Genomic DNA, 55,544 nt, shown 5'->3' with positions numbered 1-55,544 from the left:
TCATCACCGACCTGTGCGTCATGGATTTCGGTGGCAAGGACCATGCGATCCGCGTCGTCATGCTGCATCCCGGCGTGACCTTCGAGCAGGTGCAGGACGCGACCGGCTTTGCGCTCGAGGCCGCGGCCGAAATCGCCACCACCCCTGCTCCGACCGCCGAGCAACTCGCGATCATCGCGCGGCTCGACCCGCACGGTCTGCGCGCCGGGGTGCTCAAGGACAATCCCGCGGGCAAGAGGAGCTGAGCCATGACCGATCAGAATGACGGGCTGGTCCCGCCGGTCGACGAGACCCCGGTTTACGAGACCGATACGCCCATCCTCTACGAGGCGGCGGACGGCATTGCGTGGGTGACGCTCAACCGCCCGCAATATCACAATGTCCAGAACAGCCAGATGACCTACGCGCTCGACGACGCCTTCTATCGCGCCGTCGACGATGATGCGGTCAAGGTCATCGTGCTGAAATCGGACGCCAAGCATTTCAGCGCCGGGCACGACATCGGCACGCCGGGTCGCGACTTTCATTCGCCGGTCGAGCGGCGGCTGATGTGGTACGATCACTCGACCAAGGCCGGAGCCGAAAAGGCCTATGCCCGCGAGCATGAGCAATATCTGGGCATGTGCAAAAGGTGGCGGGACATTCCCAAGCCCACCATCGCGCAGGTCCACGGCGGCTGCATCGCCGGCGGGCTGATGCTCGCCTGGGTCTGCGACCTGATCATCGCATCGGACGACGCCTTCTTTCAGGACCCGGTGCTGCAGATGGGCTTCCCCGGCCTCGAATATTTCGCGCATTGCCACGAACTCAATGTCCGGCTGGCGAAGGAATTCCTGTTCCTCGGCGAACGGATGAGCGCCGAGCGCGCCCGCGAAGCCGGGATGGTCAACCGCGTCGTGCCGCGCGCCGGGCTGGCCGACGAGGTGAAGCGCGTCGCGGAGCGGATCGCGACCCAGCCGCGCCTCGCGCTGCAGCTCGCGAAGCAGGCGTGCAACCATATGGAGACGCTGGCGGGCAAGAATGCCGGGATCGACGCGGCGTTCGGCTATCATCATTTCGCCCACGCCAACAACAGCCTGGTCAAAGGTGACTATATCGCCGGGTTCGACGGCAAGAAGATGGCGGCGGCAAACAAGAAGGATGCGAAGGAAGGTTGATGGCCGACGCGCTCGCCACCATCCTGACCGAGCGGCTCGGCTGCCGGCTGCCGGTGATCCAGACCGCAATGGGCTGGATCGCGACGCCGGCGCTCGTCATCGCGTCGAGCGAGGCGGGTGCGTTCGGCTTCCTCGCGGGCGCAGTGATGCAGCCCGCCGAACTCGAAGCCGCGATCCTCGCGGTCAAGCAGGGCACGAAGCAGCCCTTCGGCGTCAATTTCCACATGTTCCAGCCGGGCGCTGCGGAGATCGTCGAGATCATCCTGAAGCACCGCGACCAGATCCGCGCGGTGAGCTTCGGGCGCGGGCCCGATGCGAAGATGATCGGCCGCTTCAAGGATGCCGGCATCCTCTGCGTCCCCACCGTCGGCGCGGTCAAACATGCGCAGAAGATGGTACAGCTCGGCGTCGACATGGTGACGGTGCAGGGCGGCGAAGGCGGCGGGCACACCGGATCGGTCGCCTCGACGATCCTGCTGCCGCAGGTGCTCGACGCGGTGAAGGTGCCGGTGATCGCAGCGGGCGGTTTCGGCGACGGGCGCGGGCTCGCAGCGGCGCTCGCCTATGGCGCGGTCGGCATCGCGATGGGCACGCGCTTCCTGATGACGCGCGAAAGCCCGATCCCCGATGTGACCAAGGCGCGCTATGTCGGCGCGGGCACCGACGATATCCTCGTGTCGACCAAGGTCGACGGCCTGCCGCAGCGGATGATCAAAAATGCGCTGCTGAACCGGATCGAGCGTTCGAGCGGGCTCGGCATCTGGCGCCGCGCGGTCGAGAGCGGGCTCGCGATGAAGCGCCAGACCGGCGCCTCCTTCGGCGAATTGTTCAAGGCCGCGAAGGGCATGACCAGCCACGGCGGCCTCACCTTGCCGCAGGCGATGATGGCCGCCTCCGCGCCGATGCTGATCCAGAAAGCGGTGGTCGAAGGCGACCCCGACCACGGCCTGATGGCGACCGGCCTCGTCGCCGGGCGGCTCGACGATCTGCCAAGCTGCGCCGAGCTTCTTGGCGGCATCGAACGCGACGCGCGCGCGCGCCTCACTGCCCTCTCCTCTTCCTCCTCAACAGGGGCCTGACCCATGCCGATCCATACCGAGATCAAGGACCGTATCGCCGAGATCGTCTTCGACGTCCCGCCGGTCAATGCGTTCGACAGCGAAACGTGGAACAACCTGCCCGCGATCATCCGCGAGGCCGGCAGCAATCCCGAGGTCAATGTCGTGCTGATCCGCGCCGCCGAGAGCGCCCGCGGTTTCTGCGGCGGCGTCGATATCAAGGAAATGCAGGCGCATCCCGAGCGCATCACGCTGCTCAACCGCGGCAATTACCTGACCTTCAAGGCGGTGCGCGACTGCGAGGTCCCCGTCGTCGTCGCGGTCCATAAATTCGTGATCGGCGGCGGCATCGGCATCTGCGGCGCGAGCGACACAATCATCGCCGCCGACGATGCTTTCTTCTCGCTGCCCGAGGTCGATCGCGGCGCGATGGGCGGCGCCTCGCACCTGTCGCGCATGCTGCCGCTGCACAAGGTGCGCGCGGCCTTCTTCACCGGCGGCAATATCCCGGTCGAGGAAGCGTACCGGCTCGGCGCGGTCGAGAAAGTGGTGCCGCGCGAGAAGCTCGTCGAAGAGGCGCGCGCGTTCGCAAGCGTCATCGCGGGCAAGTCGCGCAAAGCGCTGGTGATCGCCAAGGAAGCGCTGAACGGGCTCGAAGAGCGCGACGTCGATCGCGGCTATCGCTGGGAACAGGGCTTCACGCTCGAAATGTATATGCACGAGGACAGCCAGAAATCGCGCGACGCGTTCGTCGAGACCGGCAAGGCGGCCGAATTCTGATGGATCTCGCCTACACAGCCGAACAGCAGGATTTCCGCGCCGAAGTGCGCGCGTGGATGGAAGCCAATGTCCCGAAGGAACCGCTCGTCACGCTCGAGCGCGAGGACGGCTATCACCAGCATGTCGAGTGGGAGCGCAAGCTCGCAAGCGGCAACTGGGGCATGGTCACCTGGCCCGAAGCCTATGGCGGGCGCGGGCTCGACCTCATCCAGTGGCTGATCTTCGAAGAGGAATATTATCGCGCCGGGGCGCCGCTTCGCGTCAACCAGAACGGCATCTTCCTGCTCGGCCCGACCGTCATGGAATTCGGCACCGACGAACAGAAGGCGCGCTTCCTGACTCCGATGGCGAAGGGCGAGGTCATCTGGGCGCAAGCCTGGTCCGAGCCGAACGCCGGGTCGGATATGGCGGCAATCACGTCGAAGGCCATTCGGGACGGCGACCACTATGTCATCACGGGCCAGAAAACCTGGTCGAGCCGCGCGAGCTTCGCCGATTGGGGCTTCGGCCTGTTCCGCACCGACCCGGATTCGAAGCGCCACAAGGGGTTGAGCTTCATCCTGTTCGATCTCAACGCCCCCGGCGTGACGCGGCGACCGATCCGCCAGCTTCACGGCGATCCGGGCTTTGCCGAACTCTTCTTCGACGAAGTGCGCGTGCCGGCCCAGAACCGCATCGCGGGCGAAGGCGAAGGCTGGAACGTCGCGATGGCGACCGCCGGGTTCGAACGCGGGCTGATGCTGCGTTCGCCCGCGCGCTTTCAGGCGGCTGCCGAGCGCCTCGTCAAGCTGTTCCGCCAGCATGAGGCGAAGGCCGCACCCGCTGCGCGCGAGCAGGTGATGCAGGCGTGGATGGATGCGCAGGCCTATGCCTACAACACCTATGCCGTCGCCTCGAAGATCATGGCGGGCGGGCATATCGGCGCCGAGGCGAGCCTCAACAAGATCTTCTGGTCCGAACTCGACCGCGCCGCGCACCGCACCGCGATGCAACTCCTCGGCGCCTCGGCCGAGCTGCGCCATCTCGACGGCGGTGCGCTCAACACATGGCTCGAAGGTTATATCTTCTCGCTCTCGGGCCCGATCTACGCCGGGTCGAACGAGATCCAGCGCAACATCATCGCCGAGCGGCTGCTCGGCCTGCCGAGGTAAGCGGGCCATGGATTTCACCGTCACCGAAGATCAGGCAACGCTGACGACCGGCGTGCGCGACTATCTGGCGGGCGTTCACGCGCCCGAGTTGCTGCGCGCGCTCGACGCCAGCGACAGCCGCCGCTCGGCCGACGTATGGCGGGGCCTCGCGGAGATGGGCCTGCCCGGCCTGCTCGTCCCCGAAGCGCAGGGCGGGCTTGGCCTATCGCTGCTCGACGCGGTGCTGATCGCCGCCGAACTCGGTCGTGCCGGGGTCGCCGAGCCGCTGGCCGACACCGCGCTCGTCGCCGCGCCGCTGCTCGCCAAGGCGGGCGGACAGGACGCGCTGCTCGCGGCCATCGCCAGCGGCGAAGCGAAGGTTGCGCTTCAACACCCCGTCAATCCGTGGGTCTCCGATCTCGAGGACGCAAGCCATCTCCTGTCGGCAACGGACGGCGCGCTGCTGCTCGCCGAGCATGGCGGCGGCGCCGACCTCCTCGACAGCGTCGATCCGCTCCGCCGCCTTTATGCGCCGATCGCACCTTCGGGAGCCGAAGTCGGCTCGGCCGACGCGCTGCTCGACCATGCCGCGCTGATCGCCGCCGCGCAGCTTGTCGGCATTGCCGACGCGATGCTCGAACAGGCGACCGATTATGCGAAGAACCGCAGCCAGTTCGGCCAGCCCATCGGCAGTTTTCAGGCGGTCAAGCACCACCTCGCGACCGCCGTGGTCAAGATCGAATTCGCCAAGCCCGTGATCCAGCGCGCCGCGGTGGCACTCGCCGAAGGATCGGCCAGCGCCCCCGTCCATGTCAGCCACGCCAAGCTCGCCGCCGCCGACGCGGCGTGGGCGATGAGCGAGATCGCGATCCAGACGCACGGCGCGATGGGCTATACCTATGAAGTCGACCTGCATTTCTGGATGAAGCGCGCCTGGGCGCTGTCCGGAGCCTGGGGCGACCGCGCTTTCCACCTCGTGCGCATCGACGCCGCCGTCCTCGGCGGCGCGCTGCCGATCGGCCCCGGCCACAGCTTCGCATAAGGAACGAAAAACAATGGCTGAAGCCTATATCATCGACGCCGTCCGCACGCCCATCGGGCGCAAGAAGGGCAGCCTCGCCACCGTCCACCCCGCCGACCTCGCCGGGCATCCGATTCTGGCACTGATCGAACGCACCGGCATCGACGCGGGTCAGGTCGACGATGTCGTCTGGGGCTGCTGCGACACGATCGGGCCGCAGGCGGGCGACATCGGCCGCACCGCGTGGCTCGTCGCGGGCCTGCCCGAGCATGTCCCCGGCACGACGATCGACCGCCAGTGCGGATCGTCGCAGCAGGCGGTGCATTTCGCGGCGCAGGGCGTGATGAGCGGCACGCAGGATCTGGTCGTCGCGGGCGGCAGTCAGGCGATGAACGCGATCCCGATCTCGGCGGCGATGTTCGCGGGCCAACCCTATGGCTTCGACAGCCCCTTCATCGGCTCGAAAGGCTGGGACGCGCGCTACGGCACCGAAGAGGTCAACCAGATCAAGTCGGCCGAGATGATCGCCGCCAAGTGGCGGATCAGCCGCGAAGCGATGGAGGTCTTCGCCACCGAATCGCACCGCCGCGCGCAAGCCGCGATCGACAATGGCTGGTTCAAGGCCGAGATCGCGCCGCTCGAAGGGCTGGAGCAGGACGAGACCGTTCGCCCCCAAACGACGCCCGAAGGTCTCGCGACGCTGCGCACCGTCAACGAGGGCGGCGTGATCACTGCCGGCATCGCGAGCCAGAATTGCGACGGCGCGGCGGCGCTGCTCATCGCGAGCGAGGCGGCGGTCAAGGCGCATGGGCTGAAACCGCGCGCGCGCATCCATCATCTGTCGGTCCGCGCCGACAATCCGGTGTGGATGCTCACCGGCCCCATCCCGGCGACGAAATATGCGCTCGCAAAGGCGGGGATGAGCGTAGACGACATCGACCTGTTCGAATGCAACGAAGCCTTCGCGTCGGTGCCGATGGCGTGGATGCAGGAACTCGGCGTGCCGCACGAAAAGGTCAATGTGCAGGGCGGCGCGATCGCGCTCGGCCACCCGATCGGGGCCACGGGCGCGCGGCTGATGACGACGCTGCTCGGCGCGCTCGAACGCACCGGCGGCCGCTACGGGCTCCAGACCATGTGCGAAGGCGGCGGTCAGGCCAACGTCACCATCATCGAAAGGCTGTAAGCGACATGGGTATCTGCGAAGGACGCACCGTCATCATCACCGGCGCGGCACGCGGGCTCGGGCGTTCCTATGCGCTCGCCTTCGCCGCCGAGGGCGCGAATGTCGTCGTCAACGACATCGGTACGAGTTTGTCGGGCGAAGGCCGCGACACCTCGGCGGCCGATGGCGTGGTCGCCGAGATCGAGGCGGCGGGCGGCAACGCCATCGCCAATTATGAGGACATCACCGACTGGGACGGTGCGAAGCGGATCATCGATGCCGCGGTCGCAGCGTTCGGCGACCTGCATGTCGTCGTCAACAACGCCGGCATCGTGCGCGACCGCATGTTCGTGTCGGCAACGCCCGAGGAATGGGACGCAACGATGCACGTCCATCTGCGCGGCCATTTCTGCGTCGCCCGCCACGCTGTCGATTACTGGCGCGCGCAGCAAAAGGCCGGCTATGCCGTCGATGCGCGGATCATCAACACGACGAGCGGCGCGGGGCTGCAAGGCTCGATCGCGCAGGCCGCCTATTCGACGGCGAAGGGCGGGATCGCCGCGCTGACTTTGGTACAGGCCGCCGAACTCGGCCGCTACGGCATCACCGCCAACGCCCTCGCCCCCGCAGCACGGACGCGGATGACCGAACAGGCCTTCGCCGACAAGATGGCGGCGGTCGAGAGCGGCTTCGACGCGCAGGACCCCGACAATATCGCGCCGACCGTGGTGTGGCTGGGTTCCGAAGCATCGAAGCATGTCACCGGCTGCGTCTTCGAACTCGAGGGCGGACGCATCACGATCGAGGACGGCTGGAATCTCGGCCCCACGGTCGATCAGCAAGCCAGGTGGAACCCGGCCGATGTCGGCGCGGCGGTCGATGAGTTGCTCGCCGAACGCCGCGAACCGCGTAAGGTCTGGGGCAGCTAGGATGCATTTCGCCTTCACCGCCGAACAGGCGATGATCGCCGAAACGGCGAAGGCCTTCTTTGCCGAGCAGGCGACGAGCGAACGCACCCGCGCCGCGATGGCCGGCACAGGCGTCGACGAGGCGCTGTGGCAGGCCTTCACCGCAGACCTCGGCCTCGCCGGGGTCATGGTGCCCGAGGCCGAAGGCGGCGTCGGGCTCGGCATGGTCGAGCTTGCCATCCTGGCCGAGGAAGCCGGGCGGCATGTCGCCGCGCTGCCTTTGCTCGCGAGCGTCGGCCTTGCCATTCCAGCGATCCTCGCCGGCGGCAGCGCCGAGCAGAGGCCGCGCCTCCTCCCCCGCCTCGCCGCGGGCGATCTGGTCGCGAGCTTCGCCGAGGCGGCGCCCGCGACGACCTGGAGCGACGACACGCTGACCGGCGCCGCGCTCCATGTCCCGCACGGCGCGCGCGCCGACCTGTTCGTCGTGGCGGTCGGCGAGGCCGTCCTCCTCGTCGAACGCGAAGCGCCCGGACTCACCGTCACCCCGCTCATCAGCATGGACCAGACACGCCCCTATGCGCGGCTCGATTTCGGCGCGGTCGCGGCAGAGCCCCTCGCCGACCCCGCCGCCGCGCTCGCCGCCGCGCGCCGCACCGGCGCGCTCGTTCTTGCCGCCGATGCGCTCGGCGGCGCGCAGGCCTGCCTCGACCGCACCGTCGCCTATGCGCAGGAACGTATCCAGTTCGGCCGCGCGATCGGCAGCTTTCAGGCGGTCAAGCACCGCCTCGCCGACATGATGGTCGCGATCGAACAGGCGCGCTCGGCGGTCTATTGGGCGGCTTGCGCGATCGACGAGCGATCGGACGAAGCCGTCTTCGCGGTTCACGCCGCCAAGGCTTTCGCCTGCGACACTTACATGCATTGTGCGGGAGAGATGATCCAGCTTCACGGCGGCATCGGCTTCACCTGGGAACATGACGCGCACCTCTATTTCAAGCGCGCGCGCGGCGACCGCAACCTGCTCGGCACCCCCGACTGGCATCGCGAGCGGATCGCGGAAATGGCCGGATTGGACGAGGCGGCATGAAGCTGGGATTCTCACCCGACGAAGAAGCCTTCCGCACTGAAGCCGCGGCCTGGCTCACAGCCGAACTTGGCGGACCCTTCGCCGATGTGCGCGGGCTCACGAGTCTGACCGAAATGCCCGAACGCCGCCGCGACTGGGAACGCCGGCTGGGCGAAGCGGGCTGGAGCTGCGTCGGCTGGCCGAAGGCCTATGGCGGGCGCGACGCGACGCTGGCCGAACAGGTGATCTTCGCCGAGGAATATGCCCGCGCCGGCGCGCCGCCGCGGCTCAACCATATCGGAATCGAACTCGCCGGCCCGACGATCCTCGCCTTCGGCACCGACGAACAGAAGGCGCGCTTCCTGCCGCCGATCGCGCGCGGTGAGGAAATCTGGTGTCAGGGCTATTCCGAACCGGGGGCCGGCTCCGACCTCGCCAATGTCCGCACCCGCGCGTGGCGCGAGGGCGATGGCTGGATGATCGAGGGGCAGAAAGTCTGGACCAGCCTCGCGCAATTCTCCGACTGGATTTTCGTGATCGCCCGCAGCGAGGAGGGATCGAAGGGCCCCAAGGGTCTCGCCTTCCTGCTCGTCCCGGTCGACCAGCCCGGCGTCACCATCCGCCCGATCCACCAGATCACCGGCGAGGCCGAGTTCAACGAGACCTTCTTCGACGGCGCGCGTACCGACGCCGCGAACATCCTCGGCGCGCCCGGCGATGGATGGAAGGTCGCGATGGGGCTGCTCGGCTTCGAGCGCGGCGTCTCGACCCTCGCGCAGCAGATGGGGTTCCGCAACGAACTCGACGCGGTAATTGCCGCGGCGCGCGCCAACGGCGAGGCGAGGAATCCGCTGATCCGCCAACGCATCGCCAAGGCCGAAATCGGGCTCAAGCTGATGCGCTATGGCGCGCTCCGGATGCTCACCGATGCCGAGGGCGGCAAGCTCAATCCCGCCGCGCTCACCTACAAGATCCAGTGGGCGACGTGGCGCCGCGATCTGGGCGAACTCGCGATGGACATACTCGGCCAGGCGGGAGAGACCATCCCGGGCGGCGACTATGCTTTCCCGCCGCTCCCCAACCTGTTTCTCTACAGCCGCGCCGACACCATCTATGGCGGCACCAACGAGATCCAGCGCAACATCATCGCCGAGCGCGCGCTCGGCCTCCCGCGCGAGCCGCGCGGCGACCTCAAATAACGGAGACGAAGCGTGGCACGACCGGCCCCCGATTACCCCACCCCGACCGGCCTCCTCAAGGGCAAGACCGTGCTGATCACCGCCGCCGCGGGCAGCGGCATCGGCGGCGCGGTGGCACAGCGCGCGGCCGAGGAAGGCGCGAGCCTCTTCCTCTCCGACATGCACGAACGGCGGCTCGGCGAAACCGCCGACCGCATCGAGAGGCTCGGCTTCGCGCGCCCCGGCACCCTCGTTTGCGACGTCACCGACGAGGCGCAGGTGCAGGCGCTGGTCGCGGGCGCGATCGGCGCGATGGGGCATGTCGACGTGCTCATCAACAACGCCGGGCTCGGCGGCGCTGCACCGGTGGTCGAGATGACCGACGAGCAATGGCACAAGGTGCTCGACGTGACGCTCACCAGCGTCTTCCGCATGACGCGCGCGATGCTGCCGCACATGTACGAACGTCAGAAAGGCGCCATCGTCAACAACGCCTCGGTACTCGGCTGGCGGGCGCAGAAATTGCAGGCGCATTATGCCGCGGCGAAGGCAGGGGTGATGGCCTTCACCCGCTGCTCGGCGCTCGAAGCGGCCGAGCAGGGCGTGCGGATCAACGCCGTCTCGCCCAGCCTTGCGATGCACGCCTCGCTGTCGAAAGTGACGCCGCCGGGGCTGCTCGAAGAACTGACCGAGAGGGAAGCCTTCGGCCGTTACGCCGAACCGTGGGAGGTCGCGAACGTCATGCTGTTCCTCGCGAGCGATCTGTCCTCCTATATGGCGGGCGAAGTCGTCGCGGTGTCGAGCCAGCAGGCATGAGCGCGCGCATCTTCGATACGCCCGCGGCGCTGCTGGAAGCGGTGGGCGAGACCTTCGGCCCGACCGAATGGGTTTCCATCGAGCAGGACCGCATCGACCTGTTCGCCGAGGCGACCGACGATCATCAATGGATCCACGTCGACCCCGAACGCGCCAGGGACGGCCCCTTCGGCGGCACGATCGCGCACGGTTACCTGACGATGAGCCTCGTCAACCGCTTCCTCCCCGACCTGATCGAGGTGCGAGGGGTCGCGATGGGGATCAACATCGGCACCGACAACCTCCGCTTTCTGAACCCGGTTCGCAGCGGCAGCCGCATCCGCGGCGTCGGCGAACTGGTCAAGGCCGACGAGGCCAAGGGCGGCGTCCAGGCGGTGGTGCGCGTGACGGTGGAGATCGAGGGCGAAGCAAAGCCCGCGTGCGTCGTCGATACGATCAGCCGCTTCTACCCTGAATCCTGACGCAGGGCCGGCACGGAAATATTTGAAACAAAGGGAATAGATATGACCTCAGGACGGCTGGGCGGAAGGATCGCGCTCGTTACCGGATCGAGCCGCGGCATCGGGCGCGCGATCGCGCGCCGTCTCGCGGCCGACGGCGCGACCGTCGTCGTCACGGCCCGGAGCCTCGACTCGGCAACGGGCGATCCGGGGACGCTCAGCGAAACGGTCGCGCTGATCGAGGCGCGCGGCGGCCGCGCGATTGCGATCGCCTGCGACCTTGAGGACGAACAGGCATGCGCGAGGCTCATCCCGCAGGCGGTCGAGGCCGCGGGCGGGCTCGACATCTTGGTGAACAACGCCGGATACGCCGATTATGTCCCCATCGAATCGATGCCGATCGAAACGTTCGACCGCACCCTCACCCATTATCTGCGCGCGCCCTTCATCCTGACACGCACCGCCATCCCGCATATGAAGGCGCGCGGCGCGGGGTGGATCGTCAATATCGGCTCGGTCACGGCACAGGCACCGGTCAAGCCCTACAGCCCGTTCGACACCGACGGCGGCGTCGCGGTCTATGCGGCGGCGAAGGCGGCAATCAATCGCCTGACGCAGGGCGCGGCGGCCGAACTGCTCGCGTCGAACATCGCGGTCAATCTGGTCGCGCCGTCGACCGCCATCAAGACACCCGGCGCGACGCGCTATATCCCCGATGATTATCCGGGGGAGAATGTCGCCTATCTGGCCGAAGCGGTGGCCGAAATGTGCCATCTGCCCGCGGTCGAGCGGTCGGGCCTGCTCGCGCATTCGATGCACTTCGCGGCGCATCACCGGCTCGCGGTGGCGGATATCGACGATCTGACTCCGCTGCCGGTCGCCGAGATTCCGGCATGGTCGCACCCGGCGGTCCGCGCCGACGGGACTTGATGCGGCGGAGAGGTTTGCCCGCAACCGGCCCTGGCGGCTCAGTTCACCATCCGCTCATAGCCCTCCCAATAGGGCGCGCGCAGGTCCTTGCGGAGGATCTTGCCCGAGGCGTTGCGCGGCAGCGCCTCGATCACGTCGACGCTGCGCGGAGCCTTGAAGGCGGCGATGCGATCGCGGGTCCAGGCGATGATGTCACCCTCCTCGATCGTCATCCCCGGCTTGGGCACGACGACCGCCTTCACCGTCTCGCCCCATTTGGCGTCGGGAATGCCGATCACCGCGACCTCCTGCACCGCGGGGTGACCGTAGATCGCGCTCTCGACCTCGGCCGGATAGACATTCTCGCCGCCCGAGATGATCATGTCCTTCATCCGGTCGTGGATGTAGAGATAGCCGTCCTCGTCCATGTAGCCCGCGTCGCCGGTGTGGATCCAGCCGCCCTCCGTCATCGTCTTCGCGGTCGCGTCGGGCAGGTTCCAATAACCTTGCATGTTGTTCGACGAGCGGGTGACGACCTCGCCCACCTCGCCCGTCGGCACCTCGTTGCCGTCGGGGCCCAGCACCTTGATCTCGACGCCGGGCAACGGCTTGCCCGCCGAACGCATCCGCTTGTTGCCATCGGGATCGTGATCCTCGGGCGGCAGCATGCAGATGGTGCCCGTCGTCTCGGTCATCCCATAGGCCTGGATGAACTGTGCCCCGAACATCTTGATGCACTGGCGCAGAAGGTCGAGCGGGATCGGCGCGGCGCCGTAGAGGATATATTTGAGCCGGCTGTAGTCGACGCTCGCGCAGCGCGGATGGAGCAGCAGCATCTGCAGCGCCGCGGGAACGATGAAGAAGCGCGTCACGCCATGATGCTCGACCGCGTCGAACACGCCGTCGGGATTGAATTCGGCGAGCACCACGCCGGGCAGCCCCGCCGCGAGCGCCATGATGCCGAGCCCGGTGCCGCCGATATGCGCGCAGGGCATCGCGACGAGCACCGCCTCGTCATCCTCCCACCTTGTATAGGGCAGGTCGAGATCGGCCGAATTCTTGCGCAGCGCGAAGAGGTTGGTGTTGGTGAGCACCGCCCCCTTGGGGTTGCCCGTGGTGCCCGAGGTATAGAGCTGGAGCACCGCATCGTCCGGCCCCGACGGCGCGAAGGCGGTGCGCGGCGCGGCGTCGATCATCGCGCGCGCGGCGTCGGCGCCGACGATCTTCGGTTCATGGTCGAGCTTGCCCGCGAGCTGTTCGGCCGCCGCGTCGAAGCCGGGGCCGGTGAAGACGATCTTCGCGCGCGTGTCGTTGACGATGAACGCCCATTCGGTCGGCGCGAGACGCCAGCCGATCGGCGCCATCACGACGCCCGCGCGCGCCGCGCCGAAGAAGAGGGTGAAATAGAGGTCGCTGTTCTTCCCGATCCACGCGATACGATCGCCCGGCCGCAGCCCGGCCGAGAGCAGCGCGCTCGCAACGCGCGCGGTGCGCTCTTCGAGCTCGCCGTAGCTCATCACCCGGCCTTCCTCTCGCATCGCGACGCGGTCGGGCCGCGCCTTCGCCCAATGGGTGATGAATTCGTCGAAGGTCAGCAGGTCGGCGGTATCGCTCATGTCCATCTCTCTCCCGGCGTCTTTGCGCAATTCTCAGACCTGATAACAACAGACTCGGCGACTTGGCAAGCGCGACGCTTCGCAAGCTAAGCGCGCGCGACCGCCATCGGCAAGCGGAACGTCAGCTGCGGCGGAAGAGGAGCATCAGATTGTTGGCGGGCATCGCCTGCCGCGCGGTAAAAGCGAGGCCCGCGTCGCGCGCGGCGGCCTTCACCGCATCGAGGTCGCGCAGCCCCCATTCGGGGTTGCGGGCGCGCAGGCTGGCGTCGAACGCGATATTGCTCGGCGCGGTCGGCACCCCGGGTTCGACATAGGGGCCGTAGAGGATCAGCGGCGCGCCCGAAGGCAGGATGCGCGCCGCCCCCGCGAGGAGACCCAGCGTCGCGCTCCACGGGCTGATATGCACCATGTTGATGCAGAGCAGCGCATCGGCGCCCGCGACCGGCCAGCCGGAGGTGGCGGCGTCGAGCCGGAGCGGCGGCGCGACATTCGCAAGCCCCGCCTCGGCGCTCCATGCCGCGATCGAGACGAGAGCGCCGGGATCGGGGTCGCTCGGCTGCCAGTCGAGCGCCGGGAAGGCGGCGGCGAAATGGACGATATGCTCGCCCGATCCGCTCGCCACTTCGAGCACCCGGCCCGTCGGCGGCAGCCATTCGGCGAGCGTCGCGGCGATCGCGTCGCGGTTGCGCAGCGTCGCGGGGGCGTGGCGCTTCGCCTCGCGCCCGCCGTCCTCGGGCATCCAGGGTTCGGGGCTCATCGCGCCTTCGCGAGCGCGCGAGCGCGCCGCTCGCGCACCACCAGCCAGCCAAGCAGCCCGACCGGCCCCGTCATCAGCGTCAGGAACAGGAAGGGAAGCTGGACGATCCGCCCGAATCTCTTCTGGTCGGCGTCGCGCGCGATCCACATCCCGACGAACAGGTCGAAGGCCAGATAATGCGTCCAGCCAAGCGTCGCGCCGCCGGGGGTGTCGAACAGCTTCATCACGCCCGCCAGCGAGGTGAAATCGCCGCCCGCCACCCCGCCGGGATCGATGCCGCCGGTCAGGAAGCCGATGATCGTCACCGTATAGACAAGGCAGAGCAGCGCAACGCCGGCGTAGAGGATCGCCGACAGGATGCGCGGACCGCGCGGAGCGAAGGCGAGCGCGAGCCAGCCGGCGATCGCCCAATAATTGGCGATGAGAAAAATGCTGTTCCAGCTCATGCCCGATCCTCCATCGCCCCTGCGAAGGCAGGGTCGCTATCGCCCTAGAACAAGTTGAGAGAAATCTGAATCCCTCCGTTTCCCCGAGCGAAGGCGAGGGGCATTGCCGAGCGAAGTCGAGGCGGCACCGCCCCGGTTCTCGCTTCGCTCGAACGGCCCCCTCGTCTCCGCTCGGGGAAACGGATTCTTGTCATGGCGCATTTTATCGCCGATACTCGAGCGCCCCGCTCAGCTCCCGCCGATCTCGCTCATCGACGGCGTGCCGGGCGCGACCGCGGGCTCGCTCCACGTCAGGATGGGCTTGCGCGCCGCCAGCGTTTCGTCGAGGCGCGCGCGCGGCGCGAAATGCGGTGCCGACTTGAGCGCCGGGTCGCCGTTGCGGGCGCGCAGCGCGATGCTGCGCAGCGCGCCGATGAACTGGTCGAGCACCGCCTTCGATTCGGTCTCGGTCGGTTCGACCAGCATCGCGCCGTGGACGACGAGCGGAAAATAGACCGTCATCGGGTGATAGCCCTCGTCGATCAGCCCCTTGGCGATGTCGAGCGTCGAAAAGCCCTCGGCGAGACCCTTGTCGCTGAACAGCGCCTCGTGCATGCACGGACCCGACGCCGCGAAGGGCGCGTCGAGCACATCCTCCAGATTGCGCAGCACATAGTTGGCGTTGAGCACCGCATCCTCGGCGACCTGCTTCAGTCCGTCGGCGCCGTGGCTGAGGATATAGGTCAGCGCGCGGGTGAACATGCCCATCTGGCCGTGGAAGGCGGTCATGCGGCCGAAGGTGTCGGGATGCTCCTCGCCCGCGCTTTCCTCTTCGATCAGGCGGAAACGTTCGCCGTCCTTCGTCACGAAGGGGAGCGGCGCGTAGGGTGCGAGCGCCTCCGACAGCACGACCGGGCCCGAGCCCGGCCCGCCGCCGCCGTGCGGGGTCGAGAAGGTCTTGTGGAGGTTGATGTGCATCGCGTCGACGCCGAGGTCGCCGGGGCGCACGCGCCCGACGATCGCGTTGAAGTTCGCGCCGTCGCAATAGACATAGCCACCCGCCGCATGAACCGCGTCCGAAATCGCCTTCAGGTCGCGCTCGAACAGGCCGCAGGTGTTGGGGTTGGTGATCATCACCCCCGCGACGTCGGGGCCGAGCCGCGCCTTGAGCGCCGCGAGGTCGACGCGGCCCTCTTCGGTCGCGGGAATATCCTCGACGCTGAAGCCCGCGAAGGCCGCGGTCGCGGGGTTGGTGCCGTGCGCGCTTTCGGGGACGAGCAGCACGCGCCGGTCCTCGCCGCGCGCCTCGAGCGCCGCCTTGATGCAGAGGATGCCGCAAAGCTCGCCATGCGCGCCGGCCTTGGGCGACATCGCGACGCTGTGCATGCCCGTCAGCGTCACCAGCCATGCGGCGAGTTCGTGGATCACCGCATAGGCGCCCTGCACCGTCTCCTGCGGCTGCAGCGGATGCGCGTCGGCGAAGCCCGGCATCCGCGCGACCTTTTCATTGAGGCGCGGGTTGTGCTTCATCGTGCAGCTTCCGAGCGGGAAGAGGCCGAGGTCGATCGCGTAATTCTGCCGCGACAGGCGCGTATAGTGGCGCACCGTTTCGCCCTCGCTGAGCCCCGGCAGGCCGATCGGAGCCGAGCGCGCGAGCGCGCCGAGGTCGGCCGCGGGCGCCTCCTCATCGAAATCGACCCCCGTGGTTTCGGTCGAGCCGATCTCGAAGACCAGCGGCTCTTCGAGCATCAGCGCGCGGTTGCCGGTGAAGGTGACATTATCGTCGGCACCGCCGGCGTTCATTTCGGGGCGCCATCCGGCGCGGTTGAGCGCGGTCATGCCAGCACCTCCTTCAGCGCCGCGGCAAAGGCGGCGATATCCTCTTCGGTCACGGTTTCGGTCACCGCGACGACGAGGCCGTTCGCGAGGCCGTCATTGTCGGGGTAGAGGCGGCCGAGCGACACGCCGCCGAGCACGCCCTTCTCGGCGAGCTGGTGGATGACGGGTCGCGCCGCCTTCGGCAGGATCAGCGTGAACTCGTTGAAGAAGCCGCCGTTCATCACCGACACGCCCGGAACCTTCGCGAGTTCGGTCGCCGCCGCTTCCGCCCGGCCATGGTTGATCGCGGCGAGCCGGCGGAGGCCGGCTTCGCCGAGCAGGGTCATGTGGATGCTGAAGGCCAGCGCACAAAGCCCTGAGTTGGTGCAGATATTGCTTGTCGCCTTCTCGCGGCGGATATGCTGCTCGCGGGTCGAGAGCGTCAGCACGAAGCCACGCTTGCCGTTCGCATCGACCGTCTCGCCGCACAGGCGCCCCGGCATCTGGCGGACATATTTGGCCTTGCAGGCGAAGAGGCCCACGTAAGGCCCGCCGAACTGGAGCCCGACGCCGATCGATTGCCCCTCGCCCACCACGATGTCGGCGCCCATCTCGCCGGGCGACTGGATGAGGCCGAGCGCGACGGGTTCGGTGACCACCGCGATCAGCAGCGCGCCGGCCGCCTGGCACGCGGCGGCGAGGGCGCGCATGTCGTCGATGCGGCCGAGGATGTCGGGATATTGGACGACGACGCAGCTCGTTTCCTTGTCGACCGCCGCGGCGAGCGCGGCCCAGTCGGTGCCGGCTTCGAGGCTCGGATCGCCGTCGACCAGCACGTCGCCGGTATAGTTCGCCATCGTCCGCGCGACGCTGCGATAATGCGGATGCAGCCCCGTCGAGAGCAAGGCCTTGCCGCGCCGCGTCACGCGCCGCGCCATCACGATCGCTTCCCAGCACGCGGTCGAGCCGTCGTACATCGACGCATTGGCGACGTCGGTGCCGAACAGGCGCGCGACCTGCGTCTGGAATTCGAACAGCATCTGCAGCGTGCCCTGCGCGATCTCGGGCTGATAGGGCGTATAGGCGGTCAGAAACTCGCCGCGCTGGATCAGATGGTCGACGCTGGCGGGCACATGGTGGCGATAGGCGCCCGCGCCGAGGAAGAAGGGCCCGTCGCCCGCGGCGCGGTTCTGCCGCGCCAGCGCCGCCATATGACGCTCGACCGCGAGTTCGCTGGCGTGCATCGGCAGCCCGGCGATAGGGCCGTCGAGCCGCGCCGCTTCGGGAACGTCGCTGAACAGATCGTCGATCGACGATGCGCCGACGGCCGCGAGCATCGCGCCGCGGTCGTCGGGAGTGAGGGGCAGGTAACGCATGAATTACTCCGGCGAAGAAACGGGGTTGTCGGAAAAAAGCGGGGCGAGATCGGCGAGCGATCCGCGGAAGGTCGCGGGTCCGCTGTGCGTGGTGCGGACCCAGGGCGCGAGCCAGATGCGGAAACCCGCGGCGCGCGCGCGGTGGCAGAAGGCGTAGTCCTCGGACAGTTGCCGGCGGCTCTCGGGCTCGATCATCGGCATGAACAGGCCGTGCACTTCTTCGGCGACCCGCGCATTCTGCCGGTCGCGCGCATCGACGCGGAAGGCGAGCTCTGGGTGGCGCGCGCACAGCGTCTCGATCACGTCGCGCCGCACCAGCATGAAGGCGGCGCCCAGCTGCGTCAGCTCGACCAGCTCGTTCAATGCGAACGACTGGCCGGGGTTGAGGAAGCTCAGCGCGAAATCGCCGGCATAGCCCGCGAGATCGGCGGGATTGTCCCGCGCCAGCCCGCGCTCGGCGGCGCGCGCCACCTGGGCCCAGTTGACCACCCTGCGCGGCACCGGTGCGCCGAGGATCGCGCAATCCTCGCGCGCCGCCATCGCCGCGAGCATCGCGAACACATCGTCGGCGGCGAAATCGACGTCGTCGTCGACGAACAGCAGATGCGTGCAGTCGCTTTGCAGAAAGATGTTCGCCAGCATGTCGCGCGCGCGGTGGATCTGCGCCTCGTGCAGGATGAACTCGAAGCGGAGCGGCAGCGAGCGTGCCGACGCCGCCATCGACAGCGCGAGCACCGCGCGCACATAGCCGCCCTGCGCGCCGGCATAGATCGCGGTCGCGACCATCGGCCGGCAGCCGGCGAGCGCGGGTGCGGCGGCGGTCATGCCGCGAGCCCGATCGACAGGATGGCGAGAGACATCATGAACCTATCTCCCCCCTCCCGCGGCCGGGAGGGGCGTGACTTACAGGCTGTCGCAGAATTCCTTGTAGGCGGCGGCATTCATCAGCCCGTCGAGCTGCCCCTTGTCGGACAGGGTCATGCGGAAGAACCAGCCTTCGCCCTCGGGATCGCTGTTGACGAGCGCGGGGTCCTCCTCGAGCTGGCCATTGCCTTCGGTCACCACGCCGTCGACGGGGGCGTAGACGTCGCTCGCCGCCTTCACCGATTCGACGACCGCGGCGTCGCCGCCCGCGCTGAGCTCGGCGCCGGTGTCGGGCACTTCGACGAACACGATATCGCCGAGCTGACCCTGCGCGAAGTCGGTGATACCGACCGTCGCGACATCGCCGTCGACGTCGATCCATTCATGCTCTTCGGTATAGTAACGCGGCATCGTCAGGCTCCCTGTTTGCGGACATATTTGTGCGGAACGAACGGCATGGCGGCGACGGTGCAGGGCACCCGCCTGCCGCGCACCTCGGCGGCGATCGCGGTGCCGGGCGCGGAGAGGCCGGTGGGCACATAGCCCATGGCGATCGGCGCGCCGACGCTGGGGGCGAAGCCGCCCGAGGTCGCGACCCCGATTTCGGTGTCGCCGTCGAACAGCTTCGCGCCCTCCCGCACCGGCAGCTTGCCATCGACGAGCAGCCCGACGCGCTTGCGCGGGGCTCCGTCAGCGAGGTGGCCGAGGATGCGCGCGGCGCCGGGAAAGCCACCTTCCTCGCGGCGGCGCTTCGAGATCGCGAAGCCCAGATCGCCCTCGACGGGATCGGTCGCGGGGTCGAGGTCGTGCCCGTAGAGCGGCAGCCCCGCCTCGAGCCGCAGCGAATCGCGCGCGCCGAGACCGATCGGCTTCACCTCCTCCATCGCGCAGAGCGCGTCGGCGAGCGCGCCGACATGCGCCGCGGGCACCGAAATCTCGAACCCGTCCTCGCCGGTATAGCCCGACCGGCTGATGCCGAGGGGGACGCCGTTCCAGTCGAAGCCGCCCGCCTGCATGAACACGAGCGCGCCGACGCCCGGAACCAGCCGTTCGAGCGCCGCGGCCGCCTTCGGCCCCTGCAGCGCGAGCAGCGCCTGCTCGTCCATATGGTTGAGCCCGATCGCGTCGGGCAGATGCTCGCGCAGATGGGCGATATCGTCCCATTTCACCGCGCCGTTGACGACCATGTAAAGTTCGTGGTCGCCGCCGGTGATCATCAGGTCGTCGAGGATGCCGCCATCCTCGGCGAGCAGCAGCGAATAGCGCATGCGGCCGGGCTTGAGCGCCGAAATGTCGCCGGGGACGATCGTTTCGAGCGCCTCGGCGACGCCTTCGCCGCTGAGGATGAGCTGGCCCATGTGACTGACGTCGAACAGGCCCGCATTCGCACGGGTCCACAGATGCTCGGCCATGATGCCTTCATATTGGATCGGCATCCAATAGCCGGCGAATTCGACCATCCGCGCGCCCTTCGCGCGGTGCCAGGCGTCGAGCGGCAGGGTGGCGGTTTCGACCGCAGCTTCGCCCGTATCGTCTTCATCGTCGCGCATATCGCACTCCCGTCGTTGGCACGGCAAGACGCGGCCCGATGCCGCCTTGTCGCCATGCCCCCTCTGTCACGGGAACCTGAGAGTTTTCCTCCATGAATCATGGAGTTACCCCTTCGGTGGCCATGGCGGACCATGACGCTTTCCAGAGTGTCCGTTCCAGCCCGCGCGGTCCTGCGAACCTGAGAGTTTCCGGGGCGGTTGCTCCTTCGGTGGCGAGGCGCGGATCACTCCGCTCCCCGCGCTCTCCCGCGCGGCCGGCCGAATCCCTTTCGAGCTCCGGCAGACGCCCGAGCCTTGGCGGGGGCCCTTCGCAGAGTCAATCGGCGAGCGCGCGGATCGCGTCGTTTTCGTGAACATGGGTGCCGCTTTCGCGACGGGATGCGAGCGCGACGATCGCCCTCGCGACCGTTTCGGCGGGAATCGACCGGTATCGGCGCAGCGAGCCGTGGAGCAGCGCATCGGTGAAGGGCGCCGCCGCCATCGCGATCCCCTCCCCCAGCCGCGCCGGACCCGGCCGGTCGCCGGTGAGCAAGCCGGGACGCAGGACATCGAGCCGGTCGAAGCCGAGCGCGCGCAGCCCCGCCTCGGTCTCGCCCTTGGTCCTGAGATAGAAATTGCCGCTCTTCGCCGAGGCGCCGACCGAGCTGACGACAATCATCCGCGCCGCGCCACCGAGCCGCGCCCCGCGCGCGGCGGAGAGGATCAGATCGTGGTCGACCGCGCGAAACGCCGCCTGCGATCCCGCCGCGCGGATCGTGGTGCCGAGGCAGGATATCAGCCCCGCGGGCCGCTCGGCGGCGATGATATCAGGCCAGCGCTGGGGCGGCGCGACGAGGAGCGCGTGGCGTTCGGGCAGGTCGTCGACGTCGCGACGCGCAAGCACGGTCAGCGCCAGTTCGCCCGCGTGCGCGATCACGCGGCGGCCGACGAGGCCGGTGGCGCCGACGAGGAGGATATTGTCACCCATCCCGCCACCCTATCCGTGTTCCCGAGCGAAGACGAGAGGCCTGGTCCATCCGGTGCTGACATCGCAGAAGGCGGCGCACGATTTGGCCTGCTTCGTCACCCCGGACTTGATCCGGGGTCCCGCTTTTCGACGTTGCTGAGCGGGACCCCGGATCAAGTCCGGGGTGACGAGAAGGATATTCGAATCTTCCAAAGCCAAACTACGGAATTTTTTGCTTATACGGCTCACACATGCCTGAGTGGTTCGGGCACCGCATCGCGCCCGAAAATCTCGGCATAGCGGTCGATCGCGAAGCGGTCGGTCATGCCGGCGATATAGTCGCCGATGTGGCGGACGATCGCTGCGTCGCCTTCGGGCAGGCGCGCCGCCCAGTCATCACCCATGCGGCACGGGTCGTCGGCATAGGCGGCGAAGAGGCGGCCGACCACCTCCTGCGCCGCCCCGGCCGCCGCGAGCTGCGACGGGTGATGATAGAGATTAGTGTACATGAAGCGCTTGAGGTCGCGTTCCTGTCGCGCGAGGTCGGGCGAAAAGCCGCCGAGGGTGCGGCCGGCGGCGCGGACCTCGGCGGAGCTCGCAACCCCGGCGTCGGCGATGTTCGCCGCCGTCGTCGCGATCACGTCGTTGACCATCACCCCGATCTGGTCGCGCACCAGTTCGCGCAGCATCCGCTCGCGCGCGGCGCCGGGAAAGCGCCGCTCGACCCCCGCGAAATTGGCGGCGACGAAGGGCTGCGCCATCAGCTGGTCGAGGTCGAGCAGACCCGCGCGCAGCCCGTCGTCGATGTCGTGATTGTCGTAGGCGATGTCGTCGGCGACCGCCGCGACCTGCGCCTCGAGACTCGCGTGGCTCGCGAGATCGAGCGGAAATTCGGCGTCGATGTCCGCGAGCGCCCAGCCCGGATGGCGGACGGGGCCATTATGCTTGGCGAGCCCTTCGAGCGTCTCCCACGTCAGGTTGAGGCCGTCGAAGCGCGGATAGGGGCATTCGAGCCGCGCGAGCGTGCGCAGCGTGTGGCCATTATGGTCGAAGCCGCCGTGCGCCTGCATCGCAGCCTTCAGCGCATCCTCGCCCGCATGGCCGAAGGGCGGGTGGCCGATGTCGTGCGCGAGGCACAGCGCCTCGGTCAGATCCTCGTTGAGCCCGAGCGCGCGCGCGATGCCGCGGCCGATCTGCGCGACCTCGATGCTGTGGGTCAGCCGGACGCGATAATGATCGCCGTCGGGCGCGACGAACACCTGCGTCTTGTGGCGCAGGCGGCGAAAGGCGATCGAGTGGATGATCCGGTCGCGGTCGCGCTGGAACGCGTCGCGCGGCCCGCGCACGACGCGGCCCGGTTCCTCGTGGCGGCGGCCCCGCGAATGCGCCGGGTCGCTGGCGCAGGGCGAGATGGCCATCACTTGACGGGATCGACGGCTTCGCCCGCCTCGCTGTTGAACAGGAAGCCGTCGCCCTCCGCCTTCTTATAATCGGCGAGCCAGTCCTGCGCCGCCTTGCGGTCCTTGAACGGGCCAACGAGCAGGCGGCGGGTCTGGCCCCATTCAGCGGTCGACCCCGATCTGCCCTTGAACAGTGCGGCATTGCGCTTGGCAAAGCGATTATAATCGAACGCCAGTGCCTTGGGGTTCGAGCCCGTGGCGATCTGGACCCAGATGCGCGCGGGGTTCGCCTTCTTCCTGTCCGCCTCGGCCTTCGCCTTGGCATCGGCTTCGGCTTTGGCCTTGGCCGCATCGGCCTTCGCCTTTGCCGCCGCCTGATCCTTGGCGCGCTTCGCCTCTTCGGCGGCTTCCGCCTCGCGTTTCTCTTCGAGCAGCATGGCGAGCGTCGTCGCCCCCACCGCATTGTCGGGTCGCGCCATTTCCTCGGGTGGGATTTCGATCGAACTGACGATATCGGCGAGCGAGGCGAGCGGCGCCGCAGCCGCGGGGGGCGGCGATGAAGCCGCCGCATTGGCGGGTGCGGGCGCCGGGGTCGACGCTGTCGCCGCAGGTGTCGGAGTCGGGGCAGCCGCGGCCGGCGTTGCACCGCTTCCCATATCGGCGATCGAGAAGCCGGGACCGATCGGCCCCGAATCGCGCCGGATCGCGACGCCGATCGGCGCGGGCTCTGTCGCGGCCGTGCGAACCGGCGGTGTCGGTGCGGGGGATGGCGAAACCGCGGCGGATGGCGGCGTCGCGGGTTTGGGCTGGGGCAATGCTGCCGCCGGGGCGGGCGCCGGCATTGGCGTCGGTGCCGGAGCGGGTGTGCGCCGGACCGCGACGGGGGCGGGCGCGGGGGTCGGCGCGGGTGCAGCGACCGCCGCGGGGCGCCGGCTCGCCGATCCGCGGCGGGTGCCGGCGTCGGGCGTCCGCGGCGTGGCCGAGGCGACCTGGACCGGCCCCCGCGCCGGTCCCAGCTCGCCGGCCGGAAAGCGGCCGAAATGGGCAGCGGCAGCCTGCTGCGCCGGATTGAGGCGGTCCATCCGGGTCAGATAAGGCAGGATATTCTGCGCGAGCGCGGCGGGCATCGTCGCGTTGACGATTTCGGTCGCCTCCTTGTCGCGATCGTTCATCGCCAGGATCATCGCGCGCAGCCGCCAGGCGCCGCGATCGGACTGGCGAAGCTGCGGGCCGAGCATCTGGATCGCGCGGTCGGTGTCGCCGCTGATCCCGAGCGACAGCGCGTAGCGCCGCGTCACTTCCTCATTGGGTGCGATCGACAGCGCCATCTGATAATCGCGCTGCGCGGCATCCTGTTGCCCCAGAAGGTCACGCGCCAGCCCGCGGTCGGCGAGAAACAGCCGCTCGGGCGCGCCGAGCAATTGCGCTTCGCCGAAATAGTCGAGCGCGCGGGTCGGATTTTCCATATGGACCATCGCCGACCCGAGCGCGGCCTTCACCGCGCCGTCGCGCGGTGCCGCCTGTTCGGCACGGACGAGGAAGCCAAGCGCGGCGCGATAATCCTCGAGGTCGATCGAGGCGCGCCCGGCGTCGAGCAGCGCACCGGTATCGCTCGCATTGGCGGCGATGCGGCCGAGCGCCGACGACAGCATCGTCCGCGCCGCGGTGCGCTTGTCCATCGCGGCGCGCGTCGCGGCGTCGGGCTGCGCCGCCTGCATCGCCTGCGCCGGGGTGGCGGCGATCGCCGACAGCAACAGCAGCGCGAACGCGCCATGCCGTGCGCGTCGCGGCCTTGCCGTCATTTGCGATCGCCACATGGGCCCATCATCCCGTTTCCGGGCCGCCCCGCCGTGTGCGGCCGCCCAAGAGCCCTGTTACTGGTTGTTCTGCCGGCCCAGGAAGCGCGGAATATCGACCCCGTCATCCTTGTCCTGAGCGTCGCCGTCGCTGTCGGGCGACGCCGAGCCGCGCGACAGGCGCGACATGCGTTCGAACAAGGTTCCACCGCCGATGGCGCGCGCGGGCGCCTCTTCGGCCACCGGAGCGGGAGCGACCGGCGCGGGGCGATAGTCGGCCACCGGCGCCGCGGGCTCGCCGAGCACGAGCTCGTCCGCCGTGTCGTCATAGGTCGCCGCAACCTCGGAGAGCTCCATCGGCTCTTCCTCGGCCTCGGCCACGACGTCCGCCTGCGGCGCTTCGGGCTCGGCAGGCCCGCCGAGCGAGAAGCCCGGCGTCGGATCGCTGTCCCCTTCGGCTTCGGGCGCCGAAACGACCGGCGTTTCGGGGATCGCCGACTCCATCGCCTGTTCGACGACGGGGGCCGCTGGCGCGGGCGCCACGGTCCGCGCGGGCGCGAAGGAAAAGCTGCGCGTCGCGGGCGCCGCGGCGGCGGATTCGCCCGTGCCGTCGATGCCGGTCGCGACGACCGAGACGCGAATCTTGCCTTCGAGATTCTCGTTGAAGGCGCTGCCCCAGATGATGTTGGCGTCGGGATCGACCAGTTCGCGGATATGGTTCGCGGCCTCGTCGACCTCCATCAGGCGCATGTCCTCGCCGCCGACGATCGACACGATCACGCCCTTGGCGCCCGCCATCGACACGCCGTCGAGCAGCGGGTTGGCGATCGCCTTCTGCGCGGCTTCCAGCGCGCGGCCATCGCCTTCGGCTTCGCCGGTGCCCATCATCGCCTTGCCCATCTCGCGCATCACGCTGCGCACGTCGGCGAAGTCGAGGTTGATGAGGCCGGGCATGACCATCAGGTCGGTGATGCCGCGCACGCCCTGCTGGAGCACCTCGTCGGCCATGCTGAACGCTTCCTTGAAGGTCGTGTTCGGATTGGCGACGAGGAAGAGATTCTGGTTCGGGATGACGATCAGCGTGTCGACATGATCCTGCAGCTCGGCGATGCCGGCCTCGGCGGAGCGCATGCGGCGCTGGCCTTCGAAGGTGAAGGGCTTGGTGACGACGCCGACGGTCAGGATGCCGCGGTCGCGCGCCGCCTTGGCGATCACCGGCGCCGCACCGGTGCCGGTACCGCCGCCCATGCCGGCCGCGACGAAGCACATGTGCGCGCCGTTGAGCGCCTCTTCGACCTGCGCGATGCTTTCCTCGGCCGCGGCGCGCCCGACCTCGGGCCGCGAACCCGCGCCCAGGCCCTGGGTGATCTGCGTACCGAGCTGGATGCGGCGCTCGGCCGGCGATGCATTGAGCGCCTGCGCGTCGGTGTTGGCGACGACGAAATCGACGCCCTCGACGCGGGCGGCGATCATGTTGGCGATGGCATTGCCCCCCGCGCCGCCGACGCCGATGACCGCGATCCGCGGCTTCAGTTCATCGACCTGCGGCGGGCCAATATCGATGCTCATCAAATTATCTCCCTGCAGCGGCGAACCTCTGCCGCTTGCCTCACCATGCGACCCAAACGGACGGTGGTCCCGCCGCCCGGATTCCTGCCTGTGCATTGCACTATTGTGACGCCGGAATCACCCAAAAAATTAACCTTTTCGTCGCGCTGCCATCAAAAGCTGCTTTTCAATGCCGTGACCAGCCGTTGCAGGATCGAAGCGCCCTTGGGGCGATAGACATCCTGCGCCATCGTCGGCAGATCGCGCAGGTCGACCGGGTCGGACGCCGCATAGAGAACCAGACCCGCGAGCGTCGCGAAAGCCGGTCCCGAATGGGCATCGGGCAAGCCGTGCAAGCCGCGCGGTCGCCCGATGCGGGCGGCGCGGCCGAGCGCGCTCTGCGTATAGTCGGCGATGCCCTTGAGGTCGGCGCCGCCGCCGACGAGCACGACCTGGCGGCCGATCGGGCCGACGAAATGGAGGTCCTTCAGCGTCCGGCCGATCTCCCCCATCATCGCGTCGAGGCGCTGGCGGATGACCGAGACGAGCTGGGCGCGGGTGATGCGTGGAGACTCGCTGCCCGCGGGCGCGCCGGGGTCGAGCTCGATGATCTCGTTATTGTCGCGCGGGCTCGCCGAGGCCGAGCCGTAGAAGCTTTGCAGCCGCTGCGCCTGGCTTCGCCTGATTCCGAAGGCCGAGGCGATGTCGTCGGTGATGTCGGTCGCGCCGAAGGGCAGCGACACCATTTCGACGAGCATCCCGCCGGCGTAGAGCGACACGGTGGTCACCGCCGCGCCGAGTTCGACGAGCGCAACGCCGAGGTCGCGTTCCTCTTCGGAGAGGCACGCGAGCCCCGCCGCGATCGGCGAGGCGACGACCGCATTGACGTCGAGATGCGCCTGGCGCACCGCCGCCTCCAGGTTCCGCACCGGGGCGCCATCGGCCATGATGATGTGGATGTCGACGCCAAGACGGTCGGCGTGGAGACCGATCGGGTTCTTGACCCCGGTGAGCCCGTCGAGCGTGTAGAGCGCGGGCTGGGCGTGGAGGATCATCCGCCCCTCGGGGTCGATGCCCGCGCGGCCGGCGGCGAGGAGGTCGTCGACATCCTCCTGCTCGATGCGGTGCCCGCCGAGTTCGCTTTCGATCGGCGCGACGTCGCTGACGAGGCCGCCGGCGGAAAAGGCGACCCAGACGTCGTCGATGTTGAGCCCCGCGATCCGCTCGGCCTGCTCGATCGCCTCGCGCACGATATGCTCGGTCTGCTCCATGTCGGCGACATAGCCGCGCTGGACCCCGCGGCTCTCGCGCTGGCCGGTGCCGAGGACGTGGAGCTGCCCGTCGGCGGTCTGGCCCGCGATCAGGGCGCAGACCTTCCACGACCCGACATCGAGCGCGGTGATGATCTTCTCGATGCGCGGCGGCGCCATGCTATGCGGTTCCTATCCTTCGTTCGCGGTGCTCGCGGCGAGGGCGTCGGCGGCCTCGCGCGCGGCGTCGAGCTTCGCGGGGGCCACCTGCCCCTCGTGCGGCAGGCGTAGCACGAAACGATCCGGATCGCGCATGTCGAAACGCAATATGCCGCGGCCCAGCAGCCGGTTGGCGCCGTCCATATGCGCGAATTTGGCGAGCGCCGCCTTCGCCTCCATCTCGCCCTCGGGCAGCGACAGCGTCTCGCCGCTGCGGAAGCGGAGATCCCAGCGACGGTTGCCGACCCAGGTCGCGCCCGCGAGCAGCTCCTTCAAGCTGCTCGCCTCGGCGAGCAGGCGATCGAGATCCTGTGAGCGCTGGTTCGCCTTTGGCCCGATGACGAGCGGCAGGTCGGGCATCGTCGCGACGCTCACCGGTTCGAGCACCACGCCCTTTTCGTCGATCAGCGACAGGCGGCCGCCATTCTGCCAGATCGCCGCCGGGGTGCGCTCGACGATGTCGACGACGAGGGTGTCGGGCAGCCGCCGCGACACGCGCGCATCCTTGATCCAGCCGTATTTCATCAGGTCGTGGCGGACGTCCTGAAGGTCGACCGCGGCCATCGAGCGGTTCTTCTGCGCGAGCGCGATGTCATAGACCTTGAGCCGGTCGATCCGCTCGGCGCCGACAACCTCGACCTTCTTGACCTGAAAGCCCGCACGGCCGACGACCTGCGCCCATTCCTCCTGCACCTTCTGCGTCACCCCGGTCGCATGCGCGCCGACCGCGAGGACGCCGGCGAGGCTGAGGCCGATCGTCCAGTTGGCGACGCGCTGGAGCGCCTGCGGACTGATCGGCAGCGCGTTGATGATCGCGTCGACCCGCGACGTCCTGACCGTCCGGCGCTTCTTCGGCGCGCGCGCCGGGCGGCGCGGCGGCGCCTTGGCGCGCTTGATCCGCGTGCTGCTCATAACGCTTCCTCCACGATGCGTTCGACGAGTTCGGCATAGTCGATGCCGATGGCGCGCGCCTGTTCGGGGACGAGGCTCAGCGGGGTCATGCCGGGCTGGGTATTGACCTCGAGCAGGAAGATGCCGGCGAGGCCATGCTCGTCGTCCCAGCGGAAGTCGGAGCGCGAGGCGCCCTTGCAGCCGAGCAGGCGGTGCGCCTCGACCGCGAGGCTCTTCATCCGTTCGGCGACCTCTGCCGGCACGTCGGCCGGGCAGACATGCTCGGTGAGCCCCTCGGTATATTTGGCGTCATAGTCGTAGAAGCCCGATTTGACGCGCAGTTCGGTGACCCCGAGCGCGGTGTCGCCGAGCACCGCGACGGTGAGCTCGCGCCCCTTGATGAAGGGTTCGGCGAGCAGGCGGTCGAACTCCTGCCAGGGACCCACCGCCTCGCGCGCGATCGGGTTGCCGTAATTGCTGTCGTCCTTGACGATCGCGACGCCGACCGACGAGCCTTCGTTGACGGGCTTCAGGACATAGGGGCGCGGCAAGGGGTCGGCTGAAAACAGGCTTTCGCTGTCGACCATCACCCCCGTTGGCATCGGGATTCCATGCGGCACAAGCGCCTGCTTCGTCAACTCCTTGTCGATCGCGATTACCGAGGTGACCAGCCCGCTGTGGGTATATTTGAGGCCCATCAGGTCGAGCATGCCCTGCACCGTCCCGTCCTCGCCAGGGACGCCGTGGAGCGCGTTGAACACGATGTCGGGCTTCGCCTCGGCAAGCCGCAGCGCGATGTCGCGGTCCATGTCGATGCGCGTGACCCGGTGCCCGCGCGATTCGAGCGCGTCTGCGATGCCCTTGCCGCTCATCAGCGACACCTCGCGCTCGGCCGACCAGCCGCCCATCAGGACGGCGACATGCCAGGGGCCGCGGCTCGTCATAAGCCCCTCCCCTTCAGGGGAGGGGTTGGGGTGGGGGCTCGAAGCGTTGCGCGAGGCATCTGGCCCCCACCCGCTGCGACTAGCGAGCAAGCTCGCAAGTCTCGCTGCCCTCCCCTGAAGGGGAGGGAGAACGTATGGCCACTCACTTCGCCACTCCCACGCGCTGAATCTCCCATTGCAGTTCGATGCCGCTTCTGGCCTTCACCCGGCGACGGACTTCCTCGCCGAGCGCTTCGATATCGGCGCTCGTCGCATCGCCGGTGTTGATCAGGAAATTGGTGTGTTTCTCGCTGACCTGCGCGCCACCGACCGCGAAACCGCGGCACCCGGCCTCGTCGACAAGCTGCCACGCCTTGTGCCCGTCGGGGTTCTTGAAGGTTGAGCCACCGGTCTTCGAGCGCAGCGGCTGCGACGCCTCGCGGCTCGCCGAGATGCGGTCCATTTCGGCCTGAATGACTTCGGGCTCGTCTCGATGCCCTCGAAAAGTGGCGCCGATCACGACCGCGCCTTCGGGCAACTCACTGTGGCGATATGTGTAGCCAAGCTCGTCGAGGCCAAGAAATTTGCGTTGCCCTGACCGCAGAACGACTTCGCAGTCGATCAGGATATCCTTCACCTCGCTGCCATAGGCGCCGCCGTTCATGCGGACGAAGCCGCCGACAGTGCCGGGGATCGAGCGCAGGAATTCCATCCCCGCGACCCCGGCGTCGCGCGCGGTCGAGGAGACGAGGATACCCGACGCCCCGCCCCCACAACGAAGTGTCGTCCCGTCGAACACTTCGACCTTCGCAAAAGCCTTCCCCAACCGGACGACAACGCCTGGAAAGCCGCCGTCGCGGACGATGAGGTTCGAGCCGAGACCCAAGGCCATCACGGGGACGGCGGGGTCGAGGTCGCGCAGGAAATCGGCCAGGTCGTCGGCGTCCCTCGGCTCGAACAGCCAGTCGGCGGGGCCGCCCGACTTGAACCAGACGAGCGGGGCGAGCGGGGCTCGAGGGGTGAGCTTGCCGCGGACGGCGGGGAGGGTTTGGGTGGTCATTGGCCACCGTCCTTCATTTTTTCGTCACCCTGAACTTGTTTCAGGGTCCATGGCCGGACGTCGAAACTCGCGCCGCGCCAACCGAGAGAGCAGGCCATGGATGCTGAAACAAGTTCAGCATGACGGGTGAATGAGAGGCTCACTTTGCTTCCCCCACCGCCGCGGCCAGTCCCGCCGCGATCTTGGTGATGTCGCCCGCGCCGAGGCAGATGATCCGGTCGCCCGCGCCGATGGCGCCCGAGCGGATCGCATCGGCGACCGTCGCGGCGAGCGCGGCGGCGTCGGCGACGGTCGAGGCGTGGCGGTGGCCGCGGTCGCGGAGGCCCTGGGCGAGCGCGTCGGACGATATGCCCTCGATCGGTGCCTCGCCCGCGGCATAGACCGGAAGCGCAAGGACCATGTCGGCGTCGTTGAACGCCTGCTGAAAGTCGTCCATGTGATCGCGCAGGCGCGTAAATCGGTGCGGCTGGACGACGGCGACGACGCGCCCCGCCCCCGCCCCTTCGCGCGCGGCGGAGAGGACGGCACGGATTTCGACCGGGTGATGGGCGTAATCGTCGATCACCGTCACCACGCCCTCACCCGCCGCGATCTCGCCGACCTTGGTGAAGCGGCGCTTGACCCCCGCGAAGCCGTCGAAGCCCGTCGCGATTCTCTCGTCCGAAACGCCCATGTGCAGCGCCACCGCAATCGCGGCGAGCGCATTCTGGACATTGTGGCGGCCCGACATCGGCAGGTGGATGCCTTCGATCGTCCGGCTGTTGCCGTCGCGGTCGCGCACGACGACGTCGAAACGGTTGCCGTCGGGCCCGGGCGTCACATTGGTGCCGCGCACATCGGCCTGGGCCGAGAAGCCATAGGTGACGATGCGGCGGTCGCGGATGCGCGGGATGATCGCCTGCACCTCGGGATGGTCGAGGCAGAGCATCGCCGCGCCATAGAAAGGCACATTCTCGATGAATTCGACGAAGGCGGCCTTGATCGCGTCGAAGCTGCCGTAGTGATCGAGATGCTCGGGATCGATGTTGGTGACGACCGCGATCGTGCCGTCGAGACGCAGGAAACTGCCGTCGCTCTCGTCGGCCTCAACCACCATCCAGTCGCTGGCGCCGAGGCGCGCGTTCGAGCCGTAATTGTTGATGATGCCGCCGTTGATCACGGTGGGGTCGATCCCGCCCGCGTCGAGCAGCGCGGCGACGAGGCTGGTCGTCGTCGTCTTGCCGTGCGTCCCCGCGATCGCGACGGTCGATTTCAAACGCATCAGCTCGGCGAGCATCTCGGCACGGCGGACGATGGGAATGCGGTGCGCGAGCGCGGCCTCGACCTCGGGGTTTCCGCGCTTGACGGCGGTCGAGGTGACGACGACCGCCACGCCGTCGACGTTCGCGGCTTCGTGTCCGATCGCGACCTTGATCCCGCGCTTGCGCAGGCCCTCGACGACGTAGCTGTCGGCGATGTCGCTGCCCTGCACCTGATAGCCGAGGTTGTGCATCACCTCGGCGATGCCCGACATGCCGATGCCGCCGATGCCGATGAAATGGATGACGCCGATGTCTGTCGCAACGCCGCGCATCACTCGGCCTCCCGCCGCGCCGCGGCGATGCCGCTCGCGGCCGATCGCTGCGCGCTGGCGCCGACGCGGATCACGTCCATCAGCGGCGGCGGCACGAAGCTCTCGACAAGGTCGGCAAGATCGCGCGTCGCGTTGGGCAGACCGCAGCTCGCGGCATTGTCCGCCGCCGCCTCGATCGCGCCGGGTTCGAGCGCCATGCGCTGGAGCTGCTTCGCGACATGGGCGGGGGTGAATTCGGCCTGCGCGAAGGATTGCGCGCCGCCCGCCTCGACGAGATCGACGACATTATAGCTTTGGTGGTCGTCCATCGCGTGCGGATAGGGCACGAAGATCGCGGGGCGCCCGGCGCAGGCGAGCTCGGCCACCGTCGAGGCGCCGGCGCGCGCGATGACGAGGTGCGCCCAGCGCAGCCGGTCGGGGAAGTCGGCGATATAGGGCGCGCATTCCGCGGCGACGCCGAGTTCGGCATATTTGGCCCGCACCGCTTCGATATCGGCGTCGCGCGCCTGCTGGACGATCTGCAACCGGTCGAGCAGCGCGCGCGGCAGCATCGCGACCGCGGCGGGCACGACCTCGCTGAGCACCGTCGCGCCGAGGCTGCCGCCGACAACGAGCAGGCGGAAGATGCCGTCCTCGGGCAGCGGCGGGAAGCCCTCGTCGCGGATCGCGACGATCTCCTCGCGCACCGGATTGCCGGTCAGGTGGCGCTTCATTTCGCATTTGGCGGGGAAGCGGTGGATGTTGCGATAGGCGACCGCGATTCCGTCGACCTGGCGTGCCATCAGCCGGTTGGTGCGGCCGAGCACCGCATTCTGCTCGTGGATCACGCTCGGCGTCTTCGTCGCGCGCGCGGCGAGCAGGCTGGGGAGCGAGGGGTAGCCGCCGAAGCCGACGACGACCGCGGGATCGAAGCTGCGGATCAGCTCGATCGCCTGCCGGCGCCCCTTGCGGATCGCGAGCGCCGCCTTGACCCAGCCGACCGGGCCGCCCGCGACGCGCCCGGCGGGGAGGACATGCGTTTCGAGCTCTGCCGGCGCGCCGGGAATCTTGAGGCCGCGGTCGTCGCTGACCAGCGCGACGCGGTGCCCGCGTGCGATCAGTTCGCCCGCCAGCGCATAGGCGGGGAGCATATGGCCGCCGGTGCCGCCGGCGGCGAGAAGGAAGTGGCGCGTCGCGGTCATCGGGGGGCGGTCATTTCTTGTTCCAGTTGCGGGTCATCGACACCCGCGCCGCATAGGGGTTCCGCCGGGTCAGCGACAAGAGCAAACCCATGCCGATCGACAAAGCGAGCATCGACGAGCCGCCATAGCTGATGAACGGCAATGTCATCCCCTTTGACGGGAAGAGCTGGGTGTTCACCGCCATGTTGATCACCGCCTGGCCGCCGAACTGCGCGACGAGGCCGCAGACCGCGAGGATCAGGAAGCTGTCCTCCTCGTCGAGCAGGCGGACGAGCACGCGGACGATGATCGCGAGATAGAGGATCGCGATCGCGATGCAGGCGATGATCCCGAACTCCTCGCCGATCACCGAGAAGATATAGTCGGTATGCGCCTCGGGAAGCTGGAACTTGGCAAGCCCCGCGCCGGGGCCGGTGCCGATCAGCCCGCCGGCGGTGAGCGTCGCGTGCGCCTTGTCGACCTGGAAGCTGTCGCCCTCCGCAAAGAGCCAGATGTTGATGCGCTGCTGCGCGACCGGGTAGAAGAAATAGGCGAGGACCAGCCCGACGAGCCCCGCGACGCCGAGCCCCGCCATGATCCGCATCGACAGGCCGGCGACGAGCACGAGGACGAACCAGGTCGCGGCGAAGATGATCGTCTGGCCGAGGTCGGGCTGGCCCATCAGCAGCACCGCGATCACTCCGGTCAGCACGAAGGACAGCGGCACGACGGGCAGAGTCTGGTCGTGGAGGCGGAGCGAGAGGACCCAGGCGAGCGCGACCGCGAAGAAGGGTTTGAGGAACTCCGACGGCTGGAGGCGGAACATGCCGCTGCCGATCCAGCGCTGCGCGCCGTTCACCGAGGTGCCGATCAGCGGCACGAGGAAGAGCAGGGCAAGAAAGGTCAGCGTGCCGTAGATGGCGAAACGCCGCGCCTGCGCCTTGGGCAGCATCGAGATGGCGAGCATCACCGGCACGCCGACGATCACCCACATGAGCTGGCGATAGAAATAATAGAGCGGGTCGAGGCTGGCGGTCGTCGTCGACAGCTTTTGCGCCGCGACAGGCGAGGCGGCGGCGACGGCGACGAGGCCGATCGCGATCAGCATCGAGACGAGGAGGAGGAGCACCCGGTCGATTTCCCAGAACCAGAGGCCGAGCGGGGTGCGGTCGGCGCGGCTGAGGCGCGGCCCGCGGCGCTTGACGCTGCGCGTGGTCGCGATGATCGGCCGCTCGCCTGCCCTGTCCATATTGTCCATCCCCCCGCTCATGCCCCGAGCGCCTTGACGAGGCTGCGGAACTGGTCGCCGCGCGCCTCATAATCCTTGAACTGGTCGAACGACGCGCAGGCCGGCGAGAGGAGGACAATGTCCCCCGGCTTGGCCGCTGCCGCCGCGTGTGCGACCGCGGTCGCGAGGTCGCCGGCGCGGTCGACGGGAAGTGCATCGCCGATCTCCGCGGCGAAACCCTCCATCGCCTCGCCGATCAGATAGGCGCGCTTGACGTGGCTGAACCAGGGGCGGCACGCCTCCAGCCCGTCACCCTTCGCCAGTCCGCCGGCGATCCAGTGCAAACGCTGGTCCGGCGCCGGCGGAAAGGCCGCCAGCGCCGGTGCAGCGGAAGCCGCGTTGGTCGCCTTGCTGTCGTTGAACCAGCGGACGCCAGCGACTTCGCCGACCAATTCCATTCGGTGCGGAAGCGCGTGATAGGTCGCGAGCCCGCGTTCGATCGCCTCGTCATCGAGCCCGAGCACGCGGCACACCGCGATCGCGCACACCGCGTTTTGGGCATTGTGCGGGCCCTGCAACGCGGGCCAGCGCGCCTGGTCGGCGGGGTCGACATCCTTTGCCGAGACGCGGAAGAGGCGGTGATTGACGTGGCTCGCGACCATCTTCGAGCGGTCGTCGTCGGTGGCGACGATCGCGACCTGATCGCGGTGCTGAAGGCTGAACAGCCGCGCCTTCGACGCCGCATAGCCCGCGAAATCGTCGTAGCGGTCGAGATGGTCGGGGGTGATGTTGGTGAGCACCGCGACGTCGCACGCCAGACTTTGCGCGAGGTCGATCTGGTAGCTCGACAGTTCGAGCACATAGACCCCGTCTTCTGGGAGCGGATCGCGCGCGAGGATCGGCAGGCCGATGTTGCCGCCCATCAGCGCGGGAACCCCTGCGCTTTCGAGCATGTGGGTGACGAGCGCGGTGACGGTCGACTTGCCGTTGGTGCCGGTGATGCCGACGACGCGGTGCGGCGGCAGTTCGGCGCGCGCTTCGGCGAACAGCTCGATATCGCCGATCACCGGCACATGCGCCGCGCGCGCATGGGCGGCGATCGGGTGGCGGTTGAGCGGCACTCCGGGCGAGACGACGACCCCCGCGAAACCGATGAGGTCGATCGCGAGCGGATCACCGATGTCGGCGCCGAGCGCCATCGCCTCGTCGCGCGCCTCCTCGCGCGTGTCCCACGCGGTAACGCCGGCGCCGCTGGCGACCAGCGCCTCGACGGTCGCGAGCCCCGAGCGCGCCAGTCCCAGCACCGCGTAGCGGCGACCGGCAAAGGCGCGCGAAGTGATCACCGCAGCTTCAAGGTCGCGAGCCCCGCGAGCGCGAGGACGATCGAGACGATCCAGAAGCGGATGACGACGGTCGATTCGGGCCAGCCGAGTTGCTCGAAATGATGATGGATCGGCGCCATGCGAAAGACGCGCTTGCCGGTGCGCTTGTACCAGAAGACCTGGATGATCACCGACAAGGCCTCGACCACGAACAGCCCGCCGACGAGGACGAGGACGAGTTCGTGCTGCGCGGTCACCGCGATCGTCGCGAGCGCGCCGCCGAGCGCAAGGCTGCCGGTGTCGCCCATGAAGACGGCGGCGGGGGGCGCGTTGAACCACAGGAAGGCGAGGCAGGCGCCGATGATGGCCGCGGCGAAGATCGCAAGCTCGCCCGCGCCGGGCACGTGCGGGATGCCGAGATAGCCCGCGAACTTCGCGTTGCCCGAAAGATAGACGATGACGAGGAAGGCAAGGCTGGCGATGATCACCGGGAAGGTCGCGAGCCCGTCGAGCCCATCGGTGAGGTTCACCGCATTGCCGAAGCCGACGATCAACACCATCGCGAAGACGTAATAGAGCGGCCCGAGCGGGATATAGGCGTCGTTGAGGAACGGCAGATAGAGGTCGGTGCCGGTGCGAGAGACGATCAGCAGCACCGCGATCCCCGCGATCGCGAATTCGAGCAGCAACCGCACGCGCCCCGGAATTCCGCGGTGGCTGGCCTTGGTCACCTTATCGAGATCGTCCATGAAGCCGACCGCGGCGAAACCGCCGGTGACGAAGATGCACGCCCAGACGAAGCGGTTGGAGAGGTCCATCCACAGAAGCGCCGAGATCATCAGCGCGATCAGGATCATCAGCCCGCCCATCGTCGGCGTGCCCTTTTTCGCGAGATGGCTCTGCGGCCCGTCGTCGCGGATCGGCTGCCCCTTCCCCTGCCGCATTCGCAGCATCAGGATGAAGCGCGGGCCGATCCACAGCCCGATGATCAGCGCGGTCGCCACCGCCGCCCCTGAACGGAAGCTCAGATAGCGAATCAGGTTGAGCGCCCCCGGAAAGCCTAGCCATTCCGCCAGCCAGTACAGCATCAATAATCCCCGTTGGTCAGCGCGGTCACGACGTGCGACAGGCCGACGCTGTTCGATCCCTTGACCAGCACGACGTCGCCGGCGCGGATCACGTCCCTCAGCCGCGCGGTGGCGGCCGAGTGGGCGGGCACATGCTCGAAATCGATGCGCCCCTCAAGCGCTTTGGCGAGCGGCGCCATCTCTTCGCCGACAAGCAGGGCGAATTGCACCCCGGCTGCGACGAGCGGAGCGGCGAGGGTGGCGTGATACGCTTCTCCGCCGGTCCCGAGCTCCTTCATGGCGCCGAGAATCGCGACCTTGCGGCCCGCGGATTCGCTGCCGAGCTGGCCGATCGTCGCCGCCATGGAGGCCGGGTTGGCGTTGTAGCTTTCGTCGATCAGCAGGATCGCCCCGCCCTCGACCGCGATCCGGTGCCGCGCGCCGCGCCCCGCGAGCCCCGCCATTTCGGCGAAGGCAAGCCCCGCCGCCGGCAGATCGCCGCCGACCGCCTTGACCGCCGCGAGCACCGCCAGCGCGTTCGACACCCAGTGCGCGCCCGCCTGCGCGATGGTGAAGCAGAGCAGCGCATCCTGAACCTGTGCGGTGACGAGCGAGCCCCCCTGCCCGTCGGGCAGCCAGTCGACCGCGCGCACGTCGGCGCCTTCGCCGAGGCCGAAGCTGACGACATGCGCCGCATGTTGCTCCGCCTTGGCGCGCAGTCGCGCATAATGTGGGCTGTCGAAGGGAAGGATCGCGGTGCCGCCAGGCTCGAGCCCTTCGAAAATCTCCCCCTTCGCGTCGGCGATCGCCTCTTCGCTGCCGAAATATTCCATGTGCGCGGGCGCGATCGTCGTAACGATGGCGACGTGCGGGCGCACCATGCGGGTCAGCGCGGCAAGTTCGCCCGCATGGTTCATCCCCATTTCGAACACGCCATAGTCGGCGGCCCTGGGCATGCGCGCGAGGCTGAGCGGCACGCCGACATGATTGTTGTAGCTCTTGACCGACCGGTGCGCCTTGCCGGGGCGGAAGCGGTCGAGCGCGGCGAACAGCGCCTCCTTCGTGCCCGTCTTCCCCGCCGATCCGGTGACGCCGATGATCCGGCCATGGCTGCGCGCGCGCGATGCGACGCCGAGCGCGTTCAGCGCCGCGGCGCTGTCGGCGACGCGGACGTGCGGATGGTCGATCGCGGTTTCGCAGACGATGCCCGCGGCGCCCGCCGCGATCGCCTTGTCGATGAACTGGTGGCCGTCGGTCGCCTCTCCCTTCATCGCGACGAACAGGTCGCCCTTCGTCACCTCGCGCGAATCGAAAGCGACGCCCTGCACGGTGAAGTCGGCGCTCGCCGTCCCGCCCGTCGCCGCCGCGATGGCGCGCGCGGTCCACAGCGGGGTCATGCCGCGGCCTCGCGCGCGACGGCAACGTCGTCGAAGGGAATGACGCGCATATCGGCGCCGGCGCCGACGATCTGGCCTTGTTCGTGCCCCTTGCCGGCGATGCAGACGATGTCGTCGGCGCGCGCCTCGGCGATCGCGGCGGCGACCGCGGCGCGGCGGTCGCCGATCATGCGCGCGCCCGGTGCGCCCTCGGCGATGGCTGCGCGGATGACGGCGGGGTCTTCGCCGCGCGGATTGTCGTCGGTGATGATCAGCACGTCGGCCTTGGCGGCGGCGAGGCGGCCCATTTCGGGGCGCTTGTCCTTGTCGCGGTCGCCGCCGGCGCCGAACACCAGGATCAACCGCCCGCTCGCGTGCGGACGCAGCGCGTCGAGCGCCGCCTTAATGGCGTCGGGCGTATGCGCATAGTCGACATAGACCGGCGCGCCGGCGCGGGTGATCGCCGCGCGTTCGAGCCGCCCGCGCACCGGCTGGAGCCGCGCGAGATTGGCGAGCGTCTGCTGGACATCGCCCCCAGTCGCGATGACGAGCCCCGCCGCGACGAGCGCATTCGCCGCCTGATAGGCGCCGATCAGCGGCAGCGTGACCTTCTGCGCCAGTGGTCCCGCCTGAATCAGCAGCGACTGGCCGAGTTGCGTCGGCTCGCGCGAGACGAGGCGCAGCGCGCTGCCCTCGCGACCCACGGTCATGATGCGAAGGCCGCGCTGTTCCGCCTCATATTCGGCCGCGGGCGACCACATCATATCGTCGGCCCAGATCACCGCCGCGCCGTCGGGGTCGACGACTTCACGGAACAGGCGCATCTTGGCGGCCAGATAGGCGTACATGTCGCCATGATAATCGAGATGGTCGTGGCTGAGATTGGTGAAGGCCGCGGCCTTCACCGGCAGCCCTTCGGTGCGATACTGGTCGAGTCCGTGACTCGACGCCTCGAACGCCGCGTGGGTCACGCCCTCGGCGGCGAGGCCTGACATGTTCGACAGGAAGGTGACGATGTCGGGCGTCGTCAGCCCGGTCGAGGCGCTGTCGTTCGAGGTGGTGATGCCGAGCGTGCCGACCGAGGCGGCGTTATACCCCGCCATCCGCCAGAGCTGGCGCGTCATCTCGACCGTCGAGGTCTTGCCGTTGGTGCCGGTGACCGCGACGCAGGTCGCGGGAAAGCGGTGAAAGAAGCGCGCCGCGATATGCGCGAAGGCGCGGCGTGGATTGGCGTCGGCGATGTGCACCGCGCCCTCGACCTTCGCCTCGGGCCGCGCGACGACGGCGATCGCCCCCGCTTCGATGGCGGCGGAAATGAAATCCTCGCCGTTGAATTTTTCGCCGACGAAGGCGCCGAAGATCGTGCCGGGCGCGACCTTGCGATGGTCGATGGCGAGGCCGGTGACCACGGGGTCGGCATCGAGGGGGGCCGGAGTGTCGAGCAGCGCCGCGAGACGCATCAGTCCTCTTTCCCGTTCTTCCAGAGCAGCGGGGTCAGTTCGGACACATCGACGTCGCGGCTTTCGTCGGGAAACACGCCGAGCATCGGGCCCGCGCGCATCACTACCTGCTTGACCACCGGCGCCGCGGTATAGCCCGCGGTGCGCTGACCAAAGCTGAAGGCGTTGCCCTTGGGCTCGTCGATCATGACCAGGACGACGTAGCGCGGATTGTCCATCGGGAAAGCGGCTGAAAAGGTCGAAACGAGTGAGTGGCGGCGATAGCCGCCCGCGCCCGGCTTTTCGGCGCTGCCCGTCTTGCCGCCGACGCGGAAGCCCGGCGCGTCGGCGTTGCGGCCGGTGCCGTCGGAGACGATCAGGCGCAGAAGCTGGCGCATCCGCGCGCTGGTCGACGCCTTGAACACGCGGCGGCCCTGCGGCGGCGCCTTGTCGCCGAGCTTGAGCAGGGTCGCGGGGCGCCAGATACCGCCGTTGACCAGCGCGGCATAGGCGCTGGCGAGGTGGAGCGGCGTGACCGCGATGCCGTGGCCGTAACTCGTCGTCATGGTGGTGACGCGGCCCCAGTCCCTCGGCCATAGCGGGAAAGCGCGCTCCTTGAGCTCGATATGCGGACGCCCGTCGAATTCGAGGCTGCGGAACAGCTCCTCCATCTTTTCGCGGCCGAGCTGGTCGCCGATCTGCGCGGTGACGATGTTCGAGCTGTGGATCAGCGTTTCCGGGACGTTGAGCCAGCGGTTCATCATGTGCGAATCGCGGATGCGGAAGCCCGCGATCGCCAGCGGCTTTGTCGCATCGTAGCGCTTCGCCATGCTGGTGACGACGCCATTGTCGATCGCGGCGCCGATCGTCAGTGGCTTGAAGGTCGATCCGAGCTCGTAGAGATTATAGGTCACCGCGTTGCGCCGCGCGGCCATGTTGCCGCCGACCAGCTTGTTGGGATTATAGGTGGGCAGCGAGGTCATCGCGAGCACTTCGCCCGTGTGGACATCCAGAATGATGCCGGCGCCGCCGATCGCCTCGAGATTGGTGACCGCCGAGCCCAGTTCGCTTTCGAGCACGCCCTGGACGCGCGCGTCGATCGACAGCGCCAGCGGCTCGCCGCGGGTCGCCTTGTCGGTCAGCCGATTTTCGAACGCGCCTTCGACCCCGGTAACGCCCTCGCCGTCGGCATTGATGAAGCCGAGCACGTGCGCTGCCAGGGTCAGCTGCGGATAGAGGCGTTCCTTTTCGCGCGGGAAGTCGAAGCCGATGTCGCCGATCGCGTTCACCGCCGCGACCTGATCGGGCAAGGCGCGGCGGCGGATATAGGTGGCGCGCGGCCCGGTCAGCTTTGCGAGCAGGTCCTCGCGCGGCATGTCGGGAAAGATGTGGTGGAGTTCGGTTGCCAGATATTGCGGGTCGTTGAGCAGCTTCGACGGCACGACGCGGATCGAATAGCCGTCGATCGTTCGCGCGAGCGGCACGCCGTTGCGATCGACGATGTCGGCGCGCACCGGCACGAAGGCGGTCGAGGCCGAACCATGCCCCGACGCGGTGTCGAACAGCGCGAAATAGAGGAGCCGCACCGACACGAGGAAGAAGGCCGCCATGAACAGCAGCATCAGGATCATCAGCCGCTGCTGCGCGGTCAGCAATATCTGCTGCCGCACGCCCGCGGTGCGCACCCTTGCCGGACGGACGACCAGCGTGTTCATCGCGTCTTAGCGCCCTCCCCCGGCTTCGGCGGCGGCGCCACGCTTCAGCGCGGCGAGGGTAGAGTCGGAGAGGAGCTGATCCTCGATCATCCGAAGCTGCTCGTGGCGGCGGCTCGGCGCCATCCGCGGCGCCGTGTCGGAGCGGATGCCGGCGCTTGTGTCGGCCTGCGCGAGCTGGATCGGCCTCGACGAGGCGGGTTTGGGCGCGGCGGGCTTCGACGCCGCGGGCTTCGGTGCGGGCTTGTCCGCAGCGGCGGCGGCCGGCGCCGCCGGCTCGGCGGCGGGCGTTCCGACCGGGCTGACCATCGCCATCAGCACAGGCGCCACGTCATTGGCGCCGCGCGCGCGGGGCAGGCGGTCGAGCGAGGCGAGCTGACGCTCGCTGGTCAGATACTGGTCGGCGGTCGGCGCCGAATAGCCGAAGCTCTCGGCGTTCCACTGTTCGAGCTGGCGCATCGAGGCGCGCACCGCGAGTTCGGATTCGAGGTAGCGGATATTATCGCGCGCGCCGGCGATCTGCTTGTTGATCTGCGCGAGCTCGCTGCGCGTCGCCGCCACCTTGAGCGACACGGGATAGAGCATCATCGCGAAGACCAGAACGAGAAGCACCAGGCCGATTCCCTGGAGCTTGCGAGCCGCCATCAACATGACATCGCCTCCTTTGCCGTCTTGCCGCCCGACCAGGCGGGCGCCGCGGTACGGACCGCGCTGCGCAGCGTCGCCGAGCGGGCGCGCGGGTTGCGCGCCTCCTCGGCCTTGCCCGGGCGCTCCTTGCGCGCCGGGGTGTCGAAAGTTGCGGCCCGCGCCGGAGGGGCGAGCGCGGGCCGGTGGCGCGACGCGCGGACATCGCCACCGCTGCGTTCGCGCAGGAAGGTCTTCACGATGCGATCCTCGGTGCTGTGGAAACTGACCACCGCGAGGCGGCCGCCGGGGCGCAGCAGCCGTTCCGCCGCGTCAAGGCCAGCCTTCAGCTCGTCGAGCTCGCCGTTGATGTGGATGCGGATCGCCTGAAAGCTCTTCGTCGCCGGGTCCTTGGGCGCGCCGGGGGGGTGGCGCAGCGCCTTGCGGATCACCGCCGCGAGCTCGCCGGTGCGCGACAGCGGCCGCGCGGCGACGATCGCGCGCGCGACGCGGCGCGACTGGCGCTCGTCGCCATAATGATAGAGGACGTCGGCGATCTCCTCTTCGCCGGCGCGGTTGAGCCAGTCGGCGGCGCTTTCGCCCTCCTGCGCCATGCGCATGTCGAGCGGACCGTCCTTCTGGAAGGAAAAGCCGCGTTCGTCGCGATCGAGCTGCATCGACGATACGCCGATGTCGAAGACGATGCCGTCGACCGCGTCGATACCGCGTTCGCCGAGCAGCCGGTCGATCTCGCCGAAGCGGCCGCGGACCAGCGTGAGCTTGCCGCCCGCTTCCTCGACCAGCGCCTGACCCTCGGCGATCGCATCGGGGTCGCGGTCGCAGGCGACGACGTCGGCGCCCGCTGCGAGCATCGCGCGGGTGTAGCCGCCGGCGCCGAAGGTCGCGTCGACGTGGCGCTCGCCGGGAACGATGGCGAGCGCGGCGATGACCTCGTCGCGAAGCACGGGATCATGGCGGGGGTCGCGGGGAAGCTCGCTCATTTGCGGCCCTTCCCCTTGGTCTCGGCCCAATTGCCGGCGAGGCGCCGGAGCACCGGATCAGCCTCGGCGCAGTCGGCGAGCGTCGGCAGCCACCAGATTTCGAAGCGGCGGCCCGAGCCGACGAAGGCGGTCGCGCCGGCGTCGCCGACGCGGTCGCGCGCGGTGAAATTGGGGAGGAAGCGCCCGCTGTCGTCGAGCGCATAGGCCTCGGTATAGCTGAAGCGCTGCTTGAACGCCTCATCCTCGTCGAAGTCGAGATTGCGCGCGAGCGCGGCGGCGCGGTCGCGCTCGATCTCGTCGGAGAGGCGGTCGTACTGGTCCTGGCCATAGGCGACCAGACAGGGCAGCTTCTCATGGAAACCGACCCAAAGCACGCGCTGACCGTCCGCATTGAGGGGCACATTGTTGCGGAACTGCGAGGGGACGGCGATGCGTCCCTTGCCATCGATCGCGGCGAAGTTGGTGCCCGAGTATCGGCCGGGCGTCACAATCGCCATCGCTGTCGCCCCCGTTCTCGCGCCACCGGACAATACTTTCCTGACGCCGGAATCACGGGATTCCGAAGCGAAAGACTCAGGCGGAGATTGCCCCTCTCCGATTCCTGCCTATCAACTATGGATCGGGGTGAAAAGGGGAAATTTAGGGTAGATTAGGGAATCTAGCCCCTATTCACCGCAAAAACGCATCGAAATGGGGGGCATACAGGGCCGGTCATCCCCGCGCGCGCCGTGCGAGGAGGTGCAAATCGGGGTGGAATGGGGCGAGGCGGACGCTGCTATTGGGGCATCAACGGGACCGTCATTGCGAGCGGAGCGGAGCAATCTCCAGCTATCGGCACGGCGGGACGATAGCTGGAGACTGCTTGGTCGCCGGCGGCTCCTCGCAATGACGCGGGGAGGTCAGCCCAAAGTCATCATGGCTGGCGCGCGCGGATCCAGAGCGGGTGCAGCAGCGCCCTTTCCGCGCCAGCCCCGCGCAGCCGCGCGTCGAGCCATTCCATCGTGTCGGCGCGGCGCAGATGGTCGGCGCCCGGCACCGCCGGCCGCCACAGCGGCGCGAAGAGCAGGTCGGCGTCGCCGACCAGCCACGCCTCGCCCGCGCCGATCCTGCACTGCGCGACGCGGCCGCCGGCGAAGGCGGCGCAGGTCGGGGGAAGCCGCTCGAAGCGCCCGGCGCTGAACAGCCGGAGCCGCGCGCCACCGACGTCATAGGCCCGCGCCGCCGTCTCGCCGACCGGCGCGGCGCCGAGCGTGATGCCCCAATGGTCGAGCAGCGGCGTGAGCAGGCTGGTCACCGGCGGATTGCGCGGATCGCCGAGCGGTCGCTCGACCGGCCAGCCCGACAGCGCGTCGGCAAGGATCACCGCCCGGCCGCCGCCGCGCACGAAAGCGTCGACCGCAATGAGGTCGCGCGGCGCGAGCGCGCGCGGATGCGCGAGGAGCAAGGTGCCGCCGGGCGGCGGAACATGGTCGGCGAGGCTATCGACAAGCCGCATCGGCCCCGCCGCCTCGATCCGCGCAAGCGCCGGATCCTCCTGCGCGCCCGCGGCGATCATCGCGGTCAGATCATCCCCGGACCAGCGCAGCGGGAGGCCGGTGAGCATCGTGACGACGGGCGCGTCGGTCGATGGCGCGGGCGCGCGATAGAGGCGCGCGAGCAGGGCATGCCCCGCGACGAACCAGGCGGCGAGTACGACCGCCGCGACCGCGACACGCAGCGCACGCGCCCAGGTCCGCCGCTGAACGAGCGCGTCGGACAGCCAGCCGGCCGCGGCGCCGACGACCAGCACAAGCGCGATCTGCCCCCACCCCGCGCGGCCCGCCAGCAGCCAGGCGAACAACCCCTGCCCCACGGCAACGGCGAGCAGTGTTGCGAGGATCGCGCGCTGCCGCGCCGCGCGCGGCTCGCCCCGCTGCCACCAGCCGAGCGCGAGCATGGGCAAGAGAAGCAGCGGCAGCGCCAGCGCCGGATCGACGCGGCCGAGCGGGCGCTGGCCGCCGGCGAACCACGCCAGCAGGAGAAGCAGCGCCGCGATGCCGAGCGGACGCAGGCGTGCGATCACCTTTTGGCTTGATTGGCTTGGCGCGCGCGCTGCAATTCGGGGTCGGGCTGCAGATCGGGAACGGTCGGCACCGTCTGCGGCACCTTCACCGCCACCGCCTCATTCTCGTCCTTCGACACCGGCTGCACGCCGAGTTCCTCGAGTGGTGTGCTCGGGGTCTTGGAGGGATCGCCGGGCATCTTGACCTCGGTTGCCGCCGGCGCTTCGGCCGCGGCTTTCTCGCGCGCCCGCTCGCCAATCAGTCCGGCGAGGCCGACGAGCAGCAGCACGGTCAGCAGTCCCGCGACGCCGATCTGCAACCGCCGCATCGTATCGTGCGCGGGAGTCGCCGCAGCGGCGGTGGCCATCGCGGGTGCTTCGATCAAGCCGTCGGTCCGTTTCACGCCAGTTCCTCCGCCAGCCCTTTGCTCGCCAGCCATTCGGGATTGTAAAGCGTCGAGAGATAGCGAAACCCGCTGTCGCACAGGATGGTTGCAATGCGCTTGCCCGGGCCGATCCGGCGCGCAAGCGCCATCGCGCCCGCGACGTTGATCCCCGACGACAGGCCGAGGCACAGCCCCTCTTCGTCCAGCAGCCGACGCACGACCGCCAGCCCCTCGGCGTCGGAGATGCGGAACTGGGTGTCGATCGGCGCGCCTTCGAGGTTGGCGGTGATGCGGTTCTGGCCGATCCCCTCGGCGACGCTCGACCCTTCGGGCTTCAGTTCGCCGCACTGGTAATAATTATAAAGGCCCGCGCCGTGCGGGTCGGTCAGCGCGATGGTGATCCTTTCGTCCTTCGCCTTCAGGCCCAGCCCGGTTCCCGCGATCGTCCCGCCGGTCCCCGCGGCGCAGGTGAAGCCGTCGATCCGGCCGTCCATCTGTTCCCAGATTTCCTCGGCGGTGCCGAAGATGTGCGATTTGCGGTTGGCGATATTGTCGAACTGGTTGGCCCAGATCGCATTGTCGGTTTCCTCGGCGATGCGGCGCGAGGTGTGGACGAAATGGCCGGGGTTGGCGAAGGGCGCGGGCGGCACGAGAACGAGTTCGGCCCCCAATGCGCGGATCGTCGCCATTTTCTCGGCACTCTGATTGTCGGGCATGACGATGATCGTCTTGTAGCCGAGCGCGTTGCCGACGAGCGCGAGGCCGATGCCGGTGTTGCCCGCCGTCCCCTCGACGATCGTGCCGCCGGGCCGCAGGCTGCCGCTCGCCTCCGCATCGCGGACGATGTAGAGGGCGGCGCGATCCTTCACCGATCCGCCGGGGTTGGCATATTCGCACTTGCCCCAGATTTCGCAGCCGGTCGCTTCGCTCGGCCCCCTGAGCAGCACCAGCGGCGTGTTGCCGATCAGCTCCAGGCTGTTTTCCGCAATGATCATGCCCCCCGATCTAAGACGGCGCACGGGGCACCGCAAGACAGCTTCGCTTGCCCCCACCCAGACCTGTCTTTGTCGACCAACGGGGCACCAGCGCCGACCAACGCCCGCCCCGGCCCCGGCGCGAGGCTTGCTTTTGTAACAGTATATCATTACTGCGCCCCGCACAGCCCGACCCCAAGCAACAGGAACTTCTCCCGCATGCGCCTTCTCCCCTCCGCCTCGCTGACCCTTGCCCTGATGCTGTCCGCTCCCGCCTTCGCGCAGGACGGTGCGAACGACGACGACGTCCACACCGGCGACGCGATCGTCGTCACGGCGCCCTACGTCCGCAGCCTCGATATCCTCGGCAATGTGTCGGTGGTGGAAGGAGACGAACTGGCGCGCGACATCCGCGGCCAGATCGGCGACACGCTCACCCGGCAACCGGGTGTGTCGGCGACCAGCTTTTCCCCCGGCGCGTCGCGCCCCGTCCTTCGCGGTTTTTCGGGCGAGCGCGTGAAGATCCTGACCGACGGCATCGGATCGATCGATGCCTCCAACACCTCGGCCGACCATGCGGTGACGATCGACCCGCTGACCGTCGAGCGCGTCGAAATCCTGCGCGGCCCCGCCGTGCTGCTGTTCGGCAGCCAGGCGATCGGCGGCGCGGTCAACCTGTTCGACCGCCGCATCCCGCGCAAGGTCCCAGCCGACCATGTCCATGTCGACGCGATCGGCGGCTATGCGACCGCGGCGAACGACCGCAATATCGGCAGCTCGATCGACGTCGCGCTGAGCCCGCAGATCGTCGCGCACGTCGACGGCAGCTGGCGCAAGACCGGCGATACGCGCAGCGGCGGCTTCGTCTACGCTCCCGACATTCGCGGCGACCTGCTCCACCTTGCCGAACATGAAGTCGAAGAGGGGCACCTCGACGAAGCGGCCGAACTCACCGCGCAGGCCGGCAAGCGCGGCAAGATCGACAACACGCAGAGCGAGACCTGGACCGCCGGGGGCGGGCTGTCGCTGATCAACGACGGCGGTCAGCTCGGTATTTCGATCGGCTATTTCGACACCAACTACGGCGTGCCCAATCGCCCCGACACCGCGCATGAGCATGGCGGCGAGGACGAAGAGGGCGGCCACGACCATGGCGAGGGGCCCGTCACCATCGGCATGAAGCAATGGCGCGCCGACCTGCGCGGCGAGGTCGAGCTGGGCGACGGTTTCTTCGACAAGCTGCGCATCCGTGCCGGCTTTGCCGATTACAAGCATACCGAGTTCGAGGGCGAAGAGGTCGGCACCATCTTCACCAACCAGGGCGTCGAAAGTCGAATCGAGCTGGCCCAGAACGACCGCGGCGGCTGGCGCGGGGCGAGCGGCGTGCAGTACAGCCATCGCGACTTCGACGCGGTCGGTGAAGAGGCGTTCGTGCCGCGCAACCTGACCGACCAGTTCGCGCTTTTCACGCTGCAGGAATATACGGCGGGGCCGCTCGGGCTCGAAGCTGCGGCGCGCTACGAAAAGACCAGCGTTCGCGCGCAGACGCTGGGCTTCGATCGCGATTTCGACAGCTTCTCGGGCGCGCTCGGCGTGACCTATGATATTTTCGAGGGCGCGAAATTCGGCATTTCGGCCTCGCGCGCGGTTCGCGCGCCGTCGGCCGAGGAGTTGCTCTCCAACGGCCCGCACATCGCGACGCAGAGCTTCGAGGTCGGCGATCCGAACCTCAAGCGCGAATCGAACTGGGGCGCCGAAGCGTCCTTCAAGCTCAAGTCCGACGCGTTCAACCTCAGCCTCACCGGCTATTCGAACTGGTTCGACAATTTCATCTATTCGGCGGCGACCGGCGCCGAGGAGGACGAACTGCCCGTCTTCCAATATTTCCAGCGCGACGCGCGCGTCTACGGCTTCGAGGCCGAGGCGAGCGCGCGGCTGGCGCAGATCGGCGGCTTCAACATCGTCGGCGACGTGACCGCCGACATGACGCGCGCGAAGATCAAGGGCGCGGGGCTCGATCGCAACGTGCCGCGGATTCCCCCGCTGCGCGTGCTGGGCGGTCTCGAGGCGCAGAGCGAACGGCTCGACGCGCGCGTCGAGATCGAATGGACCGACGACCAGGCCCGCGTCGCGCAGTTCGAAACTCCGACCGACGGCTTCACGCTCGTCAACGCCTCGCTCAGCTGGCGGCCGCTCCCCGACGCGCGGCACCTGACCTTGAGCCTGTCGGCGAACAATATCTTCGACGTCGAGGCACGCCGCCATGCCAGCTTCACCAAGGATTATGTGCCGCTGGCGGGACGCGATTTCCGCCTGACGGCCCGGGCGAGCTTCTGACCCCTCTCTCCGCTCGTCCCGAGGGCCGGATCCGGTTCGACCGGGTCCGGCCCGTTCGCGTTCAGGACAGCATGGCCATCCCGCCGTTCACATGGATGGTCTGGCCGGTGACATAGCCGGCCTCCTTCGACGCGAGATAGACGACCGCGGCGGCGATATCGCTGCCCTCGCCCATCCGGCCCGCGGGAATACGCTGGTTCAGCGCTTCCTTCTGCGCGGCGGGCAGGTCGTCGGTCATCGCGGTGGCGATGAAGCCCGGCGCGACGCAGTTCACGGTGACGCCCCGGCTCGCAAGCTCCTGCGCCAGTGCCTTGGTCATGCCGGTGACGCCCGCTTTCGACGCGGCATAATTGGCCTGCCCCGGGTTGCCCGTCGCGCCGACGACGCTGGTGATCGAGACAATGCGCCCGAAACGCGCCTTCATCATCGGCTTGGCGGCGGCGCGCGCGAGGCGGAAATTCGCCTCGAGGTTGATGCGGATGACGTCGGACCACTCCTCGTCCTTCATCCGCAGGATCAGATTGTCGCGCGTCACGCCGGCATTGTTGACGAGGATATCGAGCTGCCCCAGCGCCTCGACTGCCGAGGGCACCAGCGCATCGACCGCGGCGGCATCACCCAGATTGCAGGGCAGTGCGACATGGTCGCCGCCGAGGCTGTCGCGAAATGCACCCAGCTTCTCGGCGTTGGAGCCCGACACCGCGAGCCGCGCGCCCTGCGCCGCGAGCGCCTGCGCGATGGCCGAGCCGATGCCCCCCGAAGCGCCGGTGACGAGGGCGGTCATGCCGGTGAGATCGAACATATCATTCTCCTGAAATCTGGAATTTAAAGCGCCTTCAGCAGCGCCTCGATGTCGTCCATCGACAGCAGGCTGACCGTCTCGACCTCGCCCGACGCGCTGCGCTTGACCATCGGGGAGAGCACTTTGCCGCCGAGTTCGACGAAGCGGTCGACGCCGATATCCTCCATCGTGCCGACGCTCTCGCGCCAGCGGACGCGGCCGGTGACTTGGGCGACGAGCAGGTCGCAGATCGCGTCGGCGTCGCTGACCGGGCTCGCCGTCACGTTCGCGACCACCGGCACCAGCGGCGCGGCGGGCGGGTTGGCGCCGAGCGCCTCGGCCATCGCGTCGGCGGCGGGCTGCATCAGCGGGCAGTGGAAGGGGGCGGAAACCGGAAGCAGCACGCCGCGCTTGATTCCCCAAGATTGTCCGGCGTCCTTGACCAGCGCGACCGCGCGCTCGACCGCGCCTTTGTGGCCCGAGATCACGACCTGCGACGGGTCGTTGTCGTTGGCGACGGTGCAGACCTCGCCCTCGGCCGCCGCGTCGGCGAGTTTCTGTGCGGTGTCGATATCGGCGCCGAGCAGCGCCGCCATCGCGCCGACGCCGACGGGCACCGCCGCCTGCATCGCTTGCCCGCGCGTCTTCAGAAGGCGCGCTGTGGTCGCGAGGTCGAAGGCCCCGGCAGCGCAGAGCGCGCTATATTCGCCGAGGCTGTGGCCCGCGACATAATCGGCCGCGGCGGCGAGCGTCACGCCGCCCTCCTTCTCGAGCACGCGCAGGGTCGCGATCGCGTTCGCCATGATCGCGGGCTGGGCATTTTCGGTGAGGGTGAGCTGATCCTCGGGGCCTTCGCTCATCAGCTGGAACAGTTTTTGGCCGAGCGCCTCGTCGACCTCCTGAAACACTTCGCGAGCCGCCGGCGACGCGTCGGCGAGCGCCTTGCCCATGCCGACCGCTTGGCTGCCCTGACCCGGAAATATGAATGCGCGCATATTGCGTCCCCTGCCTGTTCTCTGTCAGGCCCGCGCCTATTCGCTCACCCGGCGCGATGCAAGCCGAAGGGCACCACCTTGTTCGCCGCGTCGTGGCCGATATCGGCGCGGCCGAGCCAGGCGATGCCGGTGCGTGCGCACCAGCCGCGTGCGATCTCCTCGGCCTCCATGCCGAAGGGCCTGTCGTTCTCGGGAATATCGCTGACGCGGCCGAGGCGGATACCGGCAAGCCCGCGCGGCGCCAGCGCGGTCGCGACATGGAAGAAGGCGCGATCGAAGGCATAGAGATATTCGCTCACCTCCTCGACCAGCAGCACATGCCCCGCCAGGTCAGGTTCGAGCGGGGTGCCGAGCAGCATCGACAGCGTCATCAGGTTGAACGCGGCATGGCGCGCGCCATGTTCCAGCCCCGCCTCGCACGCCGCCGGATCGCGCGCGACGAGCCAGTCGAGCGCGCGCAGCACCGCGGCATCGCCGCCGTCGCGACGGATATCGGCGACCATCGGCCCGTGCGCGACATGGTCGAAGCCTTCGCGATAGAGGCAGGCGAGCAGATTGCCCTGATCCGAATAGCCGAGGAACGCCTTGCCACGCGCCGCAGGGGTCATCGCCGCGACCGCATCCTCGGCGATCCGGCACGCCCCATAGCCGCCGCGCGCGAACCAGACCGCGTCGATGTCGGGGCGGTTCGCCATCTCGACGAGCGCGGCGAAGCGATGCCCGTCCTCGCCGGCGAAATGGCCGTGCACCGCGAAACATTGTTCATCGAAGACGAGCTCTACGCCCGGATAACCGAGCGCCGCGATCGCGCGCACGGCTTCGGCGTCGTCGGGGAGGATGGGGGTGGAGGGGGCAACGATTCCGATGCGCATTTTATTTCTTCCAAGCCGTTCCCAGCTCTTGATCGAACCACATTTCTGCGTCGTAGCTCACGCCGGTTGTCGTCCGAAAATCTAGGTAGTTTGGATATTCCGACCGTACCCAGGCATAAAAAGCACAGAAACTCAGTTCATCATTTGACTGGCCCGCTCGTTCAGGAAGCTTCTTCCACAAGCTTACCATGTGCCTGATGCCTCTTTCTGCCTCGGCCTTTTTCATTGTCGCCGCACCATCCTTGCCAAGCCTACGCCAAGGCCATAACGCCGCGCGATGGCCGAAAACAAATCCTATTTCTTCTGCGGCATTGGCGGGTCGGGCATGTTGCCGCTGGCGATGATCGTCGCGGCGCGCGGAAGCGCCGTTTCGGGCTCCGACCGCAGCCGCGACCAGGGGCGATCGACGGACAAGTTCGGCTGGATCGCAAGCCGCGGCATCGCGCTGTTCCCGCAGGACGGCAGCGGCGTCGCGGCGGGCCAGACGCTCGTCGCATCCGCCGCGGTCGAGGACAGCGTGCCCGACGTCGCGGCGGCGAACGCGCTCGGCCTGCCGCGCCTGACCCGCGCCGACCTCAACGCCGCGCTGTTCAACGATGCCGAACGGGCGATCGGCGTCGGCGGCACGAGCGGCAAGTCGACCGTCACCGGCATGATCGGCTGGATTCTCGAAAGCGCGGGCCGCAAGCCGACCGTGATGAACGGCGCGGTGATGCGCAATTTCGCGGGCGCCGACACGCCCTTCGCGAGCGCGCTGGTCGGCGACGCCGCCACCTATGTCAGCGAGGTCGACGAGAGCGACGGCTCGATCGCGCTCTATCGCCCCGACGTCGCGGTGGTCACCAACATCAGCCTCGACCACAAGAGCCTGGCCGAACTGCACGGGCTGTTCGGCGATTTCGCCGCGAAGGCGCGCGTTGCCGTGATCAACGCCGACGACGCGGAATCCGCGCCCTTACTTGCGGGTGGCAATGTCCTGCGCTTCGGCTTTTCGGAGGCCGCGGCGGTTCGGGGCAGCGACTTCGAGGCGCTGGCCGACGGGTGCCGCTTCGCAGTCCATTTCGCCGGCGACCGGCATGATGTCCGGCTGCGGATGCCCGGCCGGCACAATGCCGCCAACGCCCTCGCCGCCATCGCGGCGGCGCGCGCGGTCAACATCCCGGTCGCCCAATCGGTCGCCGCGCTCGCCGATTTCGCCGGACTCGCGCGCCGCTACGAAGTGTTGGGCCAGGCGAGCGGCGTCACCGTCATCGACGATTTCGCGCACAACCCCGACAAGGTCGCCGCGACGCTCGCCGCCGTCGCCGAACTGCCGGGCCGCGCCCTGCTCTTCTTCCAGCCCCACGGCTATGGCCCGCTCCGCCAGATGGGCAAGGAACTCGCCGCGAGCTTCGCCAAGGGGATGCGCGACGGCGACAAGCTCTATGTCAGCGATCCCGTCTATTTCGGCGGCACCGTCGACCGCAGCACCGGCAGCGAGGCGCTGGTCGCCGACATCGTCGGCGGTGGCGGCGACGCGGTGCATCTGACGACCCGCGCCGAATGCGGCGCGGCGATGCTCGACGCGGCAAAGCCGGGCGACCGCATCCTGATCCTCGGCGCGCGCGACGACACGCTGACCGAGTTCGGGCGGGAGTTGTTGGAAAAACTGGCCGCCCGCGCTTGATTTTCACGCCCGAATCTGTATAGGCGCCCGCATTCGGGGCGAGGCCTTGTGCCTGTCGCCCCGTTTGCTTTGCACCAATAGGCAAAGCCGGACGACAGCCGGAGGGGTTTCGCGATTGGCGCGAAATCAGCGATCGGCCAAATCGAAGGACGCAAACCATGCCGTTTTACGAGCATGTCTTTATCGCGCGTCAGGACCTGAGCCAGGCTCAGGTCGATGCGCTGGCGGAAACCGTCACCAACGTCATCGGCGAATATAAGGGCCAGGTCCACAAGACCGAGACCTGGGGCCTCAAGCAGCTCGCCTACAAGATCCAGAAGAACCGCAAGGGTCATTATGTGATGCTGTCGGCCGAAGTGTCGGGCGAAGCGATCGCGGAGATCGAGCGTCAGGCTGCGATCAACGAAGACATCATCCGCTGGCTCACCATCAAGGTCGACGAACTCGAAAAGGGTCCGTCGGTGATGATGCGCAAGCAGGAACGCCGCGGCGGCCGTGGCCGTGACCGCGACGGCGAAGAATAAGGAACAGCACAATGGCACGACCCTTTTTCCGCCGCCGCAAGACCTGCCCCTTCAGCACGAAGGATGCACCGGTCATCGATTACAAGGACGTCCGCCTGCTCCAGGGTTACCTGTCGGAGCGCGGCAAGATCGTCCCGTCGCGGATCACCGCGGTGTCCACCAAGAAGCAGCGCGAGCTGGCGAAGGCGATCAAGCGCGCCCGCCACATCGGCCTGCTGCCCTACATCGTGAAGTAAGGAGAGCAGCGTCATGGAAATCATCCTGCTCGAACGTATCGAGAAGCTGGGCGGTATCGGCGACGTCGTCACCGTCAAGAACGGCTTTGCCCGCAACTTCCTGTTGCCCAACAACAAGGCGCTGCGCGCGAACGAAGCCAACCGCAAGCTGTTCGAAGCGAACCGCTCGAAGATCGAGGCCGACAACGCCGAACGCCGCACCGATGCCGAAGGCCGCGCCAAGGACATCGACGGCAAGCAGATCGTCCTGATCCGTCAGGCGTCGAACACCGGCCAGCTCTATGGTTCGGTCTCGGTGCGCGACATCGTCGACGCGCTGGCCGAGGACGGCGTCGAAGGCGTGACCAAGGCGATGGTCGAGCTCGAACGCCCGATCAAGTCGCTCGGTCTCGTCGACGTCAAGGTGAAGCTGCATCCCGAAGTCGCGGTGACCGTCGGTGTCAACGTCGCGCGCTCGCCCGACGAAGCGGAGATGCAGAGCCAGGGCATCGACGTCATCGCCGCCATGTTCGAGGAAGAACAGGCCGAGGCGGTCGCTTCGGCGCTCGAACCCGACAGCGAGGACGAGTTCGAAGACGCGACCCCGCCGTCGGACGTTACCGCCGAGGAAGCTCCTGCGGCCGACACCCCCGCTGCGGACGAGAGCGAAGGCGAAGAGGCTTAAGCCCCTTCCTTCTCTCGCACGAGACAGAAAAGGCTCCGGAACCCATCGTTCCGGAGCCTTTTTCTTTGCTTGGGTGCCCGATGCGGATGTCGGCTTTGGGGTGGGAAGCGGACGATCCTCCCCCAACGGGGGAGGATCGGCAAATCCCGGCCGAAACCGACCGATCAATAGCCCATCAGGCTCAGCACTTCCTTGCGGCTGCGCTCGTCCTCGAGGAAGCAGCCGAGGAGGCGGCTGGTGACCATGCCGACGCCCGGCGTGCGGACGCCGCGGCCGGTCATGCAGCCGTGCTGTGCGTCGATGACGACCGCCACGCCCTGCGGGTGCAGATTTTCCCAGATGCATTGCGCGACCTCGGCGGTCAGCCGCTCCTGCACCTGCAGCCGCCGCGCGAAGCCGTTGAGGACGCGGGCGAGCTTGGAAATGCCGACGACGCGGTCTTTCGGCAGATAGGCGATCGACGCCTTGCCGGTGATCGGCGCCATATGATGTTCGCAATGCGACTGGAACGGAATATCGCGCAGCAGGACGATCTCGTCATAGCCGCCGACTTCCTGAAAGGTGCGCGACAGGTGGACCGAGGGGTCCTCGCCATAGCCCTGACAATATTCCTTCCACGCGCGCGCGACGCGCTTCGGCGTATCGAGCAGTCCCTCGCGCCCCGGATCGTCGCCGGCCCATTCGATCAGCGTCCGGACCGCCTGTGCGACATGATCCGGGACGACGACCTTGCCGTCGGGTCCGAGTTCGACATCCTGCGTCATTGCCCCGCTTTCACTGTTGCTATCATGTCGCACATGTCGGGCCAATCGGCGCGTTGCGCAAGGGCCGGGCGACAAGAATTTCGACCCTTCGGCCAAGTTTACGTTGCGGAATCGGGACCTTTTTATCCCTTGGAGTCGCGCGATATTCTTGTGCTTTGCTCTTATGAACAAGTGACTTGACGCTTTCGTCAACTCGGAGCACCTTTGGGGTCTTACAGAGCCCGCCCGAGCGGGCCGTAATCCGGAGAGGCCGGCGTTTTTCCCCGACGCCGGTGGGAGAGGACGATGACCAGCACAGCTGGCAGGTGGGATCAATGCCGGCACCCGACCGATCAGGTCCGGTGTCCGTGGCTGCGCCCGGTCATGCCCCTTCCCCTTACCACAATTTGACGTTGGGCGGCCCCGCACATTGCGGGGTCGAAACAGGGAGGCAATAGATGAAGTTCAAGGCACTGATCGGAACCTCGGTCCTGGCAATGGCGGTGACGACACCGGCGTTCGCGCAGGATGCGGCTGATGATACGGCGCGCGATGCTTTCGGCGGCGAGATCGTCGTCACCGCGCAGCGCCAGTCGGAACGATTGCAGGACGTGCCGATCGCCGTCAGCGCCTTCTCGTCCGAAGCGCTCGAAGCGCAGCAGATCAAGACGCCGTCGGACCTGCAGCTCACGCTGCCGAACGTCACCTTCACCAAGACCAACTTCACCGGCGCGAGCTTCACCATCCGCGGCATCG

54 protein-coding genes and 2 riboswitches (2 of these 56 running past the window's edge) are annotated in these 55,544 nt (G+C 68.3%); of the genes, 19 read left to right on the top strand and 35 right to left on the bottom strand.

Annotation, left to right across the window (positions count from 1 at the left end; translation table 11 throughout):
* The 13 genes in view from ACOTSS_RS04375 to ACOTSS_RS04315 are tightly spaced (at most 42 nt apart) and all read left to right on the top strand, a layout consistent with a single transcriptional unit that may run on beyond the window.
* Positions 1-245 carry the 3' end of a CoA-transferase subunit beta gene (locus ACOTSS_RS04375; protein WP_448690312.1) on the top strand. The gene continues 556 nt to the left of window position 1, outside the view, so 245 of the gene's 801 nt are visible here — the last part of the coding sequence; its start codon lies beyond the left edge, outside the window; its stop codon occupies positions 243-245.
* A 3-nt stretch (positions 246-248) separates the two neighbouring features.
* Positions 249-1,157, top strand: coding sequence for an enoyl-CoA hydratase (locus tag ACOTSS_RS04370; protein WP_448690311.1), 909 nt, complete (start codon positions 249-251; stop codon positions 1,155-1,157).
* Positions 1,157-2,236 carry an NAD(P)H-dependent flavin oxidoreductase gene (locus tag ACOTSS_RS04365; RefSeq protein ID WP_448690310.1) on the top strand — a complete coding sequence of 360 codons (1,080 nt, stop codon included), beginning with the start codon at positions 1,157-1,159 and terminating at the stop codon, positions 2,234-2,236. The genes ACOTSS_RS04370 and ACOTSS_RS04365 overlap by 1 nt, the downstream gene beginning before the upstream one ends.
* Before the next feature lie 3 nt (positions 2,237-2,239).
* Positions 2,240-2,995 (top strand): enoyl-CoA hydratase family protein, encoded by a 756-nt coding sequence (locus ACOTSS_RS04360; protein ID WP_448690309.1) that lies wholly within the window; start codon positions 2,240-2,242, stop codon positions 2,993-2,995.
* Positions 2,995-4,146: an acyl-CoA dehydrogenase family protein gene (locus ACOTSS_RS04355; protein WP_448690308.1), complete on the top strand. Its 1,152-nt coding sequence runs from the start codon at positions 2,995-2,997 to the stop codon at positions 4,144-4,146. The genes ACOTSS_RS04360 and ACOTSS_RS04355 overlap by 1 nt, the downstream gene beginning before the upstream one ends.
* A gap of 7 nt (positions 4,147-4,153) precedes the next feature.
* Complete coding sequence (locus tag ACOTSS_RS04350) at positions 4,154-5,167, top strand: acyl-CoA dehydrogenase family protein (RefSeq protein ID WP_448690307.1); 1,014 nt, start codon at positions 4,154-4,156, stop codon at positions 5,165-5,167.
* 13 nt (positions 5,168-5,180) lie between these two features.
* Entirely contained in the window at positions 5,181-6,332 is a 1,152-nt protein-coding gene (locus ACOTSS_RS04345; RefSeq protein WP_448690306.1) for an acetyl-CoA C-acetyltransferase, read from the top strand.
* A 5-nt stretch (positions 6,333-6,337) separates the two neighbouring features.
* Positions 6,338-7,240 carry an SDR family oxidoreductase gene (locus tag ACOTSS_RS04340; protein WP_448690305.1) on the top strand — a complete coding sequence of 301 codons (903 nt, stop codon included), beginning with the start codon at positions 6,338-6,340 and terminating at the stop codon, positions 7,238-7,240.
* 1 nt (position 7,241) lies between these two features.
* Complete coding sequence (locus tag ACOTSS_RS04335) at positions 7,242-8,306, top strand: acyl-CoA dehydrogenase family protein (RefSeq protein WP_448690304.1); 1,065 nt, start codon at positions 7,242-7,244, stop codon at positions 8,304-8,306.
* The gene (locus ACOTSS_RS04330; RefSeq protein WP_448690303.1) at positions 8,303-9,484 is read left to right on the top strand and encodes an acyl-CoA dehydrogenase family protein; all 1,182 of its coding nucleotides are present in this window, start codon (positions 8,303-8,305) and stop codon (positions 9,482-9,484) included. The genes ACOTSS_RS04335 and ACOTSS_RS04330 overlap by 4 nt, the downstream gene beginning before the upstream one ends.
* Positions 9,485-9,496: 12 nt before the next feature.
* Entirely contained in the window at positions 9,497-10,279 is a 783-nt protein-coding gene (locus tag ACOTSS_RS04325) for an SDR family oxidoreductase (protein WP_448690302.1), read from the top strand.
* Positions 10,276-10,740 (top strand): MaoC family dehydratase, encoded by a 465-nt coding sequence (locus tag ACOTSS_RS04320; protein WP_448690301.1) that lies wholly within the window; start codon positions 10,276-10,278, stop codon positions 10,738-10,740. The genes ACOTSS_RS04325 and ACOTSS_RS04320 overlap by 4 nt, the downstream gene beginning before the upstream one ends.
* A gap of 42 nt (positions 10,741-10,782) precedes the next feature.
* The gene (locus ACOTSS_RS04315; RefSeq protein WP_448690300.1) at positions 10,783-11,649 is read left to right on the top strand and encodes an SDR family NAD(P)-dependent oxidoreductase; all 867 of its coding nucleotides are present in this window, start codon (positions 10,783-10,785) and stop codon (positions 11,647-11,649) included.
* Positions 11,650-11,687: 38 nt separating this feature from the next.
* Here the strand turns inward: ACOTSS_RS04315 and ACOTSS_RS04310 are convergent, their stop codons facing one another.
* From ACOTSS_RS04310 to ACOTSS_RS04165, 30 genes are all read right to left on the bottom strand, one after another.
* Positions 11,688-13,250, bottom strand: a complete 1,563-nt coding sequence (locus ACOTSS_RS04310; RefSeq protein WP_448690299.1) for a fatty acid--CoA ligase — start codon at positions 13,248-13,250, stop codon at positions 11,688-11,690.
* Between the two features lie 115 nt (positions 13,251-13,365).
* Entirely contained in the window at positions 13,366-14,001 is a 636-nt protein-coding gene (locus tag ACOTSS_RS04305; RefSeq protein ID WP_448690298.1) for a DUF938 domain-containing protein, read from the bottom strand.
* Positions 13,998-14,447 carry an ABA4-like family protein gene (locus ACOTSS_RS04300; RefSeq protein WP_448690297.1) on the bottom strand — a complete coding sequence of 150 codons (450 nt, stop codon included), beginning with the start codon at positions 14,445-14,447 and terminating at the stop codon, positions 13,998-14,000. The genes ACOTSS_RS04305 and ACOTSS_RS04300 overlap by 4 nt, the downstream gene beginning before the upstream one ends.
* Before the next feature lie 228 nt (positions 14,448-14,675).
* Positions 14,676-16,229 (bottom strand): aminomethyl-transferring glycine dehydrogenase subunit GcvPB, encoded by a 1,554-nt coding sequence (gene gcvPB, locus ACOTSS_RS04295; RefSeq protein ID WP_448691287.1) that lies wholly within the window; start codon positions 16,227-16,229, stop codon positions 14,676-14,678.
* Between the two features lie 32 nt (positions 16,230-16,261).
* Entirely contained in the window at positions 16,262-17,620 is a 1,359-nt protein-coding gene (gene gcvPA / locus ACOTSS_RS04290; protein WP_448690296.1) for an aminomethyl-transferring glycine dehydrogenase subunit GcvPA, read from the bottom strand.
* Positions 17,621-17,623: 3 nt separating this feature from the next.
* Positions 17,624-18,445: a glycosyltransferase family 2 protein gene (locus tag ACOTSS_RS04285; protein ID WP_448690295.1), complete on the bottom strand. Its 822-nt coding sequence runs from the start codon at positions 18,443-18,445 to the stop codon at positions 17,624-17,626.
* 78 nt (positions 18,446-18,523) lie between these two features.
* Positions 18,524-18,895, bottom strand: coding sequence for a glycine cleavage system protein GcvH (gcvH, locus tag ACOTSS_RS04280; protein ID WP_448690294.1), 372 nt, complete (start codon positions 18,893-18,895; stop codon positions 18,524-18,526).
* Positions 18,896-18,897: 2 nt separating this feature from the next.
* The gene (gene gcvT, locus ACOTSS_RS04275; RefSeq protein ID WP_448690293.1) at positions 18,898-20,034 is read right to left on the bottom strand and encodes a glycine cleavage system aminomethyltransferase GcvT; all 1,137 of its coding nucleotides are present in this window, start codon (positions 20,032-20,034) and stop codon (positions 18,898-18,900) included.
* Between the two features lie 53 nt (positions 20,035-20,087).
* Positions 20,088-20,190: riboswitch (glycine riboswitch) on the bottom strand.
* Positions 20,191-20,293, bottom strand: a riboswitch (glycine riboswitch). It abuts the riboswitch before it with no gap.
* A gap of 57 nt (positions 20,294-20,350) precedes the next feature.
* Positions 20,351-21,001 (bottom strand): NAD-dependent dehydratase, encoded by a 651-nt coding sequence (locus ACOTSS_RS04270; protein WP_448690292.1) that lies wholly within the window; start codon positions 20,999-21,001, stop codon positions 20,351-20,353.
* A gap of 224 nt (positions 21,002-21,225) precedes the next feature.
* Positions 21,226-22,398: a deoxyguanosinetriphosphate triphosphohydrolase gene (locus ACOTSS_RS04265; protein ID WP_448690291.1), complete on the bottom strand. Its 1,173-nt coding sequence runs from the start codon at positions 22,396-22,398 to the stop codon at positions 21,226-21,228.
* Complete coding sequence (locus ACOTSS_RS04260; RefSeq protein ID WP_448690290.1) at positions 22,398-24,182, bottom strand: tetratricopeptide repeat protein; 1,785 nt, start codon at positions 24,180-24,182, stop codon at positions 22,398-22,400. Before ACOTSS_RS04260 ends, ACOTSS_RS04265 begins: the two co-directional genes overlap by 1 nt.
* Before the next feature lie 72 nt (positions 24,183-24,254).
* Positions 24,255-25,745 (bottom strand): cell division protein FtsZ, encoded by a 1,491-nt coding sequence (gene ftsZ / locus ACOTSS_RS04255; RefSeq protein WP_448690289.1) that lies wholly within the window; start codon positions 25,743-25,745, stop codon positions 24,255-24,257.
* 152 nt (positions 25,746-25,897) lie between these two features.
* The gene (ftsA, locus tag ACOTSS_RS04250) at positions 25,898-27,154 is read right to left on the bottom strand and encodes a cell division protein FtsA (protein ID WP_448690288.1); all 1,257 of its coding nucleotides are present in this window, start codon (positions 27,152-27,154) and stop codon (positions 25,898-25,900) included.
* 12 nt (positions 27,155-27,166) lie between these two features.
* On the bottom strand, positions 27,167-28,105 hold the full coding sequence (locus ACOTSS_RS04245; RefSeq protein WP_448690287.1) for a cell division protein FtsQ/DivIB: 939 nt from the start codon (positions 28,103-28,105) through the stop codon (positions 27,167-27,169).
* A complete protein-coding gene (locus ACOTSS_RS04240) occupies positions 28,102-29,028 on the bottom strand; it encodes a D-alanine--D-alanine ligase (RefSeq protein WP_448690286.1) in 927 nt (308 codons plus the stop codon). Before ACOTSS_RS04240 ends, ACOTSS_RS04245 begins: the two co-directional genes overlap by 4 nt.
* 142 nt (positions 29,029-29,170) lie before the next feature.
* Positions 29,171-30,067 carry a UDP-N-acetylmuramate dehydrogenase gene (gene murB / locus ACOTSS_RS04235; RefSeq protein WP_448690285.1) on the bottom strand — a complete coding sequence of 299 codons (897 nt, stop codon included), beginning with the start codon at positions 30,065-30,067 and terminating at the stop codon, positions 29,171-29,173.
* 139 nt (positions 30,068-30,206) lie between these two features.
* The gene (gene murC / locus ACOTSS_RS04230; RefSeq protein WP_448690284.1) at positions 30,207-31,640 is read right to left on the bottom strand and encodes a UDP-N-acetylmuramate--L-alanine ligase; all 1,434 of its coding nucleotides are present in this window, start codon (positions 31,638-31,640) and stop codon (positions 30,207-30,209) included.
* A complete protein-coding gene (gene murG / locus ACOTSS_RS04225) occupies positions 31,640-32,821 on the bottom strand; it encodes an undecaprenyldiphospho-muramoylpentapeptide beta-N-acetylglucosaminyltransferase (RefSeq protein WP_448690283.1) in 1,182 nt (393 codons plus the stop codon). The genes murC and murG overlap by 1 nt, the downstream gene beginning before the upstream one ends.
* Positions 32,822-32,831: 10 nt before the next feature.
* Positions 32,832-34,070 carry an FtsW/RodA/SpoVE family cell cycle protein gene (locus tag ACOTSS_RS04220; protein WP_448690282.1) on the bottom strand — a complete coding sequence of 413 codons (1,239 nt, stop codon included), beginning with the start codon at positions 34,068-34,070 and terminating at the stop codon, positions 32,832-32,834.
* Positions 34,067-35,371: a UDP-N-acetylmuramoyl-L-alanine--D-glutamate ligase gene (murD, locus tag ACOTSS_RS04215; RefSeq protein ID WP_448690281.1), complete on the bottom strand. Its 1,305-nt coding sequence runs from the start codon at positions 35,369-35,371 to the stop codon at positions 34,067-34,069. The genes ACOTSS_RS04220 and murD overlap by 4 nt, the downstream gene beginning before the upstream one ends.
* Complete coding sequence (mraY, locus tag ACOTSS_RS04210) at positions 35,368-36,438, bottom strand: phospho-N-acetylmuramoyl-pentapeptide-transferase (protein WP_448690280.1); 1,071 nt, start codon at positions 36,436-36,438, stop codon at positions 35,368-35,370. Before mraY ends, murD begins: the two co-directional genes overlap by 4 nt.
* The gene (locus ACOTSS_RS04205; protein WP_448690279.1) at positions 36,438-37,814 is read right to left on the bottom strand and encodes a UDP-N-acetylmuramoyl-tripeptide--D-alanyl-D-alanine ligase; all 1,377 of its coding nucleotides are present in this window, start codon (positions 37,812-37,814) and stop codon (positions 36,438-36,440) included. Before ACOTSS_RS04205 ends, mraY begins: the two co-directional genes overlap by 1 nt.
* Positions 37,811-39,253 carry a UDP-N-acetylmuramoyl-L-alanyl-D-glutamate--2,6-diaminopimelate ligase gene (locus tag ACOTSS_RS04200; RefSeq protein WP_448690278.1) on the bottom strand — a complete coding sequence of 481 codons (1,443 nt, stop codon included), beginning with the start codon at positions 39,251-39,253 and terminating at the stop codon, positions 37,811-37,813. Before ACOTSS_RS04200 ends, ACOTSS_RS04205 begins: the two co-directional genes overlap by 4 nt.
* Complete coding sequence (locus tag ACOTSS_RS04195; protein WP_448690277.1) at positions 39,253-40,947, bottom strand: peptidoglycan D,D-transpeptidase FtsI family protein; 1,695 nt, start codon at positions 40,945-40,947, stop codon at positions 39,253-39,255. The genes ACOTSS_RS04200 and ACOTSS_RS04195 overlap by 1 nt, the downstream gene beginning before the upstream one ends.
* Positions 40,948-40,953: 6 nt before the next feature.
* Positions 40,954-41,595 carry a hypothetical protein gene (locus ACOTSS_RS04190; RefSeq protein ID WP_448690276.1) on the bottom strand — a complete coding sequence of 214 codons (642 nt, stop codon included), beginning with the start codon at positions 41,593-41,595 and terminating at the stop codon, positions 40,954-40,956.
* Entirely contained in the window at positions 41,589-42,569 is a 981-nt protein-coding gene (gene rsmH / locus ACOTSS_RS04185) for a 16S rRNA (cytosine(1402)-N(4))-methyltransferase RsmH (protein ID WP_448690275.1), read from the bottom strand. Before rsmH ends, ACOTSS_RS04190 begins: the two co-directional genes overlap by 7 nt.
* Positions 42,566-43,066, bottom strand: coding sequence for a division/cell wall cluster transcriptional repressor MraZ (locus ACOTSS_RS04180; RefSeq protein ID WP_095386450.1), 501 nt, complete (start codon positions 43,064-43,066; stop codon positions 42,566-42,568). Before ACOTSS_RS04180 ends, rsmH begins: the two co-directional genes overlap by 4 nt.
* 416 nt (positions 43,067-43,482) lie before the next feature.
* The gene (locus ACOTSS_RS04175) at positions 43,483-44,631 is read right to left on the bottom strand and encodes a Gldg family protein (protein ID WP_448690274.1); all 1,149 of its coding nucleotides are present in this window, start codon (positions 44,629-44,631) and stop codon (positions 43,483-43,485) included.
* The gene (locus tag ACOTSS_RS04170; RefSeq protein ID WP_448690273.1) at positions 44,628-45,014 is read right to left on the bottom strand and encodes a hypothetical protein; all 387 of its coding nucleotides are present in this window, start codon (positions 45,012-45,014) and stop codon (positions 44,628-44,630) included. Before ACOTSS_RS04170 ends, ACOTSS_RS04175 begins: the two co-directional genes overlap by 4 nt.
* The gene (locus tag ACOTSS_RS04165; protein WP_448690272.1) at positions 45,011-45,991 is read right to left on the bottom strand and encodes a cysteine synthase A; all 981 of its coding nucleotides are present in this window, start codon (positions 45,989-45,991) and stop codon (positions 45,011-45,013) included. Before ACOTSS_RS04165 ends, ACOTSS_RS04170 begins: the two co-directional genes overlap by 4 nt.
* A 198-nt stretch (positions 45,992-46,189) precedes the next feature.
* On the opposite strand from ACOTSS_RS04165, the gene ACOTSS_RS04160 reads away from it, so the two are divergent.
* Positions 46,190-48,307 carry a TonB-dependent receptor gene (locus ACOTSS_RS04160; protein ID WP_448690271.1) on the top strand — a complete coding sequence of 706 codons (2,118 nt, stop codon included), beginning with the start codon at positions 46,190-46,192 and terminating at the stop codon, positions 48,305-48,307.
* Between the two features lie 61 nt (positions 48,308-48,368).
* On the opposite strand, the gene fabG is transcribed toward ACOTSS_RS04160, so the two are convergent.
* The 4 genes from fabG to ACOTSS_RS04140 are packed head-to-tail and all read right to left on the bottom strand — an operon-like array spanning position 48,369 to position 51,181.
* Entirely contained in the window at positions 48,369-49,109 is a 741-nt protein-coding gene (gene fabG, locus ACOTSS_RS04155) for a 3-oxoacyl-[acyl-carrier-protein] reductase (protein WP_448690270.1), read from the bottom strand.
* Positions 49,110-49,132: 23 nt separating this feature from the next.
* Positions 49,133-50,083: an ACP S-malonyltransferase gene (fabD, locus tag ACOTSS_RS04150; RefSeq protein ID WP_448690269.1), complete on the bottom strand. Its 951-nt coding sequence runs from the start codon at positions 50,081-50,083 to the stop codon at positions 49,133-49,135.
* Between the two features lie 44 nt (positions 50,084-50,127).
* On the bottom strand, positions 50,128-50,955 hold the full coding sequence (locus ACOTSS_RS04145) for an LD-carboxypeptidase (RefSeq protein ID WP_448690268.1): 828 nt from the start codon (positions 50,953-50,955) through the stop codon (positions 50,128-50,130).
* Position 50,956: 1 nt separating this feature from the next.
* Positions 50,957-51,181, bottom strand: a complete 225-nt coding sequence (locus ACOTSS_RS04140; protein WP_448690267.1) for a hypothetical protein — start codon at positions 51,179-51,181, stop codon at positions 50,957-50,959.
* Positions 51,182-51,232: 51 nt separating this feature from the next.
* Between ACOTSS_RS04140 and ACOTSS_RS04135 the strand changes: the two genes are divergently transcribed.
* The 4 genes from ACOTSS_RS04135 to rplI all read left to right on the top strand — a co-directional run bounded on the left by ACOTSS_RS04135 (position 51,233) and on the right by rplI (position 54,045).
* Positions 51,233-52,621: a Mur ligase family protein gene (locus tag ACOTSS_RS04135; protein WP_448690266.1), complete on the top strand. Its 1,389-nt coding sequence runs from the start codon at positions 51,233-51,235 to the stop codon at positions 52,619-52,621.
* A 158-nt stretch (positions 52,622-52,779) separates the two neighbouring features.
* Entirely contained in the window at positions 52,780-53,145 is a 366-nt protein-coding gene (gene rpsF / locus ACOTSS_RS04130; protein WP_095386440.1) for a 30S ribosomal protein S6, read from the top strand.
* 11 nt (positions 53,146-53,156) lie between these two features.
* Positions 53,157-53,381 carry a 30S ribosomal protein S18 gene (gene rpsR / locus ACOTSS_RS04125; RefSeq protein WP_448690265.1) on the top strand — a complete coding sequence of 75 codons (225 nt, stop codon included), beginning with the start codon at positions 53,157-53,159 and terminating at the stop codon, positions 53,379-53,381.
* A gap of 13 nt (positions 53,382-53,394) precedes the next feature.
* Positions 53,395-54,045 (top strand): 50S ribosomal protein L9, encoded by a 651-nt coding sequence (gene rplI, locus ACOTSS_RS04120; protein ID WP_448690264.1) that lies wholly within the window; start codon positions 53,395-53,397, stop codon positions 54,043-54,045.
* A 164-nt stretch (positions 54,046-54,209) separates the two neighbouring features.
* On the opposite strand, the gene folE is transcribed toward rplI, so the two are convergent.
* Entirely contained in the window at positions 54,210-54,809 is a 600-nt protein-coding gene (folE, locus tag ACOTSS_RS04115; RefSeq protein ID WP_448690263.1) for a GTP cyclohydrolase I FolE, read from the bottom strand.
* A 437-nt stretch (positions 54,810-55,246) separates the two neighbouring features.
* On the opposite strand from folE, the gene ACOTSS_RS04110 reads away from it, so the two are divergent.
* A protein-coding gene (locus tag ACOTSS_RS04110; RefSeq protein ID WP_448690262.1) for a TonB-dependent receptor crosses the window boundary here: on the top strand, positions 55,247-55,544 show its 5' end (the start). It continues 2,684 nt past the right edge of the window; the window shows 298 of its 2,982 coding nt (coding positions 1-298); it begins with the start codon at positions 55,247-55,249; its stop codon lies beyond the right edge, outside the window.

Source organism: Sphingopyxis sp. NJF-3, assembly GCF_053514865.1.
This window is presented reverse-complemented; position numbering and strand designations above follow the sequence as displayed.

Excerpts from the sequence above, each read along its gene's own strand:
- ACOTSS_RS04370 (WP_448690311.1), top strand. The coding sequence starts at position 249 with ATGACCGATCAGAATGACGGGCTGGTCCCGCCGGTCGACGAGACCCCG.
- ACOTSS_RS04365 (WP_448690310.1), top strand. The coding sequence starts at position 1,157 with ATGGCCGACGCGCTCGCCACCATCCTGACCGAGCGGCTCGGCTGCCGG.
- ACOTSS_RS04360 (WP_448690309.1), top strand. The coding sequence starts at position 2,240 with ATGCCGATCCATACCGAGATCAAGGACCGTATCGCCGAGATCGTCTTC.
- ACOTSS_RS04355 (WP_448690308.1), top strand. The coding sequence starts at position 2,995 with ATGGATCTCGCCTACACAGCCGAACAGCAGGATTTCCGCGCCGAAGTG.
- ACOTSS_RS04350 (WP_448690307.1), top strand. The coding sequence starts at position 4,154 with ATGGATTTCACCGTCACCGAAGATCAGGCAACGCTGACGACCGGCGTG.
- ACOTSS_RS04345 (WP_448690306.1), top strand. The coding sequence starts at position 5,181 with ATGGCTGAAGCCTATATCATCGACGCCGTCCGCACGCCCATCGGGCGC.
- ACOTSS_RS04340 (WP_448690305.1), top strand. The coding sequence starts at position 6,338 with ATGGGTATCTGCGAAGGACGCACCGTCATCATCACCGGCGCGGCACGC.
- ACOTSS_RS04335 (WP_448690304.1), top strand. The coding sequence starts at position 7,242 with ATGCATTTCGCCTTCACCGCCGAACAGGCGATGATCGCCGAAACGGCG.
- ACOTSS_RS04330 (WP_448690303.1), top strand. The coding sequence starts at position 8,303 with ATGAAGCTGGGATTCTCACCCGACGAAGAAGCCTTCCGCACTGAAGCC.
- ACOTSS_RS04320 (WP_448690301.1), top strand. The coding sequence starts at position 10,276 with ATGAGCGCGCGCATCTTCGATACGCCCGCGGCGCTGCTGGAAGCGGTG.
- ACOTSS_RS04315 (WP_448690300.1), top strand. The coding sequence starts at position 10,783 with ATGACCTCAGGACGGCTGGGCGGAAGGATCGCGCTCGTTACCGGATCG.
- ACOTSS_RS04310 (WP_448690299.1), bottom strand. The coding sequence starts at position 13,250 with ATGGACATGAGCGATACCGCCGACCTGCTGACCTTCGACGAATTCATC.
- ACOTSS_RS04305 (WP_448690298.1), bottom strand. The coding sequence starts at position 14,001 with ATGAGCCCCGAACCCTGGATGCCCGAGGACGGCGGGCGCGAGGCGAAG.
- ACOTSS_RS04300 (WP_448690297.1), bottom strand. The coding sequence starts at position 14,447 with ATGAGCTGGAACAGCATTTTTCTCATCGCCAATTATTGGGCGATCGCC.
- gcvPB (WP_448691287.1), bottom strand. The coding sequence starts at position 16,229 with ATGAACGCCGGCGGTGCCGACGATAATGTCACCTTCACCGGCAACCGC.
- gcvPA (WP_448690296.1), bottom strand. The coding sequence starts at position 17,620 with ATGCGTTACCTGCCCCTCACTCCCGACGACCGCGGCGCGATGCTCGCG.
- ACOTSS_RS04285 (WP_448690295.1), bottom strand. The coding sequence starts at position 18,445 with ATGACCGCCGCCGCACCCGCGCTCGCCGGCTGCCGGCCGATGGTCGCG.
- gcvH (WP_448690294.1), bottom strand. The coding sequence starts at position 18,895 with ATGCCGCGTTACTATACCGAAGAGCATGAATGGATCGACGTCGACGGC.
- gcvT (WP_448690293.1), bottom strand. The coding sequence starts at position 20,034 with ATGCGCGACGATGAAGACGATACGGGCGAAGCTGCGGTCGAAACCGCC.
- ACOTSS_RS04270 (WP_448690292.1), bottom strand. The coding sequence starts at position 21,001 with ATGGGTGACAATATCCTCCTCGTCGGCGCCACCGGCCTCGTCGGCCGC.
- ACOTSS_RS04265 (WP_448690291.1), bottom strand. The coding sequence starts at position 22,398 with ATGGCCATCTCGCCCTGCGCCAGCGACCCGGCGCATTCGCGGGGCCGC.
- ACOTSS_RS04260 (WP_448690290.1), bottom strand. The coding sequence starts at position 24,182 with ATGACGGCAAGGCCGCGACGCGCACGGCATGGCGCGTTCGCGCTGCTG.
- ftsZ (WP_448690289.1), bottom strand. The coding sequence starts at position 25,745 with ATGAGCATCGATATTGGCCCGCCGCAGGTCGATGAACTGAAGCCGCGG.
- ftsA (WP_448690288.1), bottom strand. The coding sequence starts at position 27,154 with ATGGCGCCGCCGCGCATCGAGAAGATCATCACCGCGCTCGATGTCGGG.
- ACOTSS_RS04245 (WP_448690287.1), bottom strand. The coding sequence starts at position 28,105 with ATGAGCAGCACGCGGATCAAGCGCGCCAAGGCGCCGCCGCGCCGCCCG.
- ACOTSS_RS04240 (WP_448690286.1), bottom strand. The coding sequence starts at position 29,028 with ATGACGAGCCGCGGCCCCTGGCATGTCGCCGTCCTGATGGGCGGCTGG.
- murB (WP_448690285.1), bottom strand. The coding sequence starts at position 30,067 with ATGACCACCCAAACCCTCCCCGCCGTCCGCGGCAAGCTCACCCCTCGA.
- murC (WP_448690284.1), bottom strand. The coding sequence starts at position 31,640 with ATGCGCGGCGTTGCGACAGACATCGGCGTCATCCATTTCATCGGCATC.
- murG (WP_448690283.1), bottom strand. The coding sequence starts at position 32,821 with ATGACCGCGACGCGCCACTTCCTTCTCGCCGCCGGCGGCACCGGCGGC.
- ACOTSS_RS04220 (WP_448690282.1), bottom strand. The coding sequence starts at position 34,070 with ATGAGCGGGGGGATGGACAATATGGACAGGGCAGGCGAGCGGCCGATC.
- mraY (WP_448690280.1), bottom strand. The coding sequence starts at position 36,438 with ATGCTGTACTGGCTGGCGGAATGGCTAGGCTTTCCGGGGGCGCTCAAC.
- ACOTSS_RS04205 (WP_448690279.1), bottom strand. The coding sequence starts at position 37,814 with ATGACCCCGCTGTGGACCGCGCGCGCCATCGCGGCGGCGACGGGCGGG.
- ACOTSS_RS04200 (WP_448690278.1), bottom strand. The coding sequence starts at position 39,253 with ATGCGTCTCGCGGCGCTGCTCGACACTCCGGCCCCCCTCGATGCCGAC.
- ACOTSS_RS04195 (WP_448690277.1), bottom strand. The coding sequence starts at position 40,947 with ATGAACACGCTGGTCGTCCGTCCGGCAAGGGTGCGCACCGCGGGCGTG.
- ACOTSS_RS04190 (WP_448690276.1), bottom strand. The coding sequence starts at position 41,595 with ATGTTGATGGCGGCTCGCAAGCTCCAGGGAATCGGCCTGGTGCTTCTC.
- rsmH (WP_448690275.1), bottom strand. The coding sequence starts at position 42,569 with ATGAGCGAGCTTCCCCGCGACCCCCGCCATGATCCCGTGCTTCGCGAC.
- ACOTSS_RS04180 (WP_095386450.1), bottom strand. The coding sequence starts at position 43,066 with ATGGCGATTGTGACGCCCGGCCGATACTCGGGCACCAACTTCGCCGCG.
- ACOTSS_RS04165 (WP_448690272.1), bottom strand. The coding sequence starts at position 45,991 with ATGATCATTGCGGAAAACAGCCTGGAGCTGATCGGCAACACGCCGCTG.
- ACOTSS_RS04160 (WP_448690271.1), top strand. The coding sequence starts at position 46,190 with ATGCGCCTTCTCCCCTCCGCCTCGCTGACCCTTGCCCTGATGCTGTCC.
- fabG (WP_448690270.1), bottom strand. The coding sequence starts at position 49,109 with ATGTTCGATCTCACCGGCATGACCGCCCTCGTCACCGGCGCTTCGGGG.
- fabD (WP_448690269.1), bottom strand. The coding sequence starts at position 50,083 with ATGCGCGCATTCATATTTCCGGGTCAGGGCAGCCAAGCGGTCGGCATG.
- ACOTSS_RS04145 (WP_448690268.1), bottom strand. The coding sequence starts at position 50,955 with ATGCGCATCGGAATCGTTGCCCCCTCCACCCCCATCCTCCCCGACGAC.
- ACOTSS_RS04140 (WP_448690267.1), bottom strand. The coding sequence starts at position 51,181 with ATGAAAAAGGCCGAGGCAGAAAGAGGCATCAGGCACATGGTAAGCTTG.
- ACOTSS_RS04135 (WP_448690266.1), top strand. The coding sequence starts at position 51,233 with ATGGCCGAAAACAAATCCTATTTCTTCTGCGGCATTGGCGGGTCGGGC.
- rpsF (WP_095386440.1), top strand. The coding sequence starts at position 52,780 with ATGCCGTTTTACGAGCATGTCTTTATCGCGCGTCAGGACCTGAGCCAG.
- rpsR (WP_448690265.1), top strand. The coding sequence starts at position 53,157 with ATGGCACGACCCTTTTTCCGCCGCCGCAAGACCTGCCCCTTCAGCACG.
- rplI (WP_448690264.1), top strand. The coding sequence starts at position 53,395 with ATGGAAATCATCCTGCTCGAACGTATCGAGAAGCTGGGCGGTATCGGC.
- folE (WP_448690263.1), bottom strand. The coding sequence starts at position 54,809 with ATGACGCAGGATGTCGAACTCGGACCCGACGGCAAGGTCGTCGTCCCG.